Origin of the sequence: Halostella limicola (assembly GCF_003675875.1) — an archaeon.
GTDB classification, from domain to species: domain Archaea; phylum Halobacteriota; class Halobacteria; order Halobacteriales; family Natronoarchaeaceae; genus Halostella; species Halostella limicola.
This window is the reverse complement of record NZ_RCDI01000003.1, coordinates 446,391-499,303: the sequence shown is the minus strand read 5'-3', so window position 1 is coordinate 499,303 and position 52,913 is coordinate 446,391. Positions and strand designations below refer to the sequence as shown.

Annotated in this window: 63 protein-coding genes and 1 tRNA gene (2 of these 64 cut by a window edge); 39 read left to right on the top strand and 25 right to left on the bottom strand. The window is 70.1% G+C overall.

Translation table 11 applies throughout. The annotated features are described in order from the left end of the window. Both D8670_RS15815 and D8670_RS15810 read right to left on the bottom strand, forming a co-directional pair. On the bottom strand, nucleotides 1-41 hold the 5' end (the start) of the coding sequence (locus tag D8670_RS15815) for a zinc ribbon domain-containing protein (protein WP_121819085.1). The gene continues 1,387 nt to the left of window position 1, outside the view; the window shows 41 of its 1,428 coding nt (coding positions 1-41); its start codon is at nucleotides 39-41; the stop codon falls past the left edge of the window. After that, nucleotides 38-1,222, bottom strand: coding sequence for a thiolase domain-containing protein (locus D8670_RS15810; protein ID WP_121819084.1), 1,185 nt, complete (start codon nucleotides 1,220-1,222; stop codon nucleotides 38-40). Before D8670_RS15810 ends, D8670_RS15815 begins: the two co-directional genes overlap by 4 nt. Before the next feature lie 122 nt (nucleotides 1,223-1,344). On the opposite strand from D8670_RS15810, the gene D8670_RS15805 reads away from it, so the two are divergent. Further along, the gene (locus D8670_RS15805) at nucleotides 1,345-1,833 is read left to right on the top strand and encodes a MaoC/PaaZ C-terminal domain-containing protein (protein WP_121819083.1); all 489 of its coding nucleotides are present in this window, start codon (nucleotides 1,345-1,347) and stop codon (nucleotides 1,831-1,833) included. Here D8670_RS15805 and kynU read toward each other — a convergent pair whose 3' ends face one another. Further along, on the bottom strand, nucleotides 1,834-3,123 hold the full coding sequence (gene kynU / locus D8670_RS15800; protein ID WP_121819082.1) for a kynureninase: 1,290 nt from the start codon (nucleotides 3,121-3,123) through the stop codon (nucleotides 1,834-1,836). It lies immediately after the preceding gene. A 63-nt stretch (nucleotides 3,124-3,186) separates the two neighbouring features. Between kynU and D8670_RS15795 the strand changes: the two genes are divergently transcribed. Beyond that, nucleotides 3,187-4,116, top strand: a complete 930-nt coding sequence (locus tag D8670_RS15795; protein ID WP_121819081.1) for an alpha/beta hydrolase — start codon at nucleotides 3,187-3,189, stop codon at nucleotides 4,114-4,116. A gap of 38 nt (nucleotides 4,117-4,154) precedes the next feature. Beyond that, nucleotides 4,155-5,033 carry an amidohydrolase family protein gene (locus tag D8670_RS15790; RefSeq protein ID WP_121819080.1) on the top strand — a complete coding sequence of 293 codons (879 nt, stop codon included), beginning with the start codon at nucleotides 4,155-4,157 and terminating at the stop codon, nucleotides 5,031-5,033. Here D8670_RS15790 and D8670_RS15785 read toward each other — a convergent pair. Beyond that, the gene (locus D8670_RS15785; protein WP_121819079.1) at nucleotides 5,030-5,266 is read right to left on the bottom strand and encodes a CopG family ribbon-helix-helix protein; all 237 of its coding nucleotides are present in this window, start codon (nucleotides 5,264-5,266) and stop codon (nucleotides 5,030-5,032) included. The two genes, D8670_RS15790 and D8670_RS15785, sit on opposite strands and share 4 nt — an antisense overlap. 120 nt (nucleotides 5,267-5,386) lie before the next feature. On the opposite strand from D8670_RS15785, the gene D8670_RS15780 reads away from it, so the two are divergent. After that, nucleotides 5,387-5,770 carry a PaaI family thioesterase gene (locus D8670_RS15780; protein ID WP_121819078.1) on the top strand — a complete coding sequence of 128 codons (384 nt, stop codon included), beginning with the start codon at nucleotides 5,387-5,389 and terminating at the stop codon, nucleotides 5,768-5,770. Between the two features lie 14 nt (nucleotides 5,771-5,784). On the opposite strand, the gene D8670_RS21065 is transcribed toward D8670_RS15780, so the two are convergent. From D8670_RS21065 to D8670_RS15755, 4 genes are read right to left on the bottom strand one after another with little or no spacing between them, the layout of a single operon-like run. Continuing rightward, nucleotides 5,785-7,194: a DUF7519 family protein gene (locus D8670_RS21065; RefSeq protein ID WP_162994322.1), complete on the bottom strand. Its 1,410-nt coding sequence runs from the start codon at nucleotides 7,192-7,194 to the stop codon at nucleotides 5,785-5,787. Continuing rightward, a complete protein-coding gene (locus D8670_RS15770) occupies nucleotides 7,191-8,462 on the bottom strand; it encodes a DUF58 domain-containing protein (protein WP_162994321.1) in 1,272 nt (423 codons plus the stop codon). Before D8670_RS15770 ends, D8670_RS21065 begins: the two co-directional genes overlap by 4 nt. Further along, the gene (locus D8670_RS15760) at nucleotides 8,459-9,190 is read right to left on the bottom strand and encodes a DUF7269 family protein (protein ID WP_121819077.1); all 732 of its coding nucleotides are present in this window, start codon (nucleotides 9,188-9,190) and stop codon (nucleotides 8,459-8,461) included. Before D8670_RS15760 ends, D8670_RS15770 begins: the two co-directional genes overlap by 4 nt. Then, nucleotides 9,187-10,248: a DUF4129 domain-containing protein gene (locus D8670_RS15755; RefSeq protein ID WP_121819076.1), complete on the bottom strand. Its 1,062-nt coding sequence runs from the start codon at nucleotides 10,246-10,248 to the stop codon at nucleotides 9,187-9,189. The genes D8670_RS15760 and D8670_RS15755 overlap by 4 nt, the downstream gene beginning before the upstream one ends. A gap of 100 nt (nucleotides 10,249-10,348) precedes the next feature. Here D8670_RS15755 and D8670_RS15750 point away from each other — a divergent pair, with 100 nt between their 5' ends. Next, entirely contained in the window at nucleotides 10,349-11,452 is a 1,104-nt protein-coding gene (locus D8670_RS15750) for a M48 family metalloprotease (RefSeq protein ID WP_121819075.1), read from the top strand. Between the two features lie 18 nt (nucleotides 11,453-11,470). On the opposite strand, the gene D8670_RS15745 is transcribed toward D8670_RS15750, so the two are convergent. Further along, nucleotides 11,471-12,112 (bottom strand): helix-turn-helix domain-containing protein, encoded by a 642-nt coding sequence (locus D8670_RS15745; RefSeq protein ID WP_121819074.1) that lies wholly within the window; start codon nucleotides 12,110-12,112, stop codon nucleotides 11,471-11,473. Nucleotides 12,113-12,195: 83 nt separating this feature from the next. Here D8670_RS15745 and paaA point away from each other — a divergent pair, with 83 nt between their 5' ends. From paaA to paaE, 5 genes are read left to right on the top strand one after another with little or no spacing between them, the layout of a single operon-like run. Continuing rightward, on the top strand, nucleotides 12,196-13,137 hold the full coding sequence (paaA, locus tag D8670_RS15740) for a 1,2-phenylacetyl-CoA epoxidase subunit PaaA (protein WP_121819073.1): 942 nt from the start codon (nucleotides 12,196-12,198) through the stop codon (nucleotides 13,135-13,137). A gap of 2 nt (nucleotides 13,138-13,139) precedes the next feature. After that, entirely contained in the window at nucleotides 13,140-13,460 is a 321-nt protein-coding gene (paaB, locus tag D8670_RS15735) for a 1,2-phenylacetyl-CoA epoxidase subunit PaaB (protein WP_121819072.1), read from the top strand. Continuing rightward, nucleotides 13,460-14,302, top strand: coding sequence for a 1,2-phenylacetyl-CoA epoxidase subunit PaaC (paaC, locus tag D8670_RS15730; protein ID WP_193569405.1), 843 nt, complete (start codon nucleotides 13,460-13,462; stop codon nucleotides 14,300-14,302). The genes paaB and paaC overlap by 1 nt, the downstream gene beginning before the upstream one ends. Beyond that, nucleotides 14,295-14,783 (top strand): 1,2-phenylacetyl-CoA epoxidase subunit PaaD, encoded by a 489-nt coding sequence (gene paaD / locus D8670_RS15725; protein WP_121819070.1) that lies wholly within the window; start codon nucleotides 14,295-14,297, stop codon nucleotides 14,781-14,783. The genes paaC and paaD overlap by 8 nt, the downstream gene beginning before the upstream one ends. Next, entirely contained in the window at nucleotides 14,780-14,947 is a 168-nt protein-coding gene (paaE, locus tag D8670_RS21060) for a 1,2-phenylacetyl-CoA epoxidase subunit PaaE (protein WP_162994320.1), read from the top strand. The genes paaD and paaE overlap by 4 nt, the downstream gene beginning before the upstream one ends. A 1-nt stretch (nucleotide 14,948) precedes the next feature. On the opposite strand, the gene D8670_RS21055 is transcribed toward paaE, so the two are convergent. Continuing rightward, complete coding sequence (locus D8670_RS21055) at nucleotides 14,949-15,095, bottom strand: DUF7331 family protein (protein ID WP_162994319.1); 147 nt, start codon at nucleotides 15,093-15,095, stop codon at nucleotides 14,949-14,951. 212 nt (nucleotides 15,096-15,307) lie between these two features. Here D8670_RS21055 and D8670_RS15720 point away from each other — a divergent pair, with 212 nt between their 5' ends. The 6 genes from D8670_RS15720 to D8670_RS15695 all read left to right on the top strand — a co-directional run bounded on the left by D8670_RS15720 (nucleotide 15,308) and on the right by D8670_RS15695 (nucleotide 19,678). Continuing rightward, nucleotides 15,308-16,147, top strand: a complete 840-nt coding sequence (locus D8670_RS15720) for an NOP5/NOP56 family protein (RefSeq protein WP_121819069.1) — start codon at nucleotides 15,308-15,310, stop codon at nucleotides 16,145-16,147. Further along, entirely contained in the window at nucleotides 16,144-16,773 is a 630-nt protein-coding gene (locus tag D8670_RS15715; protein WP_121819068.1) for a fibrillarin-like rRNA/tRNA 2'-O-methyltransferase, read from the top strand. Before D8670_RS15720 ends, D8670_RS15715 begins: the two co-directional genes overlap by 4 nt. 61 nt (nucleotides 16,774-16,834) lie before the next feature. Then, nucleotides 16,835-17,299: a dual specificity protein phosphatase family protein gene (locus D8670_RS15710; protein WP_121819067.1), complete on the top strand. Its 465-nt coding sequence runs from the start codon at nucleotides 16,835-16,837 to the stop codon at nucleotides 17,297-17,299. 59 nt (nucleotides 17,300-17,358) lie between these two features. Next, on the top strand, nucleotides 17,359-18,444 hold the full coding sequence (locus D8670_RS15705) for a glutamate--cysteine ligase (RefSeq protein ID WP_121819066.1): 1,086 nt from the start codon (nucleotides 17,359-17,361) through the stop codon (nucleotides 18,442-18,444). Between the two features lie 46 nt (nucleotides 18,445-18,490). Next, a complete protein-coding gene (locus D8670_RS15700; RefSeq protein WP_121819065.1) occupies nucleotides 18,491-19,150 on the top strand; it encodes a winged helix-turn-helix transcriptional regulator in 660 nt (219 codons plus the stop codon). Nucleotides 19,151-19,189: 39 nt separating this feature from the next. Continuing rightward, on the top strand, nucleotides 19,190-19,678 hold the full coding sequence (locus tag D8670_RS15695; RefSeq protein WP_121819064.1) for a phosphopantetheine adenylyltransferase: 489 nt from the start codon (nucleotides 19,190-19,192) through the stop codon (nucleotides 19,676-19,678). On the opposite strand, the gene D8670_RS15690 is transcribed toward D8670_RS15695, so the two are convergent. Then, nucleotides 19,679-19,987 carry a transcription initiation factor IIB family protein gene (locus D8670_RS15690; RefSeq protein WP_121819063.1) on the bottom strand — a complete coding sequence of 103 codons (309 nt, stop codon included), beginning with the start codon at nucleotides 19,985-19,987 and terminating at the stop codon, nucleotides 19,679-19,681. A gap of 83 nt (nucleotides 19,988-20,070) precedes the next feature. On the opposite strand from D8670_RS15690, the gene D8670_RS15685 reads away from it, so the two are divergent. Together D8670_RS15685 and D8670_RS15680 are read left to right on the top strand one after the other, a co-directional pair. Further along, nucleotides 20,071-20,154, top strand: a tRNA-Leu gene (locus D8670_RS15685). A gap of 163 nt (nucleotides 20,155-20,317) precedes the next feature. Further along, a complete protein-coding gene (locus D8670_RS15680) occupies nucleotides 20,318-20,842 on the top strand; it encodes a hypothetical protein (RefSeq protein ID WP_121819062.1) in 525 nt (174 codons plus the stop codon). Nucleotides 20,843-20,895: 53 nt separating this feature from the next. Here the strand turns inward: D8670_RS15680 and D8670_RS15675 are convergent, their stop codons facing one another. Continuing rightward, entirely contained in the window at nucleotides 20,896-22,089 is a 1,194-nt protein-coding gene (locus D8670_RS15675) for a hypothetical protein (protein WP_162994318.1), read from the bottom strand. A 143-nt stretch (nucleotides 22,090-22,232) separates the two neighbouring features. Next, nucleotides 22,233-23,549, bottom strand: a complete 1,317-nt coding sequence (locus D8670_RS15670; RefSeq protein WP_121819060.1) for a hypothetical protein — start codon at nucleotides 23,547-23,549, stop codon at nucleotides 22,233-22,235. A gap of 174 nt (nucleotides 23,550-23,723) precedes the next feature. On the opposite strand from D8670_RS15670, the gene D8670_RS15665 reads away from it, so the two are divergent. From D8670_RS15665 to D8670_RS15640, 6 genes are all read left to right on the top strand, one after another. Next, the gene (locus D8670_RS15665; RefSeq protein ID WP_121819059.1) at nucleotides 23,724-24,803 is read left to right on the top strand and encodes a DUF7350 domain-containing protein; all 1,080 of its coding nucleotides are present in this window, start codon (nucleotides 23,724-23,726) and stop codon (nucleotides 24,801-24,803) included. Then, nucleotides 24,800-25,783, top strand: a complete 984-nt coding sequence (locus D8670_RS15660; RefSeq protein ID WP_121819058.1) for a DUF7282 domain-containing protein — start codon at nucleotides 24,800-24,802, stop codon at nucleotides 25,781-25,783. Before D8670_RS15665 ends, D8670_RS15660 begins: the two co-directional genes overlap by 4 nt. Before the next feature lie 55 nt (nucleotides 25,784-25,838). After that, nucleotides 25,839-27,137, top strand: coding sequence for a DUF7405 family protein (locus tag D8670_RS15655; RefSeq protein WP_121819057.1), 1,299 nt, complete (start codon nucleotides 25,839-25,841; stop codon nucleotides 27,135-27,137). A 39-nt stretch (nucleotides 27,138-27,176) separates the two neighbouring features. Then, nucleotides 27,177-28,019, top strand: a complete 843-nt coding sequence (locus D8670_RS15650; protein ID WP_193569404.1) for a rhodanese-like domain-containing protein — start codon at nucleotides 27,177-27,179, stop codon at nucleotides 28,017-28,019. Between the two features lie 99 nt (nucleotides 28,020-28,118). Further along, nucleotides 28,119-28,931: a diadenylate cyclase DacZ gene (gene dacZ, locus D8670_RS15645; RefSeq protein ID WP_121819056.1), complete on the top strand. Its 813-nt coding sequence runs from the start codon at nucleotides 28,119-28,121 to the stop codon at nucleotides 28,929-28,931. Then, complete coding sequence (locus D8670_RS15640) at nucleotides 28,931-29,698, top strand: mechanosensitive ion channel domain-containing protein (RefSeq protein WP_121819055.1); 768 nt, start codon at nucleotides 28,931-28,933, stop codon at nucleotides 29,696-29,698. The genes dacZ and D8670_RS15640 overlap by 1 nt, the downstream gene beginning before the upstream one ends. A gap of 30 nt (nucleotides 29,699-29,728) precedes the next feature. Here the strand turns inward: D8670_RS15640 and D8670_RS15635 are convergent, their stop codons facing one another. Continuing rightward, complete coding sequence (locus D8670_RS15635; protein ID WP_121819054.1) at nucleotides 29,729-30,253, bottom strand: acyltransferase; 525 nt, start codon at nucleotides 30,251-30,253, stop codon at nucleotides 29,729-29,731. 58 nt (nucleotides 30,254-30,311) lie between these two features. Further along, entirely contained in the window at nucleotides 30,312-31,604 is a 1,293-nt protein-coding gene (gene purD / locus D8670_RS15630) for a phosphoribosylamine--glycine ligase (protein ID WP_121819053.1), read from the bottom strand. A 174-nt stretch (nucleotides 31,605-31,778) separates the two neighbouring features. Between purD and D8670_RS15625 the strand changes: the two genes are divergently transcribed. From D8670_RS15625 to D8670_RS15610, 4 genes are all read left to right on the top strand, one after another. Then, the gene (locus tag D8670_RS15625; protein ID WP_121819052.1) at nucleotides 31,779-32,585 is read left to right on the top strand and encodes a hypothetical protein; all 807 of its coding nucleotides are present in this window, start codon (nucleotides 31,779-31,781) and stop codon (nucleotides 32,583-32,585) included. Nucleotides 32,586-32,694: 109 nt separating this feature from the next. Beyond that, complete coding sequence (locus D8670_RS15620) at nucleotides 32,695-33,498, top strand: N-acyl homoserine lactonase family protein (RefSeq protein ID WP_121819051.1); 804 nt, start codon at nucleotides 32,695-32,697, stop codon at nucleotides 33,496-33,498. Between the two features lie 66 nt (nucleotides 33,499-33,564). Beyond that, a complete protein-coding gene (locus D8670_RS15615; RefSeq protein ID WP_121819050.1) occupies nucleotides 33,565-35,742 on the top strand; it encodes a thioredoxin domain-containing protein in 2,178 nt (725 codons plus the stop codon). Between the two features lie 98 nt (nucleotides 35,743-35,840). Further along, nucleotides 35,841-36,086 carry a DUF7127 family protein gene (locus tag D8670_RS15610; protein ID WP_121819049.1) on the top strand — a complete coding sequence of 82 codons (246 nt, stop codon included), beginning with the start codon at nucleotides 35,841-35,843 and terminating at the stop codon, nucleotides 36,084-36,086. 16 nt (nucleotides 36,087-36,102) lie between these two features. On the opposite strand, the gene D8670_RS15605 is transcribed toward D8670_RS15610, so the two are convergent. Together D8670_RS15605 and D8670_RS15600 are read right to left on the bottom strand one after the other, a co-directional pair. Then, complete coding sequence (locus D8670_RS15605) at nucleotides 36,103-36,798, bottom strand: DUF502 domain-containing protein (RefSeq protein ID WP_121819048.1); 696 nt, start codon at nucleotides 36,796-36,798, stop codon at nucleotides 36,103-36,105. 76 nt (nucleotides 36,799-36,874) lie between these two features. After that, nucleotides 36,875-37,258, bottom strand: coding sequence for a thioredoxin family protein (locus D8670_RS15600; RefSeq protein WP_121819047.1), 384 nt, complete (start codon nucleotides 37,256-37,258; stop codon nucleotides 36,875-36,877). A gap of 148 nt (nucleotides 37,259-37,406) precedes the next feature. Between D8670_RS15600 and D8670_RS21050 the strand changes: the two genes are divergently transcribed. Then, nucleotides 37,407-37,568, top strand: a complete 162-nt coding sequence (locus D8670_RS21050; RefSeq protein WP_162994317.1) for a hypothetical protein — start codon at nucleotides 37,407-37,409, stop codon at nucleotides 37,566-37,568. Between the two features lie 89 nt (nucleotides 37,569-37,657). Next, nucleotides 37,658-38,632, top strand: a complete 975-nt coding sequence (locus D8670_RS15595) for a PLP-dependent cysteine synthase family protein (protein ID WP_121819046.1) — start codon at nucleotides 37,658-37,660, stop codon at nucleotides 38,630-38,632. Nucleotides 38,633-38,653: 21 nt separating this feature from the next. Here the strand turns inward: D8670_RS15595 and D8670_RS15590 are convergent, their stop codons facing one another. Both D8670_RS15590 and D8670_RS15585 read right to left on the bottom strand, forming a co-directional pair. Continuing rightward, nucleotides 38,654-39,064: a hypothetical protein gene (locus D8670_RS15590; protein WP_121819045.1), complete on the bottom strand. Its 411-nt coding sequence runs from the start codon at nucleotides 39,062-39,064 to the stop codon at nucleotides 38,654-38,656. Nucleotides 39,065-39,239: 175 nt separating this feature from the next. Beyond that, nucleotides 39,240-39,692 carry a DUF5804 family protein gene (locus tag D8670_RS15585; RefSeq protein WP_121819044.1) on the bottom strand — a complete coding sequence of 151 codons (453 nt, stop codon included), beginning with the start codon at nucleotides 39,690-39,692 and terminating at the stop codon, nucleotides 39,240-39,242. 101 nt (nucleotides 39,693-39,793) lie between these two features. On the opposite strand from D8670_RS15585, the gene D8670_RS15580 reads away from it, so the two are divergent. Continuing rightward, nucleotides 39,794-40,363, top strand: coding sequence for a metal-dependent hydrolase (locus D8670_RS15580; protein WP_121819043.1), 570 nt, complete (start codon nucleotides 39,794-39,796; stop codon nucleotides 40,361-40,363). A 51-nt stretch (nucleotides 40,364-40,414) separates the two neighbouring features. On the opposite strand, the gene D8670_RS15575 is transcribed toward D8670_RS15580, so the two are convergent. After that, a complete protein-coding gene (locus D8670_RS15575) occupies nucleotides 40,415-41,641 on the bottom strand; it encodes a tRNA sulfurtransferase (protein ID WP_121819042.1) in 1,227 nt (408 codons plus the stop codon). 180 nt (nucleotides 41,642-41,821) lie between these two features. On the opposite strand from D8670_RS15575, the gene D8670_RS15570 reads away from it, so the two are divergent. Next, nucleotides 41,822-43,129 carry an acetamidase/formamidase family protein gene (locus D8670_RS15570; protein ID WP_121819041.1) on the top strand — a complete coding sequence of 436 codons (1,308 nt, stop codon included), beginning with the start codon at nucleotides 41,822-41,824 and terminating at the stop codon, nucleotides 43,127-43,129. Nucleotides 43,130-43,812: 683 nt separating this feature from the next. On the opposite strand, the gene D8670_RS15560 is transcribed toward D8670_RS15570, so the two are convergent. After that, the gene (locus D8670_RS15560; protein WP_121819300.1) at nucleotides 43,813-44,073 is read right to left on the bottom strand and encodes a MoaD/ThiS family protein; all 261 of its coding nucleotides are present in this window, start codon (nucleotides 44,071-44,073) and stop codon (nucleotides 43,813-43,815) included. A gap of 132 nt (nucleotides 44,074-44,205) precedes the next feature. Here D8670_RS15560 and D8670_RS15555 point away from each other — a divergent pair, with 132 nt between their 5' ends. Genes D8670_RS15555 through D8670_RS15545 form a run of 3 tightly spaced genes read left to right on the top strand, consistent with a single transcriptional unit; the run spans nucleotide 44,206 to nucleotide 46,525 of the window. Next, a complete protein-coding gene (locus D8670_RS15555; protein WP_121819039.1) occupies nucleotides 44,206-45,225 on the top strand; it encodes a thiamine pyrophosphate-dependent dehydrogenase E1 component subunit alpha in 1,020 nt (339 codons plus the stop codon). Beyond that, entirely contained in the window at nucleotides 45,225-46,262 is a 1,038-nt protein-coding gene (locus D8670_RS15550) for an alpha-ketoacid dehydrogenase subunit beta (RefSeq protein WP_121819038.1), read from the top strand. Before D8670_RS15555 ends, D8670_RS15550 begins: the two co-directional genes overlap by 1 nt. Next, complete coding sequence (locus tag D8670_RS15545; RefSeq protein WP_121819037.1) at nucleotides 46,259-46,525, top strand: lipoyl domain-containing protein; 267 nt, start codon at nucleotides 46,259-46,261, stop codon at nucleotides 46,523-46,525. Before D8670_RS15550 ends, D8670_RS15545 begins: the two co-directional genes overlap by 4 nt. Nucleotides 46,526-46,546: 21 nt before the next feature. Here the strand turns inward: D8670_RS15545 and D8670_RS15540 are convergent, their stop codons facing one another. Together D8670_RS15540 and cyaB are read right to left on the bottom strand one after the other, a co-directional pair. Next, complete coding sequence (locus tag D8670_RS15540; RefSeq protein WP_121819036.1) at nucleotides 46,547-47,752, bottom strand: methionine adenosyltransferase; 1,206 nt, start codon at nucleotides 47,750-47,752, stop codon at nucleotides 46,547-46,549. Between the two features lie 90 nt (nucleotides 47,753-47,842). Then, a complete protein-coding gene (cyaB, locus tag D8670_RS15535; RefSeq protein ID WP_121819035.1) occupies nucleotides 47,843-48,388 on the bottom strand; it encodes a class IV adenylate cyclase in 546 nt (181 codons plus the stop codon). Nucleotides 48,389-48,545: 157 nt separating this feature from the next. Between cyaB and D8670_RS15530 the strand changes: the two genes are divergently transcribed. After that, the gene (locus D8670_RS15530) at nucleotides 48,546-49,505 is read left to right on the top strand and encodes an FKBP-type peptidyl-prolyl cis-trans isomerase (protein WP_121819034.1); all 960 of its coding nucleotides are present in this window, start codon (nucleotides 48,546-48,548) and stop codon (nucleotides 49,503-49,505) included. A 162-nt stretch (nucleotides 49,506-49,667) separates the two neighbouring features. Continuing rightward, nucleotides 49,668-50,426 carry a hypothetical protein gene (locus D8670_RS15525; RefSeq protein WP_121819033.1) on the top strand — a complete coding sequence of 253 codons (759 nt, stop codon included), beginning with the start codon at nucleotides 49,668-49,670 and terminating at the stop codon, nucleotides 50,424-50,426. On the opposite strand, the gene D8670_RS15520 is transcribed toward D8670_RS15525, so the two are convergent. Further along, nucleotides 50,423-51,049, bottom strand: a complete 627-nt coding sequence (locus tag D8670_RS15520) for an RAD55 family ATPase (protein WP_121819032.1) — start codon at nucleotides 51,047-51,049, stop codon at nucleotides 50,423-50,425. The two genes, D8670_RS15525 and D8670_RS15520, sit on opposite strands and share 4 nt — an antisense overlap. A gap of 139 nt (nucleotides 51,050-51,188) precedes the next feature. Next, the gene (locus tag D8670_RS15515; RefSeq protein WP_121819031.1) at nucleotides 51,189-51,839 is read right to left on the bottom strand and encodes a MinD/ParA family ATP-binding protein; all 651 of its coding nucleotides are present in this window, start codon (nucleotides 51,837-51,839) and stop codon (nucleotides 51,189-51,191) included. Nucleotides 51,840-51,921: 82 nt separating this feature from the next. Here D8670_RS15515 and pyrB point away from each other — a divergent pair, with 82 nt between their 5' ends. Together pyrB and pyrI are read left to right on the top strand one after the other, a co-directional pair. Continuing rightward, on the top strand, nucleotides 51,922-52,836 hold the full coding sequence (pyrB, locus tag D8670_RS15510; protein ID WP_121819030.1) for an aspartate carbamoyltransferase: 915 nt from the start codon (nucleotides 51,922-51,924) through the stop codon (nucleotides 52,834-52,836). Then, on the top strand, nucleotides 52,833-52,913 hold the 5' portion of the coding sequence (gene pyrI / locus D8670_RS15505) for an aspartate carbamoyltransferase regulatory subunit (protein WP_121819029.1). Its footprint extends 381 nt past the window's final position; the window shows 81 of its 462 coding nt (coding positions 1-81); its start codon is at nucleotides 52,833-52,835; its stop codon lies beyond the right edge, outside the window. The genes pyrB and pyrI overlap by 4 nt, the downstream gene beginning before the upstream one ends.

Sequence of the window (52,913 nt, the reverse complement as noted above, 5' to 3'; positions counted from 1 at the left end):
AACCGGGGGGCGTACGCCCCGACGCCGGCGATGCCGGTCATCGTCCCACCTCCTCGGCGGCGGCACGTTCGAGCACGTGCACCACCGCCGCGCCGCCGCTCCCGCCCACGTTGTGGGTGAGCGCGCGCTCGGCGTCCGCGACCTGTCGATCGCCTGCCTGGCCCGTCAACTGCTCGAACGCCTCCGCTATCTGCCCCGTTCCCGTCGCGCCGATGGGGTGGCCCTTCGACTTCAGGCCGCCGGAGGGGTTGACCGGGAACTCGCCGTCGAGTTCGGTGCGGCCGGATTCGACGAGGTCACCGCTCTCGCCGCGCTCGCAGAAGCCGAGGTCCTCGTAGGCCAGCAGTTCGGCGATGGCGAAACAGTCGTGGACCTCCGCGAAGTCGAGGTCGTCTGGTCCGACGCCGGCGCGCTCGTAGGCGGTCTCGGCGGCCCGCCGCGACGCCGGGATGCCGTCGTACTCGTCGCGCTGGTGGAGGCCGACGCTGTCGCTGGCCGCGCCGACGCCGGCGATCCGGACGGGGTCGTCCGCGAACTCGTCGGCAACGCGCTCGCTCGCGACGACGACGCAGGCGGCCCCGTCGCTGGTCGGGCAGCAGTGATACAGGTTGAGCGGGTCGGCGACAGCCGGCGCGTCGCGGGCGTCCGAAAGCGAGCACTCGAAGTTCAGGTGCGCCTTCTCGTTTTTCGCGCCGTTCGCGTGGTTCTTCACCGCGACCTTCGAGAGGTGGTCCTCGGTCGTCCCGTGGGCGGCCATGTGCGCGCTGGCCATCTGGGCGTACACGCCCGCGAACGTGGTGCCGGCGAGCCGTTCCCATTCCGTCTCGCCGCTGACGCCCAGCCAGTACTTCGCCATATCGCCGGAGAGGTCGGTCATCACCTCGTAGCCGCCGGCGAGCACCACGTCGGCCATGCCGCTGCGGACGGCCTGCACGGCCTGCCGCATCGCGTACCCGCCCGCCGCGCAGGCGTTCTCGACGCGCGTGCAGGGGACGCCGTGGAGGCCGACGTGTTCGGTCACGGCCGGCCCCGAGAGGCCGATCTGGCGGCCGCCGACCCCGAGCGTGGCGACGACCGCCTCGTCGATATCGTCCGGATCGAGGCCCTTCTCGACGCTGTCCCGCGCCGACTCGTAGGCCTCGCGGAACAGCGACCGGTAGCTCTCCTCCGGGAACGCGCCGAACGCCGACTGGCCCGCGCCGACGACGTACGCCTCTGTCATACGACGGGCCTCGTTTCCTGCACTAAAAAAGAGGCAGGAAAGGGGACAGATATCGCGCCGGCGAGTGACGGCCTGCCGACCTATCACTATCATTTTTAACCCTGATCGTCGAACCCGGACGCATGGCGTTCAGCTACGAACCCCACTACTTCGAGGACCTGGAGGAGGGCCAGACGTTCGAGAGCGCCGGTCGCACGGTGACGGAGTCGGACTTCGTCTTCCACTCGATGTTCGCGGACGACTGGACGGAACTCCACACGAACGCGGAGTACAGCGAGGACGGGCCGTTCGGCGAGCGCATCGGCCACGGCCCGATGACCTTCATCCTCACGACGGGGCTGGTCCAGCGCTGCGGGTTCGTCGAGCGCACCGTCATCGCCTTCCTCGGGATGAACTACATGGACATCCCGAACCCCCTCACCATCGGCGACACGATCGCCGCGGAGTTCGAAGTGATCGAGAAGCGCGAACTCGACTCCCGGGACGACGCCGGCCTCGCGGTGATCGACGGGCACACGGAGAACCAGGAGGGCGAGACGCTGTTCGAGGGCGACATGAAGTTCCTGTTCAAGCGCCGCGACGCGTACGGCGACGACCCGGAGTCGCCCTGATCAGGTGACGTCGTCGCCGTCCGCGCCGTATCGCTCGTACTCACGGTCGGCGACGACCTCCCAGCAGTGGCGCACCGCCTCGTAGACGTCGTGGAAGGAGGTGTACAGCGGCGACGGGCAGACGCGGACGACGTTGGGCGGTCGGTAGTCGACGACGACGCCCCGGTCGCGCAGCGCCCGACTGATCCGCTCGGCGCGCTCGTGTTCCAGCGCGACGTGACCGCCGCGACGGGTCGGGTCGCGGGGCGTGCCGATGGCGTACCCGAGGTCCGCGAGGCGTGCGTCCGCCAGATCGATCAGGTAGTCTGTGAGCGCGAGCGACTTCTCCCGCACGGCGTCGATGCCGGCGTCGGCGATCACGTCCAGTGACCCCTCCAGCGGCGCGGCGCTGAGCATCGGCACCGTCCCGATCTGCCACGCGCCGGCGGAGTCGGCGGGCGTGAAGGTCGGGTTCATCTCGAACTGCGTCTCCTTCTCGTGGCCCCACCACCCGGCGAGCGCGGGGGTCGCGCCGAAGTGCTCCTCGTTCACGTACAGGCCCGCGATGGCCCCCGGTCCGGCGTTGAGGTACTTGTAGCTGCACCACGTCGCGAAGTCGACGCCGCAGTCGGAGAGGTCGTGGGGGACGACGCCCACCGAGTGCGCGAGGTCGAACCCGGCGAAGACGCCCCGCTCCTGTGCCGCGCGGGTCAGCCGTTCCACGTCGAGCAACTGGCCGCTCCGGTAGAGGACGGAGGGCAGGAACAGCACCGCGGCGTCGTCGTGCTCGTCCATCGCCGCGACGACGTCGTCTTCCTCGATCGTCCGCCCGTCGCGGCTCTCGACGACGACGAGGTGTTCGTCCGGGTCGAGGCCGCGCTGGCGGAGCTGTGCCCGGACGGCGTAGTGGTCCGTCGGGAAGTCGAGTTCGTCGACGATCACCTTCCCGTCACCGCCCGCCTCGTCGAGGAACGTGCCGACCAGAGTGTGGACGTTCACCGTCGTCGAGTTCGCGACGACCACCTCCTCGCCGTCGGCGCCGACCAGCGGCGCGAGCCGGTCGCCGAGGCGCTCCGCGTAGCGGAACCACGGCGGGTCGGCCTCGGTCCAGCCCTCGATCCGTAGCTCGCGCCACTCGTCGACGACCCGCTCGAGCGTCCGCTCCGCGTCCGTCGACAGCGGCCCGAGCGAGTTCCCGTCCATGTACAGTTCGCCCTCGGGGACGTGAAAGCGGTCCGCGAACCCGGCGAGCGGGTCCGCCTCGTCCCGCTCCGCCGCGACCGTCGGGTCGGCGTCGAACGCGCGGTCCATGACGGGAGACACCGGGGTCAGGGGCAAGTACCTTTGTACCCCGGTGGGTACGTCCGCCACCGCATGCGAACGGACCTCGACCCCGGGCTGGCGGAGTGCGTCGCGACAGTCGAGCGACTGGGTGTGACCGAGTGGAGCGCGCTCTCGGTGTCGGAGGCCCGGCGCGTGGAGGACGAGGCGTTCGGTGGCGGCGACCCGCCCGAACTGGCGTCCGTCCGCGACCTGACCGTCGACGGTCCGGAGGGCGAGATCCCGGTCCGCGTCTACCGGCCGGACGTCGAGACCCCCGCGCAGGCGCTGGTCTTCTACCACGGCGGCGGGTGGGTCCTCGGGACGCTCGATTCCGCTGACGACCTCTGCCGGCGCTTCGCCCGACGCGCGGGCTGCGCGGTGGTCTCGGTCGACTATCGCCTCGCACCAGAACACCCGTTCCCGGCGGCCGACGACGACGCGTACACCGCGCTGGAGCGAGTGGTCGACGACGCCGCCGCGTTCGGCGTGGACCCCGAACGGGTCGGGGTCGCGGGGACCAGCGCCGGCGGGAACCTCGCCGCGGCGACGGCGCTCCGGGCGCGCGACGAGGGCGGACCGCCGGTCGCCCAGCAGGTCCTCTGCTACCCGATGACCGGCCGGCGGTTCGACGCGGAGTCGTACGACGAGAACGCGGACGGACCGTTACTCACGCGGCGAGACGTCGAGTGGTTCTGGGACCTGTATCTCGACGACGCCGACCGCGCGTCGGACCCGTACGCCGTGCCGCTCCGCGCCGACGACCACGCCGGCCTCCCGCCCGCGACGGTCGTCACCGGCGGCCACGATCCGCTCCGCGACGAGGGCGTCGAGTACGCCGAGCGCCTCGCCGACGCCGGCGTTCCCGTGGACCACCTGCACTACCCGTCGGCCGTCCACGGGTTCCTGAGCATGGCCGACGAGGCGACCGTGGCCGACCGGGCGTTCGACGAGACAGCTGCGTCGATCCGGGAGCGGTTCTGACGCGGGGATTTTTGGGGGCCACCGACGACGACCCTCGCATGGCGCTGCCCGACGTACTCGCCGAGGCCGACGGTCCCCGCGCTATCGACACGCACGCCCACCAGCCGACCGAGGAGTTCCTCCACGACGCCGGCGGGCAGATGATGCGCGACGCGGCCGACCGCTTCGGCACGGATCTGGAGACCCACGGCTACGACGAGATGATAGAGGAGTACCGCGAGGCCGGCGTCGGCACGGCCGTCCTGCTGGGGTGGGACGCCGAGACGAACACGGGCAACCCGCCGGTGCCCAACGACTACGTCGCGGAGGTACGCGACGAGTACGACGACTTCTTCGTCGGGTTCGCGAGCGTCGACCCGCTGAAAGACGACTGCGTCGCGGAGGCGCGGCGGGCGATAGAGGACCTCGACCTCTCGGGGTTCAAGTTCCAGCAGATAGCGCAGGGGTTCGACCCGAGCGACCCCGAGCACGAGGAGCTGTTCGCGACCATCGAGGACCTCGGGGTGCCGGTCGTGTTCCACGGCGGCAACTCCACGCTGGGCGCGTGCAGCCCCGGCGGGCGCGGCCTGAAGATCAAGTACGGGAACCCGATGCTGATCGACGACGTGGCCGCCGAACACCCGGACCTGCAGATCCTCATCGCGCACCCCGCGTTCCCGTGGGAGAAAGAGCAACTCGCCATCTGCCAGCAGAAGGGCAACGTGTACATGGACCTCTCCGGGTGGATGCCGCGCTACGTCGACGAGCAGGTGCTGCACTACGCGAAGACGCTGCTCTCGGACAAGGTGATGTTCGGGACCGATTACCCGATGCTCGAACCGGAGCCGTGGCTGGAGCAGTTCGCGGAACTGGGGTTCCCGGAGGACGTGCAGCGCAAGATCCTCTGGGAGAACGCGGAACGGTTCCTCGGGCTCTAGAAGGCGTAGCCGTCGTCGTCGTCGCCGATCGAGCGCTCGTCGGTCGCCATCATCTCCTCCTCGAAGCCGACTTCGCCGCGCTCCTCGGTGTCGGCGACCGTCTGGTGCTCCTTGATGCCGAGCGACAGCAGCTCCTCGACCGCCTCGTCGCGGTTGACGAACTCCCCCTGGTCGACCATCTGATCGAGCTGGACCTCGACGTCGTCCGGAAGCGTCACTTCGATACGGGGCATCGTGGCCGGGCCTATTCCCCGCACGGACATGAACCCTTTGCCGAGGTATACAGGTCGGGGGCGAGCGCAGTGGGCTGCCCGACCTGCACGTTTAATTGCCTACTTCGTGTACCGCGGCGCATGGACGTGGAGTCCTTCTTCGAGGAGATGCCGTTCGCCGACCTGCTCGGGGTCGAGGTGACCGCGGTCGACGACGGCCACGCCGAGGGGTACGTCGAGATGCGCGAGGAGCTCTCGTGGAACGCCGACCGGGAGATGGCCCACGGCGGCGTCACGTTCACGCTCGCCGACACCGTCGGCGGGGCCGCGCTCGTCTCGCTGGTGGACCGGCCGGTCCCGACCATCGACATGCGGATCGACTATCTGGAGGCCGGCACCGGCGACCTGCGCGCCGAGGCCGACGTGGTGCGCTGCGGGAGCGACGTGGGCGTCGTCGACGTGGCGGTGCGCGCCGAGGACGGGACCGCGGTCGCCGACGCCCGCGGCGTGTACAAGACGGGATAGGTCGGCCAGAGCGGTCAGATCGACCGCTGGAACGCCGCGACGGCGACGAACACCAGGACGAGCGCGAGGAAGCCGCCGCGCTCGCCCCCGGGCACCGACTGCGGGACCAGAAGATAGAGCGCACCGGTCGCGACCGCGACGGCGGCAGCGCCGACCAGCAGCGTCGCGGTGGCGTGGACCACCTCCGCTTTTCGCGTCTCGGCGTCGCTCCCGACCCGGCGGCCGAGGTCGGTCGACAGCGAGCCGAGGTCCCACGTCGCCAGCGCGGCGGCGACGGCGAGGAACGTGACGACCGGCGGCGCGCCCCGCTCCGCGCCGGCGACGCCGGCGACGAACACGAGCGCCGCGCCGACGGCGAACCCGGTGCCGCGCTCCGGCGCGCCGAGGTTCAGGACGACGCCGTCGGCGATGACGAGGACGAACGTGCCGACGAACGAGAGGAAGACGACGGCGAACGAGAGCGCCGCGAACTCGGCGGTCTCGCCGGTCGCGGCGGTCAAGATCGGGATCCCGACGAGCGCGGCGACGCCGCCCACCGCGGGCGAAAGCGCCGCAGGGGGGTCCGGCGAGAGCCGGCGAGCGACGGCGGGCTGGACCCGGCCGCCGACGACCACACAGGCGAGCAGGACGGCGACGGCCCCCGCGAGGGCGTGGAGGACGCCGGAGACGATCGCGGTCCGAAACAGCGGGCCGAAGAGCGGGAGCGCGTCGAGGAATCGCTCGAAGGCGGCCGCGCCGACGCCCGCCACGAGAGCGAGCAGTTGCGCGGCGAAGGCGGCCGCGTACGTCAACGGCACCTCGGCGACGCCCGCCCCGAACCGGTCGGCCGCGGCGACCGGCGCGGCGCGGGCGTCCGGCAGCCAGTCGTCGAGGACGGGGCGCGCCCGTTCGAGGAGGACGGTGACTGCCAGACACGTCGCCTGCAGGCCGACGAACAGCGCGAACGGCGTCGCCGCGGCCGCGACACCGGCGGCCTCGTCCGCCGCCGCGACCGCGACGGCGCCGCCCCCGTGGGAGACGGTCAGGGCGGCGAGCAGGCCGACGAGCGCCGCCGCGCCGGAGCGGCGGCGGATCCCCCGGAGGGCGGCGGTCGCGTCGCTGACGGACCCGGTGGCAGCGCTGGTGGCGACCGCACCGACCCCGGCGACCGTGGCGAGAGTGACGGCGGGTGCGGGGAGCAGGCCGCGGACGGCGCCGACGACCGCAAGCGGGAGGCCGACGGTGAGCGTGACGCTCCCGGCGGCGCGTCGCCGGCTGCCGCCGCGGCTCGCGATAGCGACCCCGCCGGCGGCGAGGCAGGCCCCGACAACGCCGACTCCGACGGGGACCGCGACGCCCGCCGTCGCGCCGACTGAGAGGCCGGCGACGGCGGCGACCGCGACCGCGAGAGCGCCGGCGGTCGGGGTCGGCGGCGCGTCGGTCACCGCGACCACCTCCCCTCGACCCGGCGGACGGCCGCGCGGAGCGGTTCGTCCGGCGACCAGTCCACGACGCGGATCCCCCGCCCGCGAAGGCCCTCGATCCGGAGGTCGCGCTCGACTGCGGCGACGCGGGCACCCGGGGTCGCCGCGTCGGTCACGTCCGGCGAGACGACGGTCACGGCGCGGCCGCGGGCTCGCAGGTACCTGAGGGCGTCGAGCGCGCCGTCGTCGACAAGCGGCCCCGCGAACACGACCTGCGCGCCGTCGGGGACGGTCCGCTCTAGCGTCTCGTAGTGCTCCTCGCTGGCGCGCCGGACGCGGCGGCGGCGCTTCCGCACCGCGTCCGGGAGGTCCGCGTCCAAGTCGAGCAGCGCCTCGATCCGCCGGCACTGGTCCGAACCGCCGCTCGGCGGGAGGTAGCCGCGCCGGGTGCCGAAGACAGCCGCGCCGACGCGGTCCTTCTCGCGCAGCAGTTCGCCGGCAACGCTCTCGGCGGCGTACCGCGCGAGCGTCCGGCCGTCCGGTTCCCCCTCGCGGCGGTACGCCGCGGCGGCGTCGCGGCCGTCGAGCACGACGACGACGCCCGCCGCCCGCGACTCGCGGAACTCGACGGTTGTCAGTTCGCGCGTCCGGGCGTAGCGGTTCCAGTCGACCCTGCTCGCCGGGTCCGCGGACTGGTACTCGCGGACGGCGTGGAACTCCACGCCCTCGCCCCCGGCGTCGGTCTCGACCCGGCCGGTCGCGGCGACGGTCTCCGGCGAGAGCGCAACGTCGTCGGCGTCGACGTCGCAGACGAGGGTCGTCTCGACCGGTTCGACCCCGGAGCGCTCGACGCTCCCGCTGACGTTGCGGGCGACGAGGGTCGGCGCGCCGAACTCGTGGGTGCCGCGTCGAGCGCGCACGTCGTACGTCAGCGCGGCGCTCTCGCCCGGGCGGAGCGAGACGCAGCGCCGCGGCGGGCCGTCGACGACCGGCAGGGCCGCCGGCGGGTCGTCGGCGACGCGCAGTTCGCTGATCGGCTCGTCGCCGTCGTTCGTCACGGTCAGTTCGACGGCCACGACCTCCGCGGGGTGCGGCGTCTCCGCGCTCGCAGAGCGCTCGACGGTCACGTCGAGCGGCGGCGTCCGGGTCGCGAAGCCGTACGCCGCGTAGGTGAACCCCACGAGCGCCGAGAGGAAGACCGCGGTGTTCCCGACGACGACGCCCGCCGCCCCGGCGACGAGCGCGGCCGAGACCCCGACGCGCCACCGGCCCGTCTCGCGGGCGGTCACGCGCGATCACCCCTCTCATCGGCGTCGCCCGCGTCCGCGTCGGCCGCCGGGGCTGGGTCGCCCTCGCCCCACTTCGGCGTGCCCGCGATCGAGACCGGTCCGGGCGCCGTCTCGCGGTCCGCGTCGGACTCGTCGCGGCGGCCGGCGAGGGCCTCGATCTCGGCCACGGCGCGCTCGACCCGCCGCTCGAACGCGCGGCCGCGGGCCCAGTCCCGGATCCGAATCGAGAGGGGGAGGTCCGGACCGTCCTCGTCGGCGAGGAGCGCGGCGGCCCGGGCGTCGTCCGTCCACTCGCCCGCGGTGACGACGTCGATCGCCTCGACCTCGGAGTAGCCGCGCCGCGCGGAGAGGACCGCGACGGCCGTCTCGCGGAGGTCGGTTGTCACGGAGTACCGCCGGTAGCTGTCGCGTCGGGTGCCGCCGCCGAACTCCTCGACCGACGCGTCTATCCCCCGGCCGACGCGCTCTGCGTCCGGCGATAGGGCCACGGTCCCGTCCCGGTTCTCCGGATACCACCGGGACTTCGGGGAACCGTCGCCATCCGATCCCGTACTGAGGACGCCGAGGCCCATCGCGCCGAGCGCGAGCGCGCCGACGGACTCCACCACGAGGCCCGCAGACCCCGCCGGACCGACCGGCGTCGCGCTCGGGGCCGCGGCCGGCAGGAACGCGACGGCGAGGGCGGCGACGAGCGCCGCCGCCCCGACGGCGCGGAGGCGATCGCTCACTCGTCGTCACCTCCGGAGTCGAGCGCTTCGTACGCGGAGCGGGCGGCGCCGACCCGCTCGTCCGTCCGGGGCAGACCTCCGTAGGTCACGTCGCGGACGACCCGCGTGAGACGGCGGACCGGCTCCGCGGGCAGCCCGCGGTCGATCGCTGCGCGGGCGAACTCGCCCGGCGTCTTGGTCTCGGGGTTCGAGAGATCGACCCGGTCGGTCAGCGCCTCCCACGCCTCGTCGATCGACGGCGGGCCGTCGTCGGTCCGGTCACCGCGGAGGTCGTCCGACGGGACGGCGTCGGGCTCGGACGCGTCCGATTCGTTCTCGGGCCGCGTCGCCGCGCCCGTCGCGATCCGTCCCACGGACCGCGGGACCTCGGCGAGGCCGCCGAACAGCGCGCTCCCCGCGCCGGCGAGGCCGCCGGCGAACACGGCCGGGACCGTGCCGAACAGCCGGGCGAACGCGGAGAGCACGCCCCCGACGCCGCGGAGGACGCCGCCGGCGGAGCGTCCGAGCAGGTCGCCCGCCGAGAGCGCGCCGTCGGCGACCGCGAAGACGACGGTCATCGTCGCCTGCGGGATCCGACCCAGAGCGCGAGTGAGGGGGTCGGGAAGGGACGCCGCAAGGCCCGAGACCAGCGCCGTGACCGGCAGACCGCGGTCGGAGCCCGAATCGGCGCCCGTTGACAGCGCGCCGACGAACGCACCCCGGCGCAGGTACGCCGCGGCGACGGCACCGGCGAGGAACAGCACGACGACGAGGCCGCCGAACCCGCCGATCGTCCGCACCAGAAGCGACTCCTCGGCGTCGGTCTCGTCGTCGGTGGTCGGCTCGGCGGTCGTCGTCGTCTCCGTCGTCGTTGTCGTTGTCGTCTCTGCCGTCGTCTCGGAAGCCGTCGCGGTCGTCGTCTCGCTCGTTTCGGTGTACTCGACGGTCGACGAACCGCCACTCGGATCGCCGGCTCCGGGGGCGGATCCCAGCCCCGTGGCCGGGAACAGCGTCGCCCCGAAGAGGACGGCCAGCGCGCAGAGGAGGGTCAGGACGGCGCGGCGGGGATCGTGTGCCACTGGGCGGGGTGACGGCCCGATCGTTAAATAAGTTGTCGCTCCCCATGAATGAACAGGCAAACGCACAAGAACTTTCTCTGGGGCCGGTATACGGAAGGACATGAACCGCGACCGCGGACTGCTCGTCCGCATGGCGGCGACGCTCGCCGCCGTCCTGACCCTCGACGCCCTCCTCGCCGTCGCCCTCGCGGCGCTGCTGTGGCCGTGGCTCTCGCCGGTCGGGGACGCGGTCGCCGCCGCGACCGGTATCCCGTCGTCGCTCGCCCGGGGCGTCGTCGCGGTGCCCGCGGCGCTCTCACTGCTGGCCGCGCAGGTCGCGTACACCCGGAGCCGCCTGCTCGCGACCGTGGACGCCGACGCGACCGAGGGACCCCGTCTCGACCTCGACGGCCGCGTGCGGCGGCTCGCGGCCCAGATCGGTATGGAGCCGCCGGCGGTGGCCGTCGCGCGGACCGACGTCCCGAACAGCCTCGCCGTCGGCGGGGTCGGCGACGCGACGGTCGTCGTGAGCGAGGGGCTGCTGGACCGGCTCGGCGACGACCAGATCGACGCCGTGCTCGCCCACGAACTCGCTCACGTCAGGAACCGCGACGCGGCCGTGCTGACGGTCGCGTCGTTCCTGCCGGCACTGGTCGCCGACGAGTTCCGGCCGGTCTCAGCGCTTCGCGCGCGGCTGGGCCGCGGGGGCGAGGCGCTGCTCGCCGTCGCCGCCCTCTCGCTCGTCGTCGCCGTCGGTCCGCGCGTCGTCGACGCCTCCGGACCCGGCTACGTCGCGACGGTCGTCGCGCTCGCGCTGTTCACCGCCGCGTTCGGCGGCGTCCTGCTCGGCCTGGTCGCGTCGCCGGTCGTGCTTCTGAGCCGCAACCTCTCCCGGTACCGCGAGTTCGCGGCGGACCGGGCGGCCGCGGCGGCGACGGGCGACCCCGCCGCGCTGGCGACGGCGCTCCGCGAGGTCGACGACGCGGCCCCGGACCCGGTCGCGGGCGACCTCCGCGCGGAGAGCGCGGTCGGCGGTCTCAGCCTGCTCCCGCACGGCTTCGGTGAGAAGAGCGCGGAGCGGGACGGACCGGGTGGCGACGGCCAGAGAGCCCCGGAGGAGGTGACTGGACCCACCGATAGCGGGTTCGTCGTCCGCACGCGCTCGCACCCGCCGACCGAGGAGCGAATCGAGCGGCTGCGAGAACTGGCCGCCGCGGACCCCTGACCGGCGCGTTGCGGCGCGCTACCCGAACACCTGCGCGAACAGCGCCGCCTGTCCTCGTCGGAGCCGTTCGAGGAAGGCCGACTTGCTGATCCCAAGGGCGGTCGCCACGTCGCCGGCGTCAGCCTCTCGCGGGACGGCGAAGTAGCCCATCTCGTAGGCGCGTTCGAGCGCGGCCTGCTGGGCGGGCGTCACGTCCCAGCGCCGGGCGACGGCCGTCTCGTCCTCCGAGCCGAGCGGGTACACCCGCTCGAGCGTCACGCCGACCGCCTCGCCCGCCGCTTCGAGGACGCCCTCCAGTACGTCGTGGCCGACGACTGCGCCGAGGTAACGCTCGCTCCCCTCGCGGTACCGGACGGACTCGACCATGAACCCGACGTCGGCGAGGCGGTGGACGACGCAGGGGTGCTTCGAGAGGCAGCGGAAGTTCACCCGCCCGTCGGTGCGCGAGACGTGGAGGTAGCGGATGCGGTCGTCGGCGTCGAGCGCCGCCGCGAGGTCCCCGGCGTCCGCGTCCGCGCTGAACCGCAGGAGGACGTTGCCGTCGAGGCGCAACTGCGGGGGGCGTGCGTCGACACTCCCGCCGACCGCCCGCGTCGCCGTCGCCAGCGGGCAGTCGTCGCCCGTCACGCGGAACTCGACGACGAGACACTCCTCTATCACGGGCGTCGGTACCCCGCCGCAGTTTATAAATCCCGCACATAGACGGGTGAATTAGTAAGCGGCCGCGACTGTAATGGTCGACCATGGACATAGACGCCGTGAAAGAGCGGGCAGGCCCGCGCGAGTTCAGCCCGCACGACGACATGCCACGGGAGTACCGGGAGGCTGCCACCCGGATGATCCAGTTCCACGCCAACAGCGAGATCATGGGGGCGTACCTGGAGAAGCCGTTCATCCGGCAGGCGCCGAGCCTCGACCGGAAGCTGGCGTTCTCCGCGAAGGTACAGGACGAGATCGGGCACGGCCAGCTGCTGTACCGCGCGGCCGAGTCGCTCGGGATCAAGAGCCGCGACGAGATGCTCGACGAGCTGGCGAACGGCGAGGGGAAGTTCCTCAACTGCTTCCACTACTCGATGGACGAGTGGTGGGAGACGCCGATGATCGCCTTCTTCGTCGACGGCGCGGCGATGCGCCGGCAGGCCACCCTCAAGCGGACCTCGTGGGAGCCGTACGCCCACGCCATGGACAAGATCTGCTTCGAAGAGGGGTTCCACGTCAAGCACGGCGAGGACATCATGAAGGAGCTCGCAACCGGGTCGAAGAAGGAACAGGAGAAACTGCAGGAGGCGTTCGACGAGTGGTGGCCCCGCATCATCCAGTTCTTCGGCCCCACGAACGACAAGTCGACCCACCACGACTTCGCGGCCGACGTCGGCCTGAAGACGATGACCAACGACGACCTCCGGAACGCCTTCATCGACGCTTACGTCCCGAAAGCGAAGAAGTACGGGCTGGAGATCCCCGACGAGCCGCGCATCCGCGAGCGCGACGACGGCACCTACGAGGTCGTCGAGGACGACCTCGACTGGAGCGAGTTCTTCGCCATCGCGAAGAACGACTACGACCCCGGCAAGGCCCAGATCGACGGGCGCCGGCGCGCCCAGGAGGCCGTCGAGTGGGTCCGCAACGCGTTAGACGACCACGAGAACCGCACCCGCGGCCACGAGCCGCAGGCGGCCGACTGACCATGATCTGGGAAGTGTTCCGCCAGGAAAAGTCCGGGGATTACCACGCCCACTGCGGCAACGTCCACGCGCCCGACCGCGAGATGGCCAAGCTGTTTGCCCAGATCCAGCACGGCCGCCGGAAGCCGACCAACAGCCTCTGGGTCGTCCCGCAGGAGGAGGTCGGCGAGGTCGACACCGAGGAGGCCCACTTCGGCGGCACGACGGACAAGTCCTACCGCTGGGCGATGACGTACAAGGGCGTCGACGCCGACTTCGCGCAGGAAGTGGCCGACTCGCAGAAGGAACAGGAAGCCGCGGAGCGACAGCGGGGTGACGACTGATGACGCGACTCGACCCGGACGACCTCTCGGAACGCGAACGTACCGCCGTCGAACACCTGCTCTATCGCCTGGCCGACGACGAACTCGTCCTGGCCGAGCGCTACACCGAGTGGCAGGTCGCCGCGCCGACGCTGGAGTCGGACCTCGCGCTCGCCAACATCGCGCAGGACGAGCTCGGCCACGCGCGCCTCTGGTACGACCTGCTGCAGGACCTCGGCTACTCCGAGTCCGACCTCATCTACGAGCGCGACCCCGGCGAGTTCCGCCACGCGACGCTCGCGGAGGTGCCGTTCGAGGACGGCGACTGGGCCGACGCCGTCGTCCGCGGCTACCTCTACGACGTCGCCGAGAACTGCCGGCTGGAGGCGCTCGAGGACTCCGCGCACCCGCGGATCGTCAACCGCGTCGGCAAGGTGCGCGGCGAGGAGGAGTACCACCGCGAGCACGCCCGCAACTGGCTGGAGCGACTCGCCGGCGACGAGGACGGCCGCCGACGCCTGCAGAGCGCCGTCGACCGCCTGTTCCCGCACGCGTTGACGCTGTTCGAGCCGACGGACGAGACCGTCGAGGAGGACGTCGTCGATCTCGGGATCCGGCGGCGCGGCCTCGACGACCTCCGCGAGGAGTGGCTGGCGACGGTCGAGCCGTTCCTGGAGTCGGTCGGTCTCCGCCTCCCGATGGACCCGGACGACGACCACGCCGACCACCTGCCGGACGCCGTCGGCCGGGACCGGAGCCACACCGACGACTGGGTCGACCTGCACGACGAGATGACCCGCACCTACCGGGAACTCGAACGGACGGACACCACGCGGATAATGGACAAGCCCACCGATGAGTAGCGACGTGCCCCTCGGCGACGCGGCACCGGACGAAGTGGACGCCGGCGACGCTTCGGAAGACGCCGACCGCGCACTTGGGGACATCGAGACGGACGCTGCCCCGTGCGCGTACACGGAGTACGACGAGGGCGACGCCCCCGAGGACGTGCCCGCGACCGGCGCGGGGGCGTCCGGCGTCGAGCGCAGCGTCTGGGACGAGCTGTACGAGGTCGAGGACCCCGAGATGCCGGTGAGCGTCGTCGACCTGGGCCTGATCTACGGCGTCGAGGTCGAGGACGGCGAGGCGACGGTCGAGATGACGCTGACCTACACGGGGTGTCCGGCGCGGGACATGCTCACCGGCGACGTGGAGTCCGCGGCCGCGAGCGCCGAGGGCGTCGAGGAGGCGTCCGTCCGCCTCGTCTGGAGCCCCGAGTGGTCGGTCGAGATGGTGACGCCCGAGGGCCGCGAACGGCTCCGGGAGTTCGGGCTGTCGCTATGAGGCGACCGGACCCGAGCGTCGACACGCGCGGGGACGACGCCCGAGCGGAGTGTCCCTACTGCGGGTCGACCGACACGGAGCGGGAGCACCCGAAGGGGCCGTCGCTCTGCCGGTCGATGCACTTCTGTAACGCCTGCGAACAGCCGTTCGAAAAGTTCGGGTAGGTTATCGCTCGACGTCGACGGCCGCCGTGGAGTGGATCCAGGCGTTCCCGTTGTCGGAGTCGTACACCACGAACCGGCCGTCGTCGGTTTCGTACCCGCGGTATCTGTCGTCGGTCTCGTCGGGGGAGGGCTGTTGGTTCGGTTCCATTCGCTACCTGAGAGTGGGAGCTACACGGTACAAAAAGATGTCTCGGCGACAGGCGGACATGTCAGGTCCTCTCGCGACCGGGCGTCCGATCCGGTCGGAGGGCTGCCGCGGATCGCCGGCCACCAGCGGCGGCCGACGGGACGACCGCGGAAACGCGACGCGCGCGGCGGCGAGTCACACGGTTTTAATCGCTCACCCGCGAATCGGGGGACATGACTAACGCGCAGGGCTGGTTCGCGGATCTCGACCCCGACGACGCCGAATCGGCGACCGACCGCGTCCGGGAGGGGCGCAGCGAGGACCCGGCCGACTGGCCGTCGCGGGCCGTCGAGGCCGGGTTCGCCGACGGCGAGGACGACTACTACGACCGCCTCCGCGAGGCGACGCTGTCCGCCACTGCGGCCGCCGTCGAGGCGGCCGAACGCTCGGACGACAAGCAGCTCGTCCACGCCGTCAGGGCGATGGACGACTGCGAGCGGACCGCCAACGAACTCGCCGAACGCGTCGCCGAGTGGGCCGGGACGCTGTTCGAGGACGCCGGCACCGGCGTCGAGGGCGCGCGCGACATCGCGGAGCGCGACCCGGCGGGGCCGACCGAGCGCCGCGTCGTCTCCCTCGCCGAACGGGTCGCGTCGCTGGCCGAGGAGAGCGACGAACTCAGGGAGTACGTCGAGCGGCAGGCCGGCACCGTCGCGCCGAACCTCGCCGCGATGGCCGGACCGGTGCTCGCCGCCCGGCTCATCGCGCTCGCCGGCGGGCTGGAGTCGCTCGCGAAGATGCCGAGCGGCACCGTGCAGGTGCTCGGCGCGGAGGATGCGCTGTTCGCGCACCTCCGCGGCCGGGCGAGTTCGCCGAAGCACGGCATCATCTACACCCACGAGTACGTCCGCGGCACCGCGCCGGAGCACCGCGGGTCGGCGTCCCGCGCGCTCGCCGGGAAGCTCACCATCGCGGCCCGCATCGACCACTACTCGGGCGAGCGCAAGCCGGAGATCGACCGGGAGCTGGACGAACGCATCGAGACCATCCGCGCGCGGGGTGAGGGCGAATGAGCCTCCCCGACGGCGTCACGCGCCGGGCGTTCGACGGCGATGACCGGCTCGCGACCCGCGGCGAACCGGTGTACGGCGAGCCGACCGAGGACGGCTGGCGGCTGTGGGACGCCCGCCGGTCGAAGCTCGGCGCGATGCTGGAACTGGGGATGGACGTGGGCCTCGACGGCGGCGACGGCGTCCTCTACCTCGGCGCGGCGAGCGGCACCACGGTGAGCCACGTCGCGGACTTCGCCGGCCCCACTTACGCCGTCGAGTTCGCGGCGCGACCCGCCCGCGACCTGCTCGACGCGGCCCGGGACCGCGACCGACTGTTCCCGCTGCTGAAGGACGCCAGAAAGCCCGAGACGTACGCCCACGTCGTCGAGAGCGGCCTCGACGCCGTCGTGCAGGACGTGGCGACGCGCGGGCAGGCCCGCGTCGCCGCGGAGAACCGCCGGTTCCTCGCCGACGACGGCCGCCTCGTCGCGGCGATCAAGGCCCGGAGCGAGGACGTGACCGGCGAGCCCGACGACGTGTTCGACGCGGTGCTCGACGAGTTGGCGGAGAGCTACGAGGTGCTCGAAACGGAGCGGCTGGAGCCGTTCCACGACGACCACCTCGGCGTGGTCGCGCGGCCGCAGTAGGCGCGTCGGGTCGGACGACGGCCTCGGCCGGTTTTAACACCCGCCCGCTCGCAGGGGGAGCGTGGACCGAAACGCCGAGGGCCCGTTCGTGCGCCCGAAGGGGTACGTCGCGGACGAGCCGATCGTCCGCCGCATCGGCGAGCGCGACCTGTTCCTGGGGAACGGGCTCGCCGCGCATCCGGAAGAGCATGACCGAACGTTCGAGCACGTGCTGTCGGCGACGGCCGAGGAGCGACCGCTCACGACGCACCACCACCCGCTCACCGACGGACGGGGCATCGAGTGGCCCGCGTTCGAGGCGGCCGCGGACGCCGCCCGCGATCTCTACCGCCGAGACGGGCGAACGCTGATCCACTGCAGGGCGGGCGTCTCGCGGAGCGCGACGCTCGTCGCGACGGCGCTCGCCGCCGAGGAGGGCCGGGAGTTCCGCGACGCGCTGGCGGACGTGCACGAGGCCCGGCCGCTCGCGATGCCGCACCCGGCGCTCCACGAGTCGGCCGTAGTCTATCTCGCCGCCGACTCGTAGCCGCGGGCGCTCTGCCGACTCCAAACCCTATTTATTCGCGGATTGCAAACCCACGGGCGATGGACACGGGCGCCGCCGAGCGGTTCGACGAACTGGGTACGCTTGGGATAGAGGAGGAGTTCTACGTCGTCGACGAGGACGGCCGCCCCGTCTCCGGCACCGACGACCTCGTCTACCGGCACGACCCGCCCGAGATCCTGGAGGACAGGGTGGACCACGAGCTGTTCAAGTGCGTCATCGAGACCCAGACGCCGGTGATCGAGTCGCCCGGCGACGCCGCGGACACGCTCTACGAGGTCCGCGACGCCCTCGTCGACCACGCCGAGCGCCACGGTTACCGGATCGCCGCCGCGGGGCTGCATCCCGCCGCGAAGTGGCGCGAACTGGAACACGCCGAGAAGCCGCGCTACCGCTCGCAGCTCGACCGCATCCAGTACCCGCAGCACCGCAACACGACGGCGGGCCTGCACGTCCACGTCGGCGTCGACGACGCGGACAAGGCGACGTGGATCGCGAACCGCATCCGGTGGTTCCTGCCGCCGATGCTCGCGCTGTCGGCGAACTCGCCGTTCTGGAACGGGTTCGACACCGGCCTCCAGTCCGGCCGCGCGAAGATCTTCGAGGGGCTGCCAAACACCGGCATGCCGACCGCGTTCGAGGACTTCGCGGCGTACCGCGAGTTCGAGCAGCGGATGATCGACACCGGCTCTATCAACGACCGCGGGGAGCTGTGGTACGAGGTCCGCCCGCACACCGACCACGGGACCGTCGAGGTGCGCACCCCCGACGGGCAGGCCGACCCCGACCGCGTGCTGGCGTTCGCCGAGTACACTCGAGCGCTGGTCGTCGACCTCGCCGAGCGCTACGAGGACAGCCCCGACCCGACGGCGGCGGGCGGGGGTCGCCTCCGGCGTGAACTCCTCGACGAGAACAAGTGGCGCGCCATCCGGCACGGCCACGACGCCGCGTTCGTCACCCGCGACGGCGACGACACGGTCGACCTCGGCGAACTCGTCGACCGGGAGTCCGACCGACTCGGCGTCGACGGCATCCGGGACCTCTACGACGCCGAGAGCGGCGCGAGCCGCCAGCGCCGCCGCCGCGAGGAGGGCCTCGACGCGCTCTGCGAATCGTTAGTGCTCTGAGAAAGGCTTTTTACCGCACGGCTTTTTCGTCCTTCCTGAGAGGACAATGGACGACGACACCGCGGACGACCGAGACAGCGACGTCGACATCGAGGACCGAGAGGTCGAGGAGACGACCGTCGACGTCGACGACGGCGTGGAGGTCGAGGAGCGCCTCGAAGTAGACGACGACGGCGAGGTCCACGAGGAGGTCGCCGTCGATGCGGACGGCGAGGAGACGACGGTCGTCGACGAGGAGACCGACGCCGAGGCGGGGGGCGAATCGACCAAGGAGCGCGCCGTCGAGGGGTTCGACCAGGGCGTCGTCGACCTGCTCTCGTGGATCCTCGACACGGAGACGCGGGCGCGGATCTACGTCTACCTCCGGCAGAATCCGGGGTCGACAAGCGAGGAGATCGCCGAGGGGACGGGCCTGTACCCGAGCACCGTCCGCGAGGCGTTGGCCGAGCTCCACGAGGAGGAGATCGTCTCCCGCCGAAAACGCGAGAGCGAGGGCGCGGGCAACAACCCCTACGAGTACACCGCAATCGCGCCGAGCGAACTCGTCGGCGGTATCGTCGGGCAGATCCAGACGGAGCTGAACACCGTCTTCAACCTCGACGACTACCTGAGCGACGCCGAACCCGTCGAGGACGACGACGCCGATCCGGTGACGATCACCGTCGACGACGGCGACGACGTGGACGCCGAGGGCGACGAAACGTAAGCCGACTGTTTTAAGCACCGGGCCGCGTTTTACGACGATATGAAGGTAGCGCTGGGTGGGACGTTCGACCCGGTGCACGACGGACATCGCGCCCTGTTCGACCGCGCGTTCGAACTCGGGGACGTCACCGTCGGTCTCACCAGTGACGAGCTCGCCCCGAAGACCCGGAAGGAAGACCGCTACGTCCGGCCGTTCGAGGAGCGCGAGGCGGACCTCGACGCCGAACTCGCGGACTTCGCCGAGACGTACGACCGCGACTACGAGATCCGAACGCTCGAACGGCCGACGGGGATCGCGACGGAACCGCAGTTCGACTACCTCATCGTCTCGCCCGAGACCGCGGACGGGGCCGAGCGGATAAACGAGATCCGCGATGAGCGCGGCCACGACCCCCTCACCATCGAGGTCGTCGAGTACGAGCACGCCGAGGACGGGGACATCATCTCCAGCACGCGCATCGTCCGCGGCGAGATAGACGAACACGGCAACCTCACGCCCGAGCGCGAGGGCCGCGAACAGCGCCGCTGATCACCAGCCCGGCGGCTCCAGCCCCGCTGTCCGCAGCACCTCTTTCCACCGCTGCTGGATGCTCAGCCTCGATACGTCCGCCGCGTCCGCGACCGCGCCCTGCGACCGCTGCTCGCCGGCGATGAGCGACCCAGCGTAGAGGCTCGCCGCCATGACCGTGCGCTTCGAACCGTCGGCCGACTGGATCGCCGTCAGGAACAGGTCGACCGCGGTCGAGCGCGGCTCCGCGCCGAGGTCCAGCCGGTCCGCCGCGGCGTGGAGCGTCTCGATCCACTCCTCGTTGTCCACCCGGTCCCGGGCCCGATACATGCGGGCCGATTGGGCGGCATCGGCCTTAAGCCCGCGGTCCGGAACGACAGGTATTTTTCTCCGACGGCGGTACCTCGGAGCGAGCGCGGGTAGCCAAGCCAGGAAACGGCGCAGCGCTTAGGACGCTGTCCCGTAGGGGTCCGCCGGTTCAAATCCGGTCCCGCGCACTTCTCCGCGAACAACTCGTGAGCGGAGAGTGCGCGTGCAGGAGGGATTTGGAGCAAGGAACGGAGCGAACCGGAGTGACCGAGGTCCAAGTCCGGATCCGGGTTTTCAACTGTTACTGTCGCACCAGTAGTTTGATACCTAAAGCCATCAAAACCCCAACAAATGCGGAGACGAGTCCTCACACTGAGCGTCCTCCTCGTCCTCGGCGGCGTCCTCGTCTCCGTCTCCCCGACGGCCGCGTTCAGCACGGTCGACGCGGACAGGGCGACGAGCGTCACCGTCGCGCCCGACGACGGCGCGTTGCTCGCGCTCGACGGCACGGGGAACAACGTGACGGACAAGACGCTGACGACGGTCGCGGTGCTTCGGAACAACCTCGGGGAGACCGTGACGGTGACCTATCAGGTGACGACGACGAACGCGGGGACAGCCGCCGAGAGGGACGGGACGACTGTCAACGACACCTTGGCACCCGGCGAGACCGCGGACGTCGACGCTCGCTGTGATCCGCCGGGCGGGGGTACGGGAACCGCGGAGGTCGTCGTGACCGTGAGCGAGGCCGACGCGACGAACGTGGCAATCCGCGACGCGGAGCTGACCGCAACGTTCGGCTACGACTGCCCGGGGAACGGCAACGGCGGCGGAAACGGCAACGGCGGTAACAACGGTCGCGGCAACGGCGCGTAAAAGCCGACGGAACTGCGGCGTCCGCCGGCCGGAGCCGTCCGCACGCCGGGAGCCTACGCGTTCCGGGAGATCTCGATCTCCACGGGCGCTTCGGCGCGCTCGAACTCGACGGTCCCGGAGTACCGGTAGTCGTCGGAGAAGGGCGTGTCGCCGTGGGCGTGGACCCATCCCTCGACCGTGTCGTCGCCGGACAGTTCGTCCGCGGGGAGGTCGGTGTCCGTCGTCTCCGCCCCCTCGCCGAACTCGACCGTCCCGGTGACCGAGAACCGGTAGTTGACGTCGCCGCCGAGACCGGAGACGGTGATCGCGTGCGGGAGGTCGTCCTCGGCGGGGTCGTCGGCTTCCTCCCGGGAGACCGTGAACGCGAGCACGCCGCTCGTCACCTCGACCACGAGGTCGTCCCCCGAGAGCTCGTAGTCGTCCGCCTCGTCGCCCTCCAGCGCGCCCTCGACGGCGTCACCGTCGACCATCTCGTCGCCGTCACCGGCCTCGTCCCCGAATCGGATCGGACCGTCGGCGCTGACCCGGTACTCCGCCCGGTCGGTCAGCGGCCGGAGCGTGACCGCGTTGCCGTCGGCCGACGGGTCGGTCGCGCGCGTCGGGTCGTCGACCCGCGCGTCGTTGACCCAGACGGTCGCGTCGCCGTCGGTTATCTCGAACTCGGTGACCTCGCCCGAGAAGAGGAAGCTGTCCACCGCGCCCTCGCGGTCGAGGACGCCCGAGACGGAGTCCCCGCCCTCGATCGACTCGTTCGGGCCGCCGAATCCGCCCATCTGCAGGTCCCCGCTCACCCGAAGGTCGTACTCGACCGAGTCGGAGACCGCCCGGAGGACGATGCTCCGAGGCAGTTCCGGGTGGCCGACGGGGTCGTTGACCCGCTCGCCGTTGACGGAGACGGACGCGTCGCCGTCGGCGATCTCGAACTCGGTGACCTCGCCCGAGAACCGGAAGCTGTCCCTGTCGTCACGGGAGGTCAGTCGACCGTCGACGATGCCGCCCGCCTGCACGTCGTCGTTCGCGTCGCCGTACCGCCCTCGCGTGAGATTCCCGCTGACCCGGATCCGGTATTCGACCCGGTCCGACTCCGCGTCGAGGGTGATCACGCTCGGAGGCACGTAGTCCACTTGCTGCGCGGCCGTCGCAGCGCCCGACTGCGTCCAGAACCCCGCCCCCAGCAGCCCGAGCGCGGCGGTCTTCACGAGTGGTCGTCTGCCAATGCCGTGTCGGTGGTGGTCGTGATGCGTCATGGCGATACATCTTGTTAGGTAATAACAAGCAAAGCCATGGCTCTAATTGAACGATACCGACCGGTCAGCGCGGCGAACCTCACGGGGATCGAAGAAGTGGGATAACCGACACCGGGACCGTTCTGCCGTGTCGTCAGATCGGCCTAGTAGGGGTTCTGCGAGGTCGCGAGCAGAGCGCCCTGGCCGTCGTCGCCCGACCACTCGACCCAGACCTGCCCGCCGGATTCGACGGTCGCCTCGGCGGAGCTACCGGCCTGTACCATCCCGTCGCTAGTCGAACTCCACTCGGTCGTGGAGACGACGTCGCCGCCGATCGAGAGGCGGTCCGCCGCCACGCTGTCGCCCGCCTCGTGGGTGATGGTGACCCGGCCGCCCTCGTCGGCCTCGGCCCAGTCGAAGCGGAACGACACCTGCGGGATGGATGCGGTCGCGCCGCCGGACGCCGTCCCCGTCATCCCGCCCATGAGCCCCGAGAAGTCGTCGAACAGCTCCTCGCTGTCGACGGTCGCGACGAGCGTGAGAGTGCGGTCGCCGCTCCGAACGTCGACCTCCTCGACGTGTTCGAACGCCTCGGGCGACTGCTCGCGCGCCTCGTCGACCAGTTCCTGCGCGCTCTCGGTCGGTATCTCGGCGTCCGCCTCGTAGGCGAGCACGAACTCGTAGTCGCTCGTCTCGCCGCCGAGGGTGCCGGCCACCCCGGCCGCGTGCAGTCCGTCGGCGAGGTCACGGACGCGGTCGTCCTCCATGCGGTCGCGGACGGCCGACCCGAGGTCGAACTCCGCGCCCATCACGAACGTCGCCTCGCCCATGGCGTCGACGAGGATCCGTGCGTACTCGCTCTCGCCGTAGTAGCCGGCCCGCGACCCGGCGTCGGCGTCGATCATCGCCTCGGCCGCGGCGCGGCCCGTCACCGACTCGTCGTCGACCATCCCGAACACGACGGCGTCGCCGTCGACCGCGACGGCGAACGACTCGTTCGAGTAGTCGCTTTCCTGCTCGCCGTAGTAGAGGTCGTAGCCCTCGTGCGTGTCAGTCTCGTACTCCTGGCCGTCGCTCTCGGACTCGATCTCCTCGCCGATGGCCGCGGCGTCGAACGACCCCTCGACCGCGAAGGAGAGGCCGTACCGGCTGTAGTCGGTCTCGCCGCCGCCGACGAGCGAGAGGCGCTCGACCTCCTCCAGGTCGACGGCCTCGATCTCCTCGTTCGCGTCCTCGATGCCCTGAAACGGGTCCTCCGGCAGGTTCTCGCGCTGCTCCATGACGCTCTGGACGTCGTAGGAGGCGAACCCGCGCGTGTCGACGTCGAGGAGGTCCTTCGGGTCGTACAGCCACGTCGTGTACCCGGGCGGGCCGTCCTCGTCGAGGCCGTCGTCGCTCTGGAGGACACCGGTACAGCCGGCGAGTCCGAGGAGGGCGGCCGTACCGCTCGCTTGCAGGAACGTACGTCTCGATCGGTTCATATTTGAACCTATACAGGACACTTTATAAAGGTATTCTATCGGATCAGTCGGGGCACCGAGTAGTTCGATCCGACCGCTTCGGCCGGACCGGCTGGATCGTCGATCGAAGCAGGCGACGCGATCGGTGGTGGAAAGGACCGCAACTTTAGTCGTTTCAGCACCAACCACCGCTGAATGAATCGTCGGAAGTACCTCGCCGCCAGCGCATCGGTCCCCCTCCTCGCCGGCTGTCTCGACGGCGTCGTCGGCAGCGACGACGCGACGACCGGCGGTACGACGGAAAGCGACGGGTCGGAACGGACGACGAGCGACGCGCCCGACGCCGACGGCGTCTACGTGCAGCCGTTCGTCGAGAACATGCTCCGCGCGGGAACTGCGACCAGCGGTGACTACCGGTTCGCCGTGTTCTACACGTTCCCGCACCGTTTCTGGACGGTGACCGGCACCGAACGGTCCGAGCAGCCGATGCTCGACGAACACTCCCTGCACCTGATGGCGTCGGTGTGGGACCCCGAGACGGAGACCATCCTGCCGGACACGGGGCTGTCGGTCGAGATAACCCGGGACGGAGAGCTCGTCTCGGAGGAGGTCATCTACCCCATGGTCTCCCAGCGTATGGGCTTTCACTACGGCGCGAACTTCACGCTCGACGGCGACGGCACGTACGCCGTCGACGTGAGCGTCGGCGGGATGTCCACCCGCCGGACGGGCGCGTTCGAGGGGCAATTCGCCGACCCGGCGAGCGCGACCGTCGAGTTCGACTTCACGGCTGACCAGCGCGACCGACTCACCAGTCAGGACGTCGACGAGGGGGGCGACCCCGGCACCGTCCAGCCGATGGAGATGGAGGCGCTGCCCATCGGCCGCGCCGCGCCGCCGGAGTCGCTGCCGGGAACGGTCCGCGGGTCGGCGACGGCGGACGGCGTCACGTACGTCGTGACGACGCTGTCCGACGAGCGCTTCGGCGACGGCACGTACGTCGCCGTCTCCGCCCGGACGCGGTACAACTCGCTGCTCCTGCCGGAGATGGGCCTGTCGGGGTCGCTATCGCGGGACGGCGAGACGCTGTACGAGGGTCCGTTCGAGCGGACGCTCGACTCCGAACTGGACTACCACTACGGCGCACTCGTCGACGACGCCGCGGCGGGCGACGACCTGTCGCTCGCCGTCGAGGTCCCGCCGCAGGTCGCCCGCCATCAGGGGTACGAGCGGGCGTTCCTCGAAACGCCGACCGTCGACCTGACGCTCGAATGACCCGGCGGACCGCGAGGGCGGTCGCCGCCCTCACGCTCGCGGCCCTGCTGGTCGCGCCGCTGCTCGGCGCCGCCATCGGGCCGGTCGGCGGCCACGGGAACCACGTCACGGCGCGCTCGCAGGTGTCGGCGGACGGGTCGGTCGTCGTCGAGTCCCTGTTCATCCTCGACGGCGGCTATCTGGTGCTCCACGAGGGGAGCCAGCGCGGCGATCCGGTCGGCCACGTCCGTCTGGACCAGGGCGGGCACCGCGGCGTCACCGTCCAGACGGACGAGGACTGGTGGGCGTCGCAAGAGGGGGCCGCCCCGCTCGTCGCGGTACTGCACCGGGACGCGGAGGGGGGCGACGAGTTCGACCCGTCGGTCGACACGCCGGTGTCGGCCTTCGGGAGCGTCGCGTCGTCGTCGTTCGCCGTCGAGAAGGGCGACGCCCCCGTCACCCTCGTCGCGACGAAGTTCTCCGGCCACGGCGTCGAGGACGCCGTGACGGTCCCCCGCGTCGAACTCGACCGGGACGGCTACGTGGTGGTCCGGGCGGAGGCGGACGGCGAACCCGGCGAGGTCGTCGGCCACAGCGCCGTCGCGGCGGGCAACCACACCGACGTCGAGGTGCCGGTCGACGCCGACGCGCTCGGCGAGGACGGCGAGACCGTCTACCTCTGGGTGAGCCTCGTCCGCGACGACGGCGACGGCGCCTACGGCGAGGGGGACGAACCGGTCGTCGTCGGCGACGACCCCGTGCGGTCGCGGATCCAGGCGACCCTCGGCGGCAGTAACGGGTCGCTGGACGTCGGGGTGAACACACCCACTGCGACGACGGACTCGACTGGCGACGCGACGAACGACGGCCCGGCGAAGGGCAGCGACGACGCGGACGGCGAGGATTCCGGCGGCGAGGGGACGAGTATGCCCGCCGTCGGCGTCGTCGGAACCGTCGCCGCCGTGCTCGCGGCCGTGGCGCTGGGGGTGCGGCGGCGATGACCGTTCGAGAACCGCACCAGAACCGACATCCTCCGAGCGGCCGAAGGAGGGGACGATGACTGCCGACCGGTCCCGCCGCGAGGTCCTGAAGGCCGCCGTCGCCGCGGGCGGGACGAGCGCGCTCGCGGCCTGCCTCGACGAGGACGGCGACGACCGTGGCACCGAGACGACGTCGGTCCCGTCCGTCCCGTCGGGCGCGGACGACCCCTCGACGCTCCCGGAGCGCCAGCACGCCTGGAACGACCTGGTGCCCGAGGACGAGCACGGCAACACCGTGCTGCCGCGCCACCAGATCCTGCTGTTCCTGACGCTCCCCGGGGAGGGGCCGCCGGACGAGGGCGCGCGGGAGACGGTCGAGACGGCGCTGTCGACGCTCGACCGGGCGTACGAGCGCTCGAACGAGGGGCTGGTCTACTCGATCGGGTACTCGCCGGCGTACTTCGACCGGTTCGAGGACCCGCTCCCCGGGAGCGTCGACTTGCCGCCGCCGCGCCGCCTCTCCGACTTCGAGGAGCCGACCCTCGACGAGCAGGACGCGGTCCTCCACCTCGCGAGCGACCGCGCGGCCGTCGTGCTCGAAGCCGAGGAGGCGCTCGCGGGGAACGCGACGGCGAACGGCGTCCGGCTGTCCACACCGCTGACGGACGCGCTCTCCGTCGACGACCGGCGGACCGGCTTCGTCGGCGACGGGATGCCCGCCGAGCGTCAGGACGTGAAGGGGATCCCCGACGACGCCGACGTTCCGGAGGAGTCGCCGCTGTTCATGGGGTTCAAGGCCGGCTTCGTCGGGAACCAGGCGAGCGAGGACCGGGTGACGATCGAGGAGGGGCCGTTCGCCGGCGGCGCGACGAAGCACCTCGCGACCATCCGCCAGCGCCTGCAGGACTGGTACGTCGAGAACGACTTCGAGGAACGCGTCAGGAAGACCTTCAGCCCCGTTCACGCCGCCGAGGAGCGGGTCGAGGGCGCCGGACACAACCTCGGAGACCACAGCGGCGTCACCCCGGATCTCACCGACCGGATCCCCGGCCACGCCCGCGAGGTCGGCCAGATCGGCCACGCGCAGAAGATGGCCGCGGCGAACCGCGACGACAGCGGCGAACCCTTGCTGCTCCGTCGGCACTTCGAGTCGACCGACGGGGGCGAGTCGAGCCTCCACTTCCCCTCGCTCCAGCGGGGGATCGGGGAGTTCGAGCGCGTCCGGGAGGCGATGAACGGCGCAGACGTCGACTCCCCGACGATCAGACAGCGCGTGAACAACGGCATTCTGGAGTACATCTTCGTCAAGCACCGCGGCAACTTCCTGGTGCCGCCGCGGCGTCACCGGGCGCTGCCGACGCCGCGACCCGAGTGACCGAAAGAAGTTCGTGACGCGACCACTACACTCGGAATAATGAAACGTCGAACGTTCCTCGCGAGCGCGCTGGCGACGACCGCCGTCGCCGGCTGTCTTGGCGACTCGGACGACGGGACGACCGCCGGCCCGGACGCCGGCGCGGGCGAAACGAGCGCCGCGGGCGGCGACTACGACATCAACGGCGACTTCCCGCCGAACGAGAACCCCCGGAACGGCTTCCCGCCTGAGTTCGAGGAGGTGCCTGAGGAGCGGTCGGTGAACACCGACGACTTCGGGACGACGACCCAGAGCGGCGTCGACGTGCCGCTGGTGCCGATAGACGTCGCCGAGTACTGGTACCGCCGGCGGGAAGCGCGCTTCGCCGACGCGCGGGGCACCGAGCAGTACGACACCTCGCACGTGTACGGAGCGGTGCTCTCGACCGCCCCGGACGGCGTCGAAAACGACCCGGTGCCGGACTGGCCGAAAGACGACCGCGTCGTCCTCTACTGCGGGTGCCCGCACCACCTGTCGGGGATGCGGGCGGCGACGCTCATCGAGGCGGGCTACGAGGAGGTGTACGCCATCGACGAGGGGTTCTGGGAGTGGCACTCCCGGGACTACCCGATGGCGGGGACCGACCTGTCGGTGACGCCGTTCGGGCACGTCATCCAGGGCCGCGCGGACGCGAGCTCCGCCGGCGCGACGGCGTGGGCCCGCCACGAGCCGACGGGCCAGCGCGAGGCCGCGACCATCGACGAGGACGGCGGCTACCGGATGACGCTCCGCTTCGTCGACGTCGACCGCGACTCGCCCATCGTCGTCGAGACGCCGGACTACACCCTCGAAGCGCCGCTGGGTCGGCTCGTCGAGTCGACCGTTACCGCGGACCTGACCTGACGGATCGCCGTGACGACCGGACCGGGCCCCAGCGGCGCTCCGCGGTTCGGCGTACCACGACGCAAACCTTTTTCGTAGGGCGGGAGTTGCTTGTTAGCAATGGCGGAGCCAAGCGAGTTGTTCGCGGAGTTGCTGTCGGACGTCGACGCGATACTCCTCTTCTCGCCGACGGGCTCGTACTACGAGGAGGTCGTCGCCGAGTCGGAGGTGCCGGTGCTCGTCGTCTCCGACGAGGACGACGTCGGCGCGGAGGAGTTCGTGGAGTTGCCGCTGGAGTTCGACGAGGTCGCGGAGCGCATCCGCTTCGGCATCGAGGGGGCGCTGGAGCAGGGGCTGCTGGAGGACGGCGACGTCGTCACCTGCGCCGTGACGATGTTCGGCGACGACATCGACACGGTGTCGCGGGTCCGGGTGGACGAGGACATGGAGTCGGGCATCTACGACCTGTTCTCGAACTCCCGCGCCGACCCGAGCGTCATCCGGGCGGTGCTCGAACTCGCCATCGAACTCGGGAAGAAGGGACAGAAGGGCAAGCCCGTCGGCGCGCTGTTCGTCGTCGGCGACGCCGGCAAGGTGATGAACAAGTCCCGGCCGCTGTCGTACAACCCGTTCGAGAAGTCCCACGTCCACGTCGGCGACCCCATCGTGAACGTGATGCTCAAGGAGTTCTCCCGGCTCGACGGCGCGTTCGTCATCAGCGACTCAGGGAAGATCGTCTCGGCGTACCGCTATCTGGAGCCGTCCGCCGAGGGCGTCGACATCCCGAAGGGGCTGGGTGCACGTCACATGGCCGGCGGCGCGGTCACGCGCGACACGAACGCGACGGCGGTCGTCCTGAGCGAGAGCGACGGGCTCGTGCGGGCGTTCAAAGGGGGCGAACTGGTACTCGAACTCGATCCGGAGGACTACTGATGGTCCAGTGGAGCCTGTTCACCGACCAGCCCGCGGCGCTGGCGGCCGCCGTGCTCGCGCTCGGTATCCTGCTCGGCTATCTCATCGGCAAGCTCAACAAGCGCCTGCTGACCGCCGCGGGCGTCCCCGACGCCGTCGAGGGGACGCCGTTCGAGCGGACGGCCCAGAGCATCGGCACGTCGACGGTCACCATCGTCGCCCGCCTGAGCTCCTGGTTCGTCTACGGCGTAGCGGTGCTGACGGCGATCCACATCGCGGAGCTGGTCAACGCCGAAACGTTCTGGCTCCGCGTCACGCAGTTCGTCCCGCAGCTTTTCATCGCCGCCCTCGTTCTCATCGTCGGATTCGTCATCGCGGACAAGGCCCAGCTCGTCGTCAGCGAGCGCCTCCGGGGGATCAAGCTCCCCGAGGTGAGCCTCCTACCGAAGGTCATCAAGTACAGCGTCCTCTACATCGCGTCGCTGGTCGCGCTCGGCCAGATCGGCGTCAACACCACCGCGCTGAACGTGTTGCTCACGGTGTACGTGTTCGGCCTCGTCTTCCTCGGCGGCCTCGCGTTCAAGGACTTCCTCGCGTCCGGCGCGGCCGGGATCTACCTCCTTCTCAACCAGCCCTACGGCATCGGCGACAGCGTGCGGATCGGCGACCACCAGGGGATCGTCCAGGAGGTCGACGTGTTCGTCACGCACATCGAGAACGACGAGGAGGAGTTCATCGTCCCCAACAGCCGCGTGCTGGACCAGGGGATCGTTCGCGTCCGGAACTGAACAGCCGTCCCGTGGATCACAGCCGCGGCGCTAGTCGTCCGCCAGTTCGTCGCTCGACATCGGTCGCGCGGGCACGCCGGCGACCGTCTCGCCCGGCGGCACGTCCTCGGTGACCAGCGAGTTCGCGGCGACGCTCGCGCCCTCGCCGATCCGGACGCCCGGGAGGACGACCGCGCCGGCGCCGATCATCGCCCGTTCGCCGACGACCACCTCGCCGGTCCGGTACTCGTCCTGCAGGAACTCGTGACAGAGGATCGTCGCGTCGTAGCCGATTATCGCGTCGTCCTCGACGGTGATCAGTTCGGGCCAGAACACGTCGGGGGTCGACTCCAGCCCCCAGGAGACGCCCTCGCCCACGGCGACGCCGATGCGGCGCAACAGGAAACTCTTCAGCCGGAGGCTCGGCGAGACGCGGGCCAGCACGATCGCGACGTAGTTCAGGGCCACCCGCAGGGGGGACTTGGCGTCGGGCCAGTGCCGGAGGGAGTTCCGCGGCCCGGGTGTCGGGTGGGCCGTCACGCGGTCGTGGCGGGCCGGGGGGTCGTCGTCGGTCACGTCACCCTCTGCGATCCGGAGGGTTATCAATCCGCGTCGTTCGGCGTCGCCGTCGCCGCTACGCTCCGCGAAGGTCGTTCAGGTGGTCGATCCGCCGCTGGACGAGGTCGGCCGTGCCGATGTCGTGGCGGATCCGCAGGCCCTCCTCGCCGGCGACCGCGAGGGCGTCCTCCGCGATCCCCTCGGCTTCGGCGATGGTGTCGCCGAGGCCGACGACGGCGAAGGACCGGGAGGTCGTCGTGTAGATCCCGTCGTCGCGCTCGTCGACGGAGGCGTAAAAGAGGAGGGCGTCGCCGGCGCTCTCCTCGTCGACTTTCACCTTCGCACCGGACTTCGGGTCGGTCGGGTACCCCTCGGGGACGGCGTACTTGCAGACGGTCGCCTGCTCGGCGAACGCTAGTTCCGGGAGCGACTCGCCATCGCGGGCGCCCGTCAGCACGTCGAGGAAGTCGGTTTCGAGGACCGGCAGCGTGTTCATCGCCTCGGGGTCGCCGAAGCGGGCGTTGAACTCGACGACGCGGGGGCCGTCCACGCCGAGCATGAACTGGCCGTAGAGGACGCCGCGATACCCATCGAGGGCGTCGACGGTCGCTTCGATGATGTCGACGGCCTCGGCGTAGTCGTCTTCCGTCATGAACGGCAGGCGGGAGACGGCGTCGCTGTAACTGCCCATGCCGCCCGTGTTCGGCCCCTCGTCGCCCTCGTAGGCGCGCTTGTGGTCCTGCACGGCGGGGGTGACCCGCACCTCCCCGTTCGCGACGAACGCCTGCACCGTGAACTCCTCGCCGACGAGTCGCTCCTCGAGGACGAACTCGTCGTACCCGCTCTCGCGGACGTACTCCTTCGCCTCCTCCTTCGTGATCTGGTCGCCCGTGACGCGGACGCCCTTGCCGCCGGTGAGGCCGGTCGGCTTCACGGCGAGGTCGCCGTCGTACTCGTCGATGTAGGCGGCCGCCTCGTCGGGGTCGGTGAACGACGCGAAGTCCGGACAGCCGGGGACGTCGTGCTCGGCCATGAACTCCCGCTGGAAGCGCTTGTCCGTCTCGATGCGGGCCTGCTCCCGCTTCGGGCCGAACGCGTAGACGCCGACGTCTTCGAGCGCGTCGACGACGCCCTCGGCGAGGTAGCTCTCCGGACCGATCACAGCAAGCGTCGCGTCCACGGACTCGGCGTACTCGACGACGGGGTCGGTGTCCGTCGAGTCGAGGGTTTCGAACCCCTCGGCGACGCGGGCGATGCCGGGGTTGCGGTTGCCCGCGCAGGCGTACAGCTCGCAGTCGGATCCCTCCAGCGCGCGGGCGATCGCGTGTTCGCGGCCGCCGCCGCCGACCAGCAGGACGGTTTCCGTCATAGGCGTGGATGGGTGCGCACGGAAGTGTAAAGGTTGCTGTTCAGGTGGCGTTCTCTAATCAAGATCGTGGGTATTGGAAGGGAGGGCGCTAAATAGAGGTCGATATAACGAGCATCTATTCTCATCCTCTAGTTCACAGAAATATTATAACACGTTTGCTGGTATTATCCAGGAATGCCAAGATCTCTCGTCGAGGTATGGACGCTAGTCGCCGTAATTGTCTTCGCTGGGAGCGTCATCGGCGTTCCAGTTGTCGACGCGACGGGCGAGAACGATGTCGGCATCTCCACCTCGGCAGTATCCGACCGCGACGCCGGTACGTCCGGTGGCGTCAGGGTAGGGAACGAATCGCCGGCGCGCCCCGAAAACGTCTCCGTCCACGTCGTCGTCCGAACGCGCGGCGTCGGAAGCGGCGACGTTCGAGTCCGGGTGCGGTATCCGGCGCGAAACGAGACGGAGGCCGAACGCGCCGAGAACGGCTCTCTCGACGCCGCCTGGTTCAACGGCGACGAGCGGGTGAAAGCGGCGTTCGAGGAACGGGGGGAACCGCTCGCCGAGGCGAACCGGAGTCCGGAATCGCACGCGACGTCGCCGACGGTCTCGTCGTCGGAGCACGGCGACGTCGTCGTCACGAGGACCTATCTCTGGGACGGGCCGTTCGCCGCAGACGGGGACCGTTTCGAGATGGGGCCGACGCTCGCGACGCATCTGGAGAACGGGACCGTCTTGCGCGTGCAGGTCCCGTCAGACTGGGCGCCGGACCGAGCGACGACGGAACCCGAACCGGTCGGCCACAGCGGGACGCTGAAGGAGTACCGCTGGCGGGTCGGCGACGAGAGCGATCCGGCGGTCGCGTTCAACCGATCGGTCGCCGACGGCGACACCGACGCTGGTGGGCAGTCGCTCGGCCCCGCCGGCGGAGCGGTGTTGGCGGCGGTAGCGGTTCACCTGTGGGTCGCCGGTCGTCGCCGGGACGCGTGACGACGAGAAACGGGTCGCGTCGGTTCGCTCCGCAGCGGTACCGAGACGCCGCGTTCTGACGGGTCTCGGACGCCACTACTTTTACTACGACAGTTCCCCACGATAGATTATGGTCGACACGACAGTCACGCTCGTCGAGCGGGGGCACATCCGGACGGACCTCAACCACATAATCGAGGGCGCAGCCCTCGGACACGAGGAGAACCCGAACCCGGAGACGCAGATGCTGGAGGGGCCGGTGTACAACGTCGTCATCGACCACCCCGAGGCGACGGTGCTGTGGGACACCGGATCGCATCCGGAGGCGGGACAGGGCCACTGGCCGGCCGAACTGTACGCCGCGTTCGAGCACTACGACGCCCACGAGCACCGCCTGGCGGACGACCTCGCGGACGCCGGGTACTCGGTCGAGGACGTCGACTGCGTGCTCCAGACGCACCTCCACCTCGACCACGCCGGCGGCCTGCACGAGTTCGAGGGGACGGACGTGCCGGTCGTCGTCCACGAGGAGGAGCTGAAGTACGCCTACCTGAGCGCGAAGTCCGACGCGGGGAGCGACGCGTACGTCGCCGCGGACTTCGACCGCGACCTGAACTGGCGGGTGCTGAGCCGGGACCGTGCGACGCTGTACGAGGACTTCGAGGTGATCCGGCTCCCGGGACACACGCCGGGCGTCCTCGGGACGAAGCTGGATCTGGACGACCACGGAACGGTGATCTTCGCTGGCGACCAGGCGTACGTCCGCGAGAACTACGACCGGGAGGAGCCCCTCGGCGCGGGCCTGCTCTGGAGCGGCCGCGACTGGCGCGAGAGCCTGTCGCTCGTGAAGGAACTGGAGCGGAGACACGACGCGACGGTGATCTGCGGCCACGACGCGGCCGACGCCGAGACGATCCGGAACGAACTGCCCTGAGCGCCGCCCGACCGCATCGGTTCCGGGAGGGCGGTACTTAGGTGGCCGAAGCCACAACCACCGGGTATGAGCGCCCCGACGGAGCGAAACCGGCTCGACGAGGAGGAGAGCCCGTACCTGCGCCAGCACGCGGACAACCCGGTGAACTGGCAGCCGTGGGACGAACAGGCCCTCGAAGCCGCCAGGGAGCGCGACGTGCCCATCTTCCTCTCGGTCGGCTACTCGGCCTGCCACTGGTGTCACGTGATGGAGGAGGAGAGCTTCGAGGACGAGGAGATCGCACGGAGTCTGAACGAGAACTTCGTCCCGATCAAGGTCGACCGCGAGGAGCGCCCGGACCTCGACAGCATCTACCAGACGGTGTGCCAGCTCGTCAGCGGCCGCGGCGGGTGGCCCCTCTCGGCGTGGCTGACGCCCGAGGGCAAGCCGTTCTACGTCGGGACGTACTTCCCGAAGGAGGAGAAGCGCGGGATGCCCGGCTTCGGGACCCTCCTCGACAACATCGCGAACTCCTGGGAGACGGACCGCGACGAGATGGAGAACCGCGCCCAGCAGTGGACCGACGCCGCGAAGGACCGACTGGAGGAGACGCCCGGCGCGGGCGGCGACGCGCCGGGGAGCGAGTTCCTCGAAACCGCGGCCGACGCCGTCCTCCGCGGGGCCGACCGCCAGCACGGCGGGTTCGGCTCCGGCGGCCCGAAGTTCCCCCAGCCCCAGCGCATCGAGTTGCTCTTTCGCGCCTACGACCGCACCGGGCGGGAGACGTACCTGGAAGTGGCGGAGGAGACCCTCGACGCGATGGCGGACGGCGGCATGTACGACCACGTCGGCGGCGGGTTCCACCGCTACGCGACCGACCGGGAGTGGACGGTGCCGCACTTCGAGAAGATGCTGTACGACAACGCCGAACTCCCGCGGGCGTACCTCGCCGGCTACCAGGTCACCGGGAACGAGCGTTACGCCGAGGTGGCCCGCGAGACCGTCGCGTTCGTGGAGCGCGAACTGACCCTCCCGGAGGGCGGGTTCTACAGCACGCTCGACGCGCAGAGCCCGATCCCCGAAAGCAGGGGAGAAGACGCCGGCGAGGACGAGGAGGGCGAGTTCTACGTCTGGACGCCCGAGGAGGTCCGCGAGGTCCTCGACGACGAGACCGCCGATATCGTCTGCGAGCGCTACGGCATCACGCCGTCGGGCAACTTCGAGCGCGGGCGGTCCGTGCCGACCGTCAGCGAGAGCGTCGACGCCATCGCCGAGTCGTACGACCTCGACCCCGACGCGGTCGAGAAGCGCCTCGACGCTGCGCTCGACGAACTGTTCGACGCCCGCGCCGACCGGCCGCGACCGCGCCGCGACGAGAAGGTGCTTGCCGGCTGGAACGGCCTGATGATCGCCGCGCTCGCCGAGGCAGGGATCGTGCTGGACGAGGAGTACGCGACGCTCGCCGAGGACGCGCTCTCGTTCGTCCGCGAGCACCTGTGGGACGAGGGATCGGGGCGGCTCAACCGGCGGTACAAGGATGGGGACGTCAAGGGGGACGGCTACCTGGAGGACTACGCCTTCCTCGGCCGCGGGGCGTTCGTCCTGTACGAGGCGACCGGCGACGTGCAGTACCTCCGGTTCGCGCTCGATCTGGCCCGCGCCGTCGAGGACGAGTTCTGGGACGACGAGGCCGAGACGCTCTACTACACGCCCGAGAGCGGCGAGGAACTCGTCACGCGCCCGCAGGAGCTGCGCGACCAGTCGACGCCGTCGAGCGTGGGCGTCGCCGTCGACCTGCTGCTGACGCTCGGCCACTTCGTCCCCGACGAGTCCTTCCGGGAGGTCGCGGAGGCCGTCGTCGGGACGCACGGCGACCGGGTCCGGGCGAGCCCGGTCGAGTACCCGTCGCTGGCGATGGCCGCCGACCGCGCGGAGACCGGCGGCCTGGAACTGACGGTCGTCGCCGACGAGGCGCCCGAGGCGTGGCGGACCCGCTTCGCCGACGAGTACCTGCCGAACCGGATCCTCGCGCGGCGGCCGCCGACCGCCGGCGGGCTTCGGGAGTGGTTAGACGACCTCGGCCTCGACGACGCGCCGCCGATCTGGGCCAACCGCGAGGCCGACGCAGACGAGCCGACGCTGTACGTCTGCCGGTCGTTCACCTGCTCGCCGCCCCAGACCGACGTGGACGAAGCGATGGGATGGGCCGAGGATCTGGCGCCGAGCGCGTCCGACGACAGCGGGGCAGACGGGAGCGAGAAGTAGCAGCGGGTCGACCGTCGTCCCCTTCCACGACGCCCCGGCGCGCGACCTCAATCTGTTTTGGGACGCCCCTTACCCGTGTCGCACCCCTAGGCGCATCCATGGAAACGCCTGCAGAACTCGAAGACGCGGCCGGCGAGCGCGAGGAGATCACGATCACCGAGCGCGAGTACGACGAGGAGAGCCTCGTCGCCGTCGACTTCGGTCCCGCGGGCGGGACGCCGACGGTCGACGTCATCGACGGCACCGCCATCGTCGTCGTGGACGGGGAGCAGTACGAGTTCGAGATGCCGCCGGGGGCGAGCGACGTCGCCGTCAACGGCGGCGTCCTCACGATCCGGGGCTGAGGCGAGCGTCAAGCGGTCACGCGGACGCGTCGCGAACGCCGTCGTCGATCGAGATGCCGGTGGTCACGACGGCCTGCATCCCTTCTTCGACGGACATGTCCACGTCGTAGACCCTGCTCTGGGGCACGTTCAGGAGGTGCCCGCCGGTGACGGGGTTCGGCGCCATCGGCACGAACACCGTCAGCATCTCCCCTTCCCCCGCGGCGTCCTCGATCGACGGCGGGGTGTCCGCGGTGAGGAAGGCGATCGAGTAGCACCCTTCGCGGGGGAACTCGACGAGTTTGACCTCCTGAAAGCTCTCGGTGTCGCCGCTCACCATCACGTCGCTCATGCGCTCGACGCTGGTGTAGATCGACCCGATACCGGGGAGGTCCTCGATCAGCGTGTCGATGCGCTTGCTCAGGTGGGTGTCGGGGCCGTGCTGGGCGGCGAAGCCGACGGCGAGGATCAGCCCGAACACGAGCGCCGCGGCCATCGTCTCCGCGACGACGCCGCTCCGTCCCTCGGCGGGACCGAGGACCACCAGAAGTTCGGCGAGGGGTGCGAGCGCGTTCGAGAGCGTGTTCAGCGCCCACAGCAGTATCAGCACCGTGACGAAGAAGGGAATCGTGAGCGCGATCCCAGAGAGGATCGTCTGCTGGAGGTCGCGACGGACCTCCTGTTGCTCCTGAGCCGCGACGTGGACGATGTCCTCGAAGTCCGGACCGGACATGGCTGGTGCTCCACGTTCGGCGCTACAGCCAATTAGTTAGACGGTGGGTACCGGACGTATCCGGCGACAGAACGCGTTACGCGGACGCTTCGAGTTCGTCTAGCTGCTCCGCGATATGGACTGCGGCGGGGCGGTCCTCCTCCTCGACGAAGCGGGCCACCTCTTCACCGTCGCGCTCGACGATGATCGTCGGGATGAGTTCGATGCCGTACTCCTCGACCTTCGGACCGACTTTCTCGCCGTTCTCGCGTTCGACGGGGTAGTGCTCGATCCGGTCCTCGGGGACGCCGGCGGCGTCCAGCGCGGCGGCGAAGTCGGGCAGGACGGCGCGGCAGTCCTTGCACCAGTCGCCGCCCCAGACGAGGTACGTCAGGTCGTCGTGCTCGGCGAGCGCGTCGACGGTGTCCTCGTGGGCCGTCTCGTCGAACGTCGGCGTCGGCTGCATCGTGTCGAGACTCATACGCCGGCGTAGGCGGTCCAGCGGTATAACCGCGCCGTTACCCGCAGTCACCGATCATCCGGCAACATGCTCCGTTTTCTTGCACGGCGAATGTTGTCCGCCGAATCGGTATAGGATTTATCGTGAGGTGGCCGACAACGTACCGATCATGGCAAACCGTTGCACGCTGTGTCGGGAGCGAATCGAATCGGGCGACAAACGCGTCCTGTGCCAGTGCGGCCAGTTACTCCACGGGCACTGCGCGGAGGCCCACGAGGAGTGGTGCTCGACGGGCGGGCGGGAGCGCTGGATAGGGACCGTCGAGCTCTGAGCGCGTCGCGCGGTCGGTCGCGGCCGCGCCCCCGGCACGTCCTGCCGGTGTCAGGCCGGGTTTACGTTCCAATTGCCTAGAACGGATCAATGAAGGAGAGCATTCTGGACGCTATCGGCTCGCCCCTCGTGCAGGTCGAGTCACCGGAGGGGGCGACCGTCGCCGCGAAGGTCGAGTCGTTCAACCCGGCGGGGTCGGCCAAGGACCGGCCCGCCCTCTCGATGGTCCGGGCGGCGGAGCGCGAGGGGGCCATCGAGCCCGGCGACCGCCTCGTCGAGCCGACGAGCGGCAACACCGGCATCGGCCTCGCGCTGGTCGCGGCGGCCCGCGGGTACGACCTCACCATCGTGATGCCGGCGTCGAAGTCCCCCGAACGCCGGCAGGTGATGCGGGCCTACGGCGCCGACATCGAACTCGTCGAGGGCGAGATGGAGAATGCCCGGGCCCGCGCCGACGAGATCGTCGCGGAGACCGGCGCCACCCAGCTGGGCCAGTTCGAGAACCCCGCGAACCCCGAAGCACACTACAAGACCACCGCCGAGGAGATACTCGAGCAAGTCGGGGACCGCGAGGTCGACGCCTTCGTCGCTGGCGTGGGCACCGGCGGCACCCTCTCCGGGACGGGCCGACGCCTCCGCGAGGAGTTCCCCGAGATGGAGATCGTCGCCGTCGAGCCGGCGCGCAACGCCGTCCTCTCGACCGGCGAGTCCGGACAGGACGAGTTTCAGGGGATGGGCCCCGGCTTCGTCAGCGACAACCTCGACCTCGACCTCGTCGACGACGTCGAGACGGTGAAACTGGAGGACGCAGAGGCCGAGTGTCGCCGCCTCGCCCGCGAGGAGGGCATCCTCGTCGGGCAGTCCAGCGGCGCGACGAGCCTCGCCTCGAAGCGCGTCGCCGAGCGCATCGCCGAACCGGAGCGGAACTGCCCGCCCGCGCCGGCGGGTGCGAAGGGCGTGGAATCGGACGGGGGAGCGGCGGCCGGCTACGACGACTGCCCGCTCGTCGTGACGGTGTTCTGGGACAGCGGCGAGCGCTACCTCTCGACCGGACTGTTCGACTGACGGGTCTTTTCTCCCGCGGGACTACCGTCGCCGTCCGCAGAGGTCGTCGCGACAGTCGCCGCAGACCGCGCCGAGCGGTTCGCTGTCGCGGACGCGCGTCACGGGGTGGGACGCGCCGCCATCCGCGCGACAGAGGGCGCAGTCGGGCGGCCGGACGGCGGCGCGGACGCAGTCGGGGCAGACGGCCGCGTGCGAGAGGCCGCTGTCGTCGCGAACGGCGATCCGCGTCAGGGAGGCCAGCGCGGTCGTGACGCCGCAGGCGGCGCAGGTCCGCCGTCGGTCCCCGCCGGTCTCTCGCTCCGCGCGGTCCGCACCGGGGTCGCCCATCGCGTCCGCTAGGGAGAGGCGCTCCTCCTCGTCGTCCGCGGGCGGGTCGGCGTCGGTCTCGGAGCCGGCGAACGCCGACCCGTCGATGCTGTGAGGATCGCTCATCGTGTGTGGGGAAGGGGGCACGGAGCAGCGCGTTCAGACCGATACGACCTCCGCTCCCGCTTCGCGCGCGCTAAGTGCTCTCACGGTATAAGCCCGCGGTGACCGGATAGGAACTAGAGCGGCGACAGGACCGCGGAGAGACAGGTACGCGAGGGGAGAACGGGGCCGTCGGCGGCTATCGCCCGAACTCGTCCTCGGTGACGCGGACGGTCACCGTCTCGTCCACCTCGCGGAGGTCGTACTCGGGCGTCTCGCCGTCCGTGCGGCGGACGAACAGCGGTTCGACGAGCGCCCCGTCGTCGACGCCGTAGAAGCGGAGGTACTCGTCGGTCTCCGCGGGCGTCACCTCGTCGTTCCTGACCGCCTCCGCCAAGTCGCGGGAGAGCCACTCGGTCTCGCTGATGCTCGGTTCCATGACGAGCGCGGCGTCGGCGAAGCGGACGAGGTACCAGTTCAGGTCGTTCAAAAGCGACACCGCCGCGCCGACCGAGACGGTGTCGAGGGCGAGCGTGTTCTCGTACGGCCGGGCGAGGTCGTACGTCGACAGCGCCTCGCGTGCGGTCTCCCGCGAGAGGAGTTCGAACCGGAGGTCGACGTCGTCGGCGCCGACGAGACAGACGCGTGTCACTGTTCGAGGATCCGCGACGGGCGGTAATGGGAATTTCGACTCGGGGAGCCGATCCCCCGAAGGCACCCTTATTGGCGTCGACATGGTAGGGCGTACGGATCATGGTCGACGTGATGGGACATTTCGGGATGGCGCTGCTGTTCGCGATCCCGGCGTGGGTCGTGTGGGACGGACGGGTAAGCCTCGCGTTCATCGGGTTCACCCTGGTGACGGCGATACTCCCCGACGCGGACCTCCTGTTACGGGAAGTTCTCCCGATGCATCACCACGGGGTGACCCACACCATCGTGTTCGTCGTCGGGTTCTCGATACTCGTCGGGGCGGCCGTCGAGTACGGGCTGAGGGACCGACTGGAGAGACAGTTCCTGAAAGAGCGAGGGTACGGCGCCTCGGACGGTGGGCTGTTCCTGTTCGTCGCCGGGGGCCTGTTCCTCGGCGGGATGGCTCACCTCTTCGCGGACACGCTGTCCGCGCCGGACATCTCCACGCCGCTGGAGCCGTTCTGGCCGTTCTTCGACAAGCCGTACTCGATCGACCTGATCTGGTACAACGACCCCCTCTGGAACGTCGGCCTCCTGTCGCTGGCGGTCGCGCTGCATCTGCTGCTCGCGTACGTCGACATCGCTATCGATCACCCGTACGCGATCACCGAAATCGGCGAGGAGGCGTGAACGCGCCCCGACGCTGGGGTCCCCCTGGCGTCGCCTGTCGCCTCGCGGCCGTCAGGGCTGGATCAGTTCGGCCGCTTCCGCCGCGCGCTCTGCGCGCTCGAACAGGTCGTCCGGTTCGGACTCCCGGAGCGGTCCGATCCGCGCGTTCGTCTCGGCCTGATCCGGCGCGAAGCGGTTGCACCCCGCGGGGATGGTCGAGTCCCGGAACGTGCCGATCTCCCGGGCGCGTCGGGTGATCTCGTTCTTGTCGAGCGACAGCAGCGGCCGGTGGACCGGGAGGTCGACCGCGCGGCTGGTCACACCGAAGTTCCGGGCGGTCTGGCTCGACTTCTGGCCGAGGGCCTCTCCGGTGACGATGCCGTGTGCCCCCTCGCGCTCCGCGATGCGTTCTCCGACGCGGTACATGAACCGGCGGAACGCGAGCATCCGGCCCTGTTCGATCTCGTCGACGAGCAGCGAGACGGTGTCGCCTGCCGGCACGCGCCACACGCCCAGATCGAAGTTCGGCGCGAACGTCGCGAGCGTCCGGACCGTCTCCATCGCCCGCGCCTCGTGGTCCGGGCCGCCGTAGTCGCCCAGGTCGACGTAGACGGGGACGATCGGCGCGCCGCGTTTCATCACCTCGTAGGCGGCGACCGGCGAGTCGATGCCGCCGCTGACGAGGGCGACGACCGGGGCCTGGCTCCCCAGCGGCATCCCGCCGGGACCCGGTCGCTTTTCGAGAAAGACGAAGGCGTCGCCCTCCTCGCGGCACTCGACGTAGAAGGTGAGGTCGGGGTCGTCGAGGTCGACCTCGGGGGTGAAGTCGTCCTCGACCGCGTCATCGGACTGCGTCCGATTGCTCGTCGAGCTTTGCTCGACGGCGTTCCAGACGGCCCGCCCGCCGAACTCCTCGACGTCCTCGCTCGTGAACGGCAGCGAATCGCCCGCGCGCCGGGCGTCGACGGCGAACGTCCCGCCGTCGTAGTGCTCGTTCGCGGCCCGGGCGAGCGCGTCCTCGATCGCCTCGCGCTCGGCCGAGACGACCAGCGCCGGACTCGCCGAGACGACGCCGAACGCGTCGGTCACGGCGTCCGTCGCCGCGTCGACCTGCGACTCAGAAGTGTGGACGAGGGGGCGGGTCCACCGGTGCTCGACCTCGGCGTCGACCCCGCGGTCGTCGAGCAGCGCCTCGACGTTCTCGACGAGGCGACGCTCCATGTCGCGCTGGACGCGACCGCTCTTCTGGTTGACGTCGCCGTGTCGCACGACGACGGTGTCCGCTCCCGGCGGTTTCATGTCTTCAGGTTGACGACGGGTGTTTAAACGCGCTTCGGGCCGGGCGACGCGGAAGGGCGAGCGTCTCCGACGTCGAACGCGTCGCGACGCCGGACCGAACGCCTCGGGATTCCGAGATCCGGCAAGCAACGGGTGCTGCGGGACGAGTTATGGTAAACGATAACATAGATCGGATCGGATATGGCCCAGCGAGAGATCCAACAAGAACTGACGGTCGACAAGTACACCCTCGGCCTCGTCGGCCCGGACCAGGAGTGGGCCGGCACGGTGGCGGACGGCGGGACGATCAAGACGCACACGCCGCCGGCCTGCTGGGGGCCGATGATCACGCCGGAGTTCCGGGGCGGTCACGAGGTGACCCGGCCCATCAGGGTGGAGAACGCCGAGGTCGGCGACGCGGTCGCGCTGAAGATCCGCGACGTCGAGGTGACGAGCGTCGCCACGAGCACCGGGAGCATGACGGAGCGCGAGGGGGCGTTCGGCGACGACCCGTTCGTCGACCACCGCTGTCCCGAGTGCGGGACGGAGTGGCCCGAGAGCGTCGTCGAGGGGACCGGCGAGGAGTCGATCAAGTGCGCCGAGTGCGGCGCGAACGCCTCCTCGTTCGGCTTCGAGTACGGCTACACCGTCGCGTTCGACGACGACCGCACCGTCGGCCTGACGATGGACGCCGAGGCCGCCGACGACCTCGCCGAGCGTGCGGACGAGGCGATGGCGCTGCCGGAGAACTCCCGCCAGCACCCCATCCTGCTGTACAAGCCGTCGGAGATGCCCGGCACGGTCGGTCGCCTGCGTCCCTTCATCGGCAACGTCGGCACGACGCCGCCGGTGGAGCTACCGGACTCGCACAACGCGGGCGACTTCGGGCAGTTCCTCATCGGCGCGGAGCACGACTGGGGCCTCGACAGCGAGGAGGAGCTGTCGGAGCGCACTGACGGCCACATGGACGTCAACGCCGTCCGCGCCGGCGCGACGCTCGTCTGCCCCGTGAAGGTCGACGGCGGCGGCGTCTACGTCGGCGACCTGCACGCCAACCAGGGCGACGGCGAACTCTCCCTCCACACGACGGACGTGAGCGGGCGGACCGAGATAGAGGTGGAAGTGATCAAGGACCTCGACATCGACGGCCCGATCCTCCTGCCGAACGAGGAGGACCTCCCCCACATCGCGAAGCCGTACAGCGACGAGGAGCTGGAGGCGGCCCGCGGCCTCGGCGAGCAGTACGGCGTCGACGTGAACGACGACATGGGCCCGATCCAGGTGATCGGCAGCGGCGCGACGATCAACGACGCGACCGAGAACGCGTTCGACCGCGCCTGCGACCTGGTGGACATGACCGAGGGCGAGGTGCGCTCGCGCTGCACCTTCACCGGCGGTGTCGAGGTCGGACGGCTCCCCGGCGTCGTCCAGCTCGACATGCTCGCGCCATTGGACGTGCTAGAGGAGCGCGGGATGGCCCACCTCGTTCGCGACCAGTACGACCTCTGAGGTCGTCGATACCACGGTTCCTTTATTCGGAGTGTTCTCGGAGCGGGAGTACCGGATTCGGGAAGTGCAGATGCGCAGCTGCCGCTGTAAGTTCTATCAGCTTCAGATGATATTCGCGGAGTCGTACTGCACACAGGGCGCGCATGAAACCTGACAGCGCAAGGCGACCATCTACTCAGACTTGATTCTAAAGTGATCTACCGGAGTGGTAGAAAACAGGGAGGCAGCAGAGAAAGCAACGTCACTCGTGGTGATGCACCCAGTTTCTCGCCCGAACGAACGTGGTTCCATCACAAGCACTACAGGATTCGGGGGGTTCAAACTGGTGCTCGCCACCCGAGACGTGGACCGGCGTGCCTGCATACATAACTTGACAGCTCTCACAGACGTACTGATGCAGGTCTTCTGGTGAATGTGCCATAGAATGAATCCATCATCGTTCATGATATACCTTTGCCTGCCAGACGAACTGCTACCCAGTCTTGACTCGGAACTCCCTCTCCAAAGCAAGGGGAGACGTCAGAGTGAATATACAGACCCTATGCAACCCAGTTCTTGAGCGATCGGGGTAAGGACGGCACCGACTTCGTTACATCGTGCTCCCCTACTTCCCGCGATGTTCACGCGCCGAGCCGGTTGAAAAACCGGTACCAACATGAGTCACTGCCCAGTCGAACGCCCCGCTATCCACCGCGCATCGCGGGATGTATCGACAGGACCGCGTCCGGCGGACAGACGTCGTCCGGCGCGGCGCTGTCGCCGTCGACCGCGATCCGGACGCTGCTTCGCAGGTCGCCGTCACAGTCCACCAGATGCTGCTCCGCTCGCGGGTACGCCTCGACGAACGCGTCGACGGCGTCCGCGACGGTGTCGGGGTCGGCGTCGACCTTGACCGACTTTTCTCCCGTCGCGCTTCGGAGGGGACCGTACACGGTGACTTCCACGTTCGTGTCTTCGATTCCGACGTGCAAAACCCTCCGGGCGCCGGAACCGGCCAAACCGCCCCTGACAATAATTTTTATTCGTTAAGTTATCGATTGATCTGTAGTATGGTACCACGCACCAAACTAGAGTCGATGTTCGAGGACATGGTGACGGCCCGTCGGTACGAGGAGCGGTTGCAAGAGGAGTATCTGGAGGGCAAACAGCCGGCGTTCGACATCTCGGCCGGACCGATCCCGGGTGAACTCCACCTCGCCGCGGGGCACGAACCGGCAGCCGTCGGGGTGTGTGAGCACCTGCGCGACGACGACACGGTGACCGCGCCGCACCGGCCGCACCACGTCGCCATCGCGAAGGGCGTCGACTTAGAGCGGATGACAGCGGAGATATTCGGGCGGGAGACCGGGCTGTCGTCGGGGAAGGGCGGCCACATGCACCTGTTCGACCCCGACGCGAAGTTCGCCTGTAGCGGGATCATCGCGGAGGGGTATCCGCCGGCCGTCGGCGCGGCGATGGCCGCGGAGAAGCGCAACACGGACCAGGTCGCCGTCGCGTACGCCGGCGAGGGTGCGACCAATCAGGGGGGCTTCTACGAGTCGCTCAACCTCGCGAGCGTCCACGACCTCCCCGTCGTCTTCGTCGTCGAGGACAACGACTGGGCGATCAGCATGCCGAAAGAGCGGGTCACGGCGGTCGACGACAACACGAAGCGCGCCGAGGGGCAGGACATCCCGAGCGCCCGGGTCGACCACAACGACGCCGTCGCGGTGTACGACGCCGCGGAGAAAGCGGTCGGACGCGCCCGCGCCGGCAACGGTCCGACCCTGCTGGAGGTGCAGGTCCACCGTCGGATGGGCCACTTCATGGGCGACGCGGAGGCGTACCGCCCCGACGCGGAGAAGGAGCGACTGGACGCCATCGATCCCATCGACCGCCTCGAAGAGCGGCTTCGAGACGAGGGCGTCGACGGCGAGCGTGTCGACGAGCTCCGAGATCAGGCGGAGGAGCGCGTCGAGGACGCCATCGAGTTCGCCAAGGACCAGCCCGAACCCGACCCCGAGGCAGCGTACGACGACGTGTTCACGAACCCGCCGTCTGGCGTGACCGACGAGGAGCCCGGAGAGGAAGCCATCAGCGCCGGGGGTGACGACTGATGGCGGAAGCCGACACCGACGCACCGGCCGACGCCGCCGAGCGCGAGCTGACGATGAGCCGGGCGATGGTCGAGGCGATCGCCCACGAGATGGAGACGGACGACGACGTGTTCGTCATGGGCGAGGACGTCGCGGACTACGGCGGCATCTTCGACAGCACGGAGGGGCTGCTGGAGGAGTTCGGCCGCGACCGCGTGATGGACGTGCCCATCAGCGAGACGGGGTTCATCGGCGCGGGCGTCGGCGCGGCCCAGGAGGGGATGCGTCCGATTGTCGAGCTGATGTTCGCCGACTTCTTCGGCGTCTGCATGGACCAGATCTACAACCAGATGGCGAAGAACACGTACATGAGCGGCGGGAGCGTCAGCGTCCCGATGACGCTGATGACGGCGGTCGGCGGCACGTACAACGACGCCGCCCAGCACTCCCAGACGCTGTACGGCACCTTCGCCCACCTCCCCGGGATGAAGGTCGTCGTCCCGAGCACGGCCTACGACGCGAAGGGGCTGATGCACAACGCCGTCCGCGACGACGACCCCGTCGTCTACATGTTCCACAAGCGCCTGATGGGCATCGGCTGGATGCCCGCGCCGGAGGGGCCGAAGACGGGCGTCCCGGAGGACGACTACACCATCCCGTTCGGATCGGCCGACGTGAAGCGGGAGGGCGAGGACGCCACGGTCGTCACCCTCGGCCTCCACGTCCACCGCGCGCTGGAGGCGGCCGAGTCCCTCGCCGAAGACGGCATCGACGCCGAGGTGATCGACCTCCGGACGCTCGTGCCGCTGGACACGGAGACCGTCGTCGACTCCGTCCGGAAGACCGGTCGCCTCGTCGTCGTCGACGAGGACTACGAGTCCTTCGGCGTGACGGGGGAGGTCGTCGGCCGCGTCACGGAGGCGGCGCTCGACGACCTCGAAGCTGTCGAGCGCGTCGCCGTCCCCGACGTGCCGATCCCGTACTCCAGGCCGATGGAGAACGAGGTCATCCCGGACTCGTCGGACGTCGAGGAAGCGGTGCGGGCGACGCGGGAATGAGCGGCGTCGTCGCCATCGTCGACTCCGAGGAGTGCTGGCCCGAGGACGCCGACGACGTGGACGAGGGGGTCGTGACGAACTGGTTCGCCCGCGAGGGCAAGCGGGTCGAGGCGGGCGAGACGCTCTGTGAGATACAGGTGGAGAAAGTGAGCGTCGACGTGCCGTCGCCTGTCGACGGCGAACTCGCCGAGATCGCGGTCGGCGAGCAGGAGGAGTTCGAGCGCGGCGACACTCTCGCCCGGGTCCGCCCCGCGGAGGGGTGAGCCGTCTCCGCCCGTCCCGCCTCAGAACGTCGAGAGCTCGCCCTCGATAGCCTTCTCGGTGATCGCGGTGACGTCGGCGAGTTCGCGGTCGACGATCTCGGTGACGTCGTCCTCGATGTCCGCGATCGCGACGCCGTCCTCGGTGACGACCTCGGCGTCGGCGACGTGGGGCTGGTCGATCGGGCGGCCGATCTGGCTGAGCAGGCGCACCCGCAGGTCGCGGATGCCGTCGACCTCGGCGACGACGCTCTCTGCGATCGACGTCGACAGGAGGTTGTAGATCTTCCCGATGTGGTTGACGGGGTTCTTGCCGCTCGTGGCCTCCATGCTCATCGAGCGGTTCGGCGTGATGAGGCCGTTCGCGCGGTTGCCGCGGCCGACGGAGCCGTCGTCGCCCTGCTCGGCGCTGGTGCCCGTCGTGGTGAGGTAGATGGAACCGTCCTCGTAGTCGTCCGCGGTGTTCACGTGGACGGTCACGTCGCGGTCGGTGTACTCCGCGGCGAGGTCCTCGACGTGGTCGTGGATGCCGCCGACGGCCTCGTCGTACTCGTCTAGGTCCGCGACGTACTCGTCGACGATGGCCGCGGCGACGGTGACGTCGATGTGGTCGGCCTCGCGCTTGCCCATGATCTTCACGTCGGGGCCGACCGCGGGGTTCTCGTCGGCGTAGTCGCCGGTGAGGCTCCGCTCGGCCTCGCGGACGATCTGCTCGGTCTCGGTCAGGGGCGCGTGGCCGACGCCGAAGGAGGTGTCGTTGGCCATTGGGACGGTCTGGCCCTCCTCGCCAAACACTTCCTGCAGGTCGCCGCTGCCCTCGCCGAGCTTCACGTCGACGACGATGTCCGTGCCCACGTCGAGTTCGGGGATGTTCTCCTCCAGATAGTCCCGGGCGGCCCGCAGCGCGATGGTCTCGGCCGGGATGCTCGTGCCCTCGTACTCCTTCGTGGCGCGGCCGACGATCAGCAGGTAGATCGGCTCGACGACCTCGCCGCCGCCGAACGCGGGCGCGGCGTTGCCGGCGACGAGCTGCGTCTCGTCGGTGTTGTAGTGCAGTACCTTCCCGACGCGGTCGATGTACGCACGACCGAGGGCGCTGGAGACGCTCTCGGCGACGCCGTCGCAGATGGAGTCGGGGTGACCGATCCCCTTTCGCTCGACGATCTCGACTTCCTGGTCCTCGACTGCCCGTCGGTCGATAGACTCGACGGTGATGTTCCGCTCGCTCATTGGCACGTTCTTGAAGGGGGGTGGTTCTATAACTTGCGGAAACCACCGTTAGCCTGTTAATGCGTAACAGTAATCACTCCGCGTTCGAGATTAATCGAGCAGCAGGCCGAGGTACGACGTGCGGATCTGCTCCGCCGGATCGAGCCCAAGGCGCTCCAGCAGGTCGTACGCGCCCTCGCGGGCCGCCTCGACGCCGTCCTCGTCCGTTTCGGTCTCGACCTCGACGAACTCGCCGAGGCCGTCGACGGCGTCGAGCGTGACCGTGTAGTCGTCGAGGGCGTACCGCTCTCGCACCTTCCGGACCGTCGCGGCCGGGTCGAACCCGAGGGCATCGAGGACCGAGTCCATCGTCTCCCCGTCGTCGACCCCCGTCTCGAACTCCTCGCGGGTCTTCGACTCCGCCTCGACCAGCGGTCCCTTGTAGGTGACCCGCGCGACGGCCTCGCTCTCGTCCGCGTCGGGCGCGCGCTCCCGGCGGATCCGGAGCGCCTCGTCGGTCTCGGCGAAGTTTCGATGGGGCGCGTCGTAGTACATGTCCTCCTGCACCACCGCACCGCGGCGCTCGGCGCCGGCCGCGCCGAGTCGCTCCCGGACCGCGTCGTGGTCGGCCCGGACCTTCACCTCCACCTCAAACATACCCGCCCCGAGGGCGACCGGCGGCAAAAGCGTGACCGTTTCGGCCGACGCGTTCGGCGCTGCCGCGCGGGCGCCGCGGCCGAGCCGTATCAGACTCCAGAGTGCTCCGCGCGGGGAAAACGTGGTTCTTAAATGCCGACCGACAGTGGTACGACGTATGAGCGAAGATCAAGAGGCCGACCAGGCCGATGAAGCGGACGCCGCAGAGAGCGAAGAAGAGGTCGAGCAGGAGGAGGGACTCCAGCAGGGCGATTTCGTCCGCCTCGACTACACCGCACGCACCGCCGACGGCGGCCAGCTCGTCGACACGACCGACCCCGACGTCGCCGAGGAAGAGGGCGTCGACGACCAGCAGCAGACGTTCGAGCCCCGCGTCGTCGTACTCGGCGAGGGCCACATCTTCGAAGCGGTCGAAGAGGACATCTACGGCGAGGAGGTCGGCACGAGCGGTAGCGTGACCGTCCCCGCCGAGGAGGCCTTCGGCGAGCACGACGAGGAGGAGGTCCGCACCGTCAGCGCCGACAAGATCCCCGAGGACGACCGCTACCCCGGCGCGCACGTCGACGTCGACGGCCAGCACGGCCACGTCGAGACGATCATCGGCGGCCGCGCCCGCGTCGACTTCAACCACCCGCTCGCCGGCGAGGACGTCGAGTACGATTACGAGGTCCTCGAAGAGGTCGAGGACCGCGTCGAGCAGGCGAAGGGCCTGATCGGCATGTACGTCGACGTCGACCTCGACATGTGGATCCAGACCGACGAGGTCGAAGAGGAGGTCCGCGTCGACGACGAGGACGACGATGACGAGGAGTCCGAACCCGAGTTCGAGACCCAGACCGTCGAGAAGGAGACGCTGTACATCGAGTCCACGCCCCAACTGGCGATGAACCAGCAGTGGATGATGTCGAAACAGCAGGTCGCGCAGGACGTCGTCGACCGCCTCGACCTCGACCGCATCATCGTGCAGGAGACCCTCGGCGAGGGCGCCGGCATGATGGGCGGCCTGGGCGGCATGATGGGCGGCGGCATGGGCGGTGGCGACATCGAGGAGGCCCTCGAGGACGCCGACGTCGACGCCGACGAGATCGTCGACGAGCTCGAAGGCGCGGAAGAGTAACCCGACCGAGAAGTACGCGTTCCGACAGGTTTTTCTCGCGACCCGTCGCCGTCGAAGGTATGCCCTCCGCGAGCGAAGCGACCACGTTCGTCCGCCAGTCGACGATCCTCCTCCAGCGGCCCCCAGCCACCGAACCGCCCGCCCGCGACCGGGGGCAGTAGCGTGGCGGACTTCGCGTCGCTGGTCCGCGAGGCTGCGGACCGCTTCGACGACCTCGCCGTCCTCGCCGCGGTGCCGCTGTTCACGTCGCTGCTGGCGTTCGACAACGTCGAGCGAGCGGCCGCGGGCGGCGGGTTCGACTTCCACGCCGGCGTCGCCTTCAGCTTCCCGAACGCCGTCGTCGACCTCTGGACGTTCGTCAGCTTCCCGGCCGGCGAACCGGGGGTTCGCGTCGCGGAGCCGCTGTGGCTGCTGCTCATCGTCTTCGCGGTCCAGAGCGCGCTGACCGCCGGGTACCTCGGCAGCATCCGTCGTCGACTGGACGGCGAGCGGATCGACTTCCTCGGCGACGTCGGGCGGTACTTCCCGCGGATCCTCGCCTATCAGGCCCTCGCGTGGGGCGTCACGCTGCTCGCGCTGTTCGTCGGGATCCTCACCGGGCCGTTCGTCCTCCTCCTGTTTCCGGCGGCGCTCGTCCTGAACTACCTGTTTTTCGCAGCGCCGTACCTGATCGTCGTCCGCGACGCGTCGGTGGGAACCGCGATCCGTGAGAGCTACGAGTGGGCGATAGACGGCGGCGACTACTTCGCCTACGCGGTACGGTATCTCGCCGCGGTCGCCGCGGTATCGATACCGACGACGCTGCTCGCGGTCAACTTCGGGGTCGTCGGCGTCGTGCTCGCGGCGGTCGCGACCGCGCCGGTCGGGCTGACGCTCTCCGCCGCGACGACCCTGTTCGTCCGGGGGCAGGCCCCCGCCTAGGCGATGTCGCGGCTGGTGTCGATGGCGACCTCCTCCAAGAGCTCCAGTTTCACGGTCTCGGACAGCGCCCGGCCGCCGCGGAACTTCGGCACCGCGAGGCGGTTCACCATGTCCGTCCCCTCGACGCGCGTGTCGAGGTCGAAGACCACGTCGGCCATGTGCTCGGTGGTGTCCCGGTTCTCGGGCGGCGCGTGCCCGTCGAGGCAGTGAAGCACGGCGATGGAACCGGTGTTGACCATGTGCGTCTGAAGGTCGTTGAGGAAGTTCCGGTAGCGCGCGGGCTCGCGCCGTTCGAGGGTGTCGACGGGGTCGATGATCAGGTTCGCCCCCTCGGGGAGCGCCCTGATGAGGCGGTTCGCCTCGTCCAGCGGCTCGCTCCCGCCCACGTCCCGGACCGTTGGGCTGCCGACGGTCGTGTTCGTCGCGTCGATGGCGTCGCGAACGGCCTGGTCGGACCGCTGGGTCGTCAGGTACAGCGTGCCCCGCGCCGCGGTGAGCTCGTAGAGGAGGAGTTCCGACTGGCTGGACGGCGACGCGGTGAGCGCCACGATACATCCCGCAGGTAACCCGCCGTTGAGCTTCCTGTCGAGGACGTCGATCCCAGTCTTTAGCCGACCAGCCATGCAACTGAAGTGTAATTACCGAGCATGTAAATAATCCTTTGGCTATTCCTCCAGATCGTCGAAATCGACGGTATCGGCCGTTGTCGGTGCTCATTCGCCGAGCCGAGCGCCGATCCGGTCGTGGACGGCCTCGTTAGTGTCAGTTCAAATTACAGACCAGAACGCCGAGTCGACGATACGCGTCGTCGACGCCCGACGCCCGAAGCGGGCGCTCGCCGCCGTCGGGAACGGCGACCACCCGGTCGGTCTCCAGCAGTCGACGCACGCCCTCCGGCGGCGACTCGGCCCGGGTGACGACCGCGGCGGCGACCGGCGCGTCGAGCGCGCGGGCCATCGCCGCCGTCTTCGCCGCGTCGCGGAGGCTCTCGGGAGTCGGGAGCGTGACGACGACGGTGGCGTCGGCCGCGCGGAGCGGGGCGGCCGCGTCAGGGCCGGCGCCAGCGGGGCAATCGATCAGAACTCGCCGCGACGAGCGCCGGAGCCGCGACAGCGCCGCGCCGTCGAGGGGGCCGGCCTCTCTCGGGGCCGGCAGCACCCGAACGCCCGACACCGCCGGGTCGGGGTGAGCGACGGCGGCAGGGTCGCGGTCGTCTTCTCCGGCCGCGTCGCCGCGGTCGACCGTTTCGGAGGAGGGCGACGCCGGGACGCCGGCGAGCGCGTGCAGGTTCGGCATGTCCCGGTCGGCGTCGACCGCCAGAACGGACCGGTCGGTCCGGGCGAGCGCCCGCGCCAGTCCCAGCGTCGTGGTCGTCTTCCCGGAGCCGCCCTTCCCGCCGGCGATGGCGATCATGGCCGGTGTTCGCCCCGTCTTCGCGTATCAACCCCGGGACGGATGGAGAGATTGAAGAACCCGGGGTGTGCCTGACTACACGATGCGGCACGACCATCTCATCACGACAAAGCAACTGTCGCGGACGGACATCGGGACCGTCCTCGACCGGGCCGCGGAGATCGACGCCGACCCGGCGGCGTTCGCCGACCGGCACGCCGGGACCCTGCTCGGGCTGCTGTTTTTCGAGCCGAGCACGCGGACGAAGATGTCGTTCGAGACCGCCATGAAGCGCCTGGGCGGGGACGTCGTGGACATGGGATCGGTCGAGTCCTCGAGCGTCAAGAAAGGCGAGAGCCTCGCCGACACGGTGCGGGTGATCGAGGGGTACGTCGACGGACTCGTCCTCCGCCACCCGCGGCAGGGGTCGGCGAAGATGAGTGGCGAGTACGTCGACGTCCCGCTGCTCAACGCCGGCGACGGCGCCGGGCACCACCCCACGCAGACGCTCCTCGACCTCTACACCATCCGCGAGAACGCCGGGTTGGACGACCTGACGATCGGGATCATGGGTGACCTGAAGTACGGCCGGACGGTCCACTCGCTGGCCCACGCGCTGACGAACTTCGACGCCCGTCAGCACTTCATCAGCCCCGAGAGCCTCAAGCTTCCCCGGAGCGTCCGGTACGACCTGCACGAGGAGGGCGCGTCGGTCCGGGAGCACACGGACCTGGAGGCCGTCCTCCCCGACCTCGACGTGCTGTACGTCACCCGGATCCAGCGCGAGCGCTTCCCCGACGAGAACGAGTACCGCGCGATCGCCGGCGAGTACCAGATCGACGCCGAGACGCTCTCGGCGGCGAAGGAGGACCTGACCGTGATGCACCCCCTCCCGCGCGTCGACGAGATCGCGGCCGACGTCGACGACACCGACCACGCGACGTACTTCGAGCAGGCCCACAACGGCGTCCCGGTGCGCATGGCGCTGCTCGACCTCCTCCTGGGTGATTCCGAATGAGCGACCACGAACTCCGCGTCAGCAAGATCCGGAGCGGCACCGTCATCGACCACATCCCCGGCGGGCAGGCGCTGAAC

What these genes read in the sequence shown, in the direction of transcription:
- D8670_RS15810 (WP_121819084.1), bottom strand. Translation starts at nt 1,222, where the DNA reads ATGACAGAGGCGTACGTCGTCGGCGCGGGCCAGTCGGCGTTCGGCGCG.
- D8670_RS15805 (WP_121819083.1), top strand. Translation starts at nt 1,345, where the DNA reads ATGGCGTTCAGCTACGAACCCCACTACTTCGAGGACCTGGAGGAGGGC.
- kynU (WP_121819082.1), bottom strand. Translation starts at nt 3,123, where the DNA reads ATGGACCGCGCGTTCGACGCCGACCCGACGGTCGCGGCGGAGCGGGAC.
- D8670_RS15795 (WP_121819081.1), top strand. Translation starts at nt 3,187, where the DNA reads ATGCGAACGGACCTCGACCCCGGGCTGGCGGAGTGCGTCGCGACAGTC.
- D8670_RS15790 (WP_121819080.1), top strand. Translation starts at nt 4,155, where the DNA reads ATGGCGCTGCCCGACGTACTCGCCGAGGCCGACGGTCCCCGCGCTATC.
- D8670_RS15785 (WP_121819079.1), bottom strand. Translation starts at nt 5,266, where the DNA reads ATGCCCCGTATCGAAGTGACGCTTCCGGACGACGTCGAGGTCCAGCTC.
- D8670_RS15780 (WP_121819078.1), top strand. Translation starts at nt 5,387, where the DNA reads ATGGACGTGGAGTCCTTCTTCGAGGAGATGCCGTTCGCCGACCTGCTC.
- D8670_RS15750 (WP_121819075.1), top strand. Translation starts at nt 10,349, where the DNA reads ATGAACCGCGACCGCGGACTGCTCGTCCGCATGGCGGCGACGCTCGCC.
- paaA (WP_121819073.1), top strand. Translation starts at nt 12,196, where the DNA reads ATGGACATAGACGCCGTGAAAGAGCGGGCAGGCCCGCGCGAGTTCAGC.
- paaB (WP_121819072.1), top strand. Translation starts at nt 13,140, where the DNA reads ATGATCTGGGAAGTGTTCCGCCAGGAAAAGTCCGGGGATTACCACGCC.
- paaC (WP_193569405.1), top strand. Translation starts at nt 13,460, where the DNA reads ATGACGCGACTCGACCCGGACGACCTCTCGGAACGCGAACGTACCGCC.
- paaD (WP_121819070.1), top strand. Translation starts at nt 14,295, where the DNA reads ATGAGTAGCGACGTGCCCCTCGGCGACGCGGCACCGGACGAAGTGGAC.
- paaE (WP_162994320.1), top strand. Translation starts at nt 14,780, where the DNA reads ATGAGGCGACCGGACCCGAGCGTCGACACGCGCGGGGACGACGCCCGA.
- D8670_RS21055 (WP_162994319.1), bottom strand. Translation starts at nt 15,095, where the DNA reads ATGGAACCGAACCAACAGCCCTCCCCCGACGAGACCGACGACAGATAC.
- D8670_RS15720 (WP_121819069.1), top strand. Translation starts at nt 15,308, where the DNA reads ATGACTAACGCGCAGGGCTGGTTCGCGGATCTCGACCCCGACGACGCC.
- D8670_RS15715 (WP_121819068.1), top strand. Translation starts at nt 16,144, where the DNA reads ATGAGCCTCCCCGACGGCGTCACGCGCCGGGCGTTCGACGGCGATGAC.
- D8670_RS15705 (WP_121819066.1), top strand. Translation starts at nt 17,359, where the DNA reads ATGGACACGGGCGCCGCCGAGCGGTTCGACGAACTGGGTACGCTTGGG.
- D8670_RS15700 (WP_121819065.1), top strand. Translation starts at nt 18,491, where the DNA reads ATGGACGACGACACCGCGGACGACCGAGACAGCGACGTCGACATCGAG.
- D8670_RS15695 (WP_121819064.1), top strand. Translation starts at nt 19,190, where the DNA reads ATGAAGGTAGCGCTGGGTGGGACGTTCGACCCGGTGCACGACGGACAT.
- D8670_RS15690 (WP_121819063.1), bottom strand. Translation starts at nt 19,987, where the DNA reads ATGTATCGGGCCCGGGACCGGGTGGACAACGAGGAGTGGATCGAGACG.
- D8670_RS15680 (WP_121819062.1), top strand. Translation starts at nt 20,318, where the DNA reads ATGCGGAGACGAGTCCTCACACTGAGCGTCCTCCTCGTCCTCGGCGGC.
- D8670_RS15675 (WP_162994318.1), bottom strand. Translation starts at nt 22,089, where the DNA reads ATGACGCATCACGACCACCACCGACACGGCATTGGCAGACGACCACTC.
- D8670_RS15670 (WP_121819060.1), bottom strand. Translation starts at nt 23,549, where the DNA reads ATGAACCGATCGAGACGTACGTTCCTGCAAGCGAGCGGTACGGCCGCC.
- D8670_RS15665 (WP_121819059.1), top strand. Translation starts at nt 23,724, where the DNA reads ATGAATCGTCGGAAGTACCTCGCCGCCAGCGCATCGGTCCCCCTCCTC.
- D8670_RS15660 (WP_121819058.1), top strand. Translation starts at nt 24,800, where the DNA reads ATGACCCGGCGGACCGCGAGGGCGGTCGCCGCCCTCACGCTCGCGGCC.
- D8670_RS15655 (WP_121819057.1), top strand. Translation starts at nt 25,839, where the DNA reads ATGACTGCCGACCGGTCCCGCCGCGAGGTCCTGAAGGCCGCCGTCGCC.
- D8670_RS15650 (WP_193569404.1), top strand. Translation starts at nt 27,177, where the DNA reads ATGAAACGTCGAACGTTCCTCGCGAGCGCGCTGGCGACGACCGCCGTC.
- dacZ (WP_121819056.1), top strand. Translation starts at nt 28,119, where the DNA reads ATGGCGGAGCCAAGCGAGTTGTTCGCGGAGTTGCTGTCGGACGTCGAC.
- D8670_RS15640 (WP_121819055.1), top strand. Translation starts at nt 28,931, where the DNA reads ATGGTCCAGTGGAGCCTGTTCACCGACCAGCCCGCGGCGCTGGCGGCC.
- purD (WP_121819053.1), bottom strand. Translation starts at nt 31,604, where the DNA reads ATGACGGAAACCGTCCTGCTGGTCGGCGGCGGCGGCCGCGAACACGCG.
- D8670_RS15625 (WP_121819052.1), top strand. Translation starts at nt 31,779, where the DNA reads ATGCCAAGATCTCTCGTCGAGGTATGGACGCTAGTCGCCGTAATTGTC.
- D8670_RS15620 (WP_121819051.1), top strand. Translation starts at nt 32,695, where the DNA reads ATGGTCGACACGACAGTCACGCTCGTCGAGCGGGGGCACATCCGGACG.
- D8670_RS15615 (WP_121819050.1), top strand. Translation starts at nt 33,565, where the DNA reads ATGAGCGCCCCGACGGAGCGAAACCGGCTCGACGAGGAGGAGAGCCCG.
- D8670_RS15610 (WP_121819049.1), top strand. Translation starts at nt 35,841, where the DNA reads ATGGAAACGCCTGCAGAACTCGAAGACGCGGCCGGCGAGCGCGAGGAG.
- D8670_RS15605 (WP_121819048.1), bottom strand. Translation starts at nt 36,798, where the DNA reads ATGTCCGGTCCGGACTTCGAGGACATCGTCCACGTCGCGGCTCAGGAG.
- D8670_RS15600 (WP_121819047.1), bottom strand. Translation starts at nt 37,258, where the DNA reads ATGAGTCTCGACACGATGCAGCCGACGCCGACGTTCGACGAGACGGCC.
- D8670_RS21050 (WP_162994317.1), top strand. Translation starts at nt 37,407, where the DNA reads ATGGCAAACCGTTGCACGCTGTGTCGGGAGCGAATCGAATCGGGCGAC.
- D8670_RS15595 (WP_121819046.1), top strand. Translation starts at nt 37,658, where the DNA reads ATGAAGGAGAGCATTCTGGACGCTATCGGCTCGCCCCTCGTGCAGGTC.
- D8670_RS15590 (WP_121819045.1), bottom strand. Translation starts at nt 39,064, where the DNA reads ATGAGCGATCCTCACAGCATCGACGGGTCGGCGTTCGCCGGCTCCGAG.
- D8670_RS15580 (WP_121819043.1), top strand. Translation starts at nt 39,794, where the DNA reads ATGGTCGACGTGATGGGACATTTCGGGATGGCGCTGCTGTTCGCGATC.
- D8670_RS15575 (WP_121819042.1), bottom strand. Translation starts at nt 41,641, where the DNA reads ATGAAACCGCCGGGAGCGGACACCGTCGTCGTGCGACACGGCGACGTC.
- D8670_RS15570 (WP_121819041.1), top strand. Translation starts at nt 41,822, where the DNA reads ATGGCCCAGCGAGAGATCCAACAAGAACTGACGGTCGACAAGTACACC.
- D8670_RS15555 (WP_121819039.1), top strand. Translation starts at nt 44,206, where the DNA reads ATGTTCGAGGACATGGTGACGGCCCGTCGGTACGAGGAGCGGTTGCAA.
- D8670_RS15550 (WP_121819038.1), top strand. Translation starts at nt 45,225, where the DNA reads ATGGCGGAAGCCGACACCGACGCACCGGCCGACGCCGCCGAGCGCGAG.
- D8670_RS15545 (WP_121819037.1), top strand. Translation starts at nt 46,259, where the DNA reads ATGAGCGGCGTCGTCGCCATCGTCGACTCCGAGGAGTGCTGGCCCGAG.
- D8670_RS15540 (WP_121819036.1), bottom strand. Translation starts at nt 47,752, where the DNA reads ATGAGCGAGCGGAACATCACCGTCGAGTCTATCGACCGACGGGCAGTC.
- cyaB (WP_121819035.1), bottom strand. Translation starts at nt 48,388, where the DNA reads ATGTTTGAGGTGGAGGTGAAGGTCCGGGCCGACCACGACGCGGTCCGG.
- D8670_RS15530 (WP_121819034.1), top strand. Translation starts at nt 48,546, where the DNA reads ATGAGCGAAGATCAAGAGGCCGACCAGGCCGATGAAGCGGACGCCGCA.
- D8670_RS15520 (WP_121819032.1), bottom strand. Translation starts at nt 51,049, where the DNA reads ATGGCTGGTCGGCTAAAGACTGGGATCGACGTCCTCGACAGGAAGCTC.
- D8670_RS15515 (WP_121819031.1), bottom strand. Translation starts at nt 51,839, where the DNA reads ATGATCGCCATCGCCGGCGGGAAGGGCGGCTCCGGGAAGACGACCACG.
- pyrB (WP_121819030.1), top strand. Translation starts at nt 51,922, where the DNA reads ATGCGGCACGACCATCTCATCACGACAAAGCAACTGTCGCGGACGGAC.